Annotated in this window: 38 protein-coding genes, 4 tRNA genes and 2 pseudogenes (1 of these 44 cut by a window edge); 29 read left to right on the forward strand and 15 right to left on the reverse strand. The window is 63.9% G+C overall.

Annotated elements, in window-relative coordinates:
- The 5 genes from EWV37_RS12300 to EWV37_RS12320 all read left to right on the forward strand — a co-directional run.
- Positions 1-241: the 3' portion of a co-chaperone YbbN gene (locus EWV37_RS12300; RefSeq protein ID WP_129701899.1), read on the forward strand. Its footprint begins 722 nt before the window's first position; 241 of the gene's 963 nt are visible here — the last part of the coding sequence; its start codon lies off the left edge, out of view; its stop codon occupies positions 239-241.
- A 204-nt stretch (positions 242-445) separates the two neighbouring features.
- On the forward strand, positions 446-1,294 hold the full coding sequence (locus tag EWV37_RS12305; RefSeq protein WP_129701900.1) for an ABC transporter ATP-binding protein: 849 nt from the start codon (positions 446-448) through the stop codon (positions 1,292-1,294).
- Positions 1,276-3,009, forward strand: a complete 1,734-nt coding sequence (locus EWV37_RS12310) for a hypothetical protein (protein WP_238663253.1) — start codon at positions 1,276-1,278, stop codon at positions 3,007-3,009. Before EWV37_RS12305 ends, EWV37_RS12310 begins: the two co-directional genes overlap by 19 nt.
- A gap of 180 nt (positions 3,010-3,189) precedes the next feature.
- Positions 3,190-3,537: a DUF3039 domain-containing protein gene (locus tag EWV37_RS12315; RefSeq protein ID WP_371514613.1), complete on the forward strand. Its 348-nt coding sequence runs from the start codon at positions 3,190-3,192 to the stop codon at positions 3,535-3,537.
- A 164-nt stretch (positions 3,538-3,701) separates the two neighbouring features.
- Positions 3,702-5,507 (forward strand): DEAD/DEAH box helicase, encoded by a 1,806-nt coding sequence (locus EWV37_RS12320; RefSeq protein ID WP_095797339.1) that lies wholly within the window; start codon positions 3,702-3,704, stop codon positions 5,505-5,507.
- Positions 5,508-5,637: 130 nt separating this feature from the next.
- Here EWV37_RS12320 and EWV37_RS12325 read toward each other — a convergent pair whose 3' ends face one another.
- On the reverse strand, positions 5,638-6,255 hold the full coding sequence (locus EWV37_RS12325; RefSeq protein WP_129701902.1) for an isochorismatase family protein: 618 nt from the start codon (positions 6,253-6,255) through the stop codon (positions 5,638-5,640).
- 14 nt (positions 6,256-6,269) lie between these two features.
- Positions 6,270-7,610 carry a nicotinate phosphoribosyltransferase gene (locus tag EWV37_RS12330; RefSeq protein WP_129701904.1) on the reverse strand — a complete coding sequence of 447 codons (1,341 nt, stop codon included), beginning with the start codon at positions 7,608-7,610 and terminating at the stop codon, positions 6,270-6,272.
- Between the two features lie 113 nt (positions 7,611-7,723).
- Between EWV37_RS12330 and clpS the strand changes: the two genes are divergently transcribed.
- From clpS to EWV37_RS12370, 8 genes are all read left to right on the forward strand, one after another.
- Positions 7,724-8,026 carry an ATP-dependent Clp protease adapter ClpS gene (clpS, locus tag EWV37_RS12335; RefSeq protein WP_095797336.1) on the forward strand — a complete coding sequence of 101 codons (303 nt, stop codon included), beginning with the start codon at positions 7,724-7,726 and terminating at the stop codon, positions 8,024-8,026.
- The gene (locus tag EWV37_RS12340; protein WP_129701906.1) at positions 8,026-8,577 is read left to right on the forward strand and encodes a DUF2017 domain-containing protein; all 552 of its coding nucleotides are present in this window, start codon (positions 8,026-8,028) and stop codon (positions 8,575-8,577) included. The genes clpS and EWV37_RS12340 overlap by 1 nt, the downstream gene beginning before the upstream one ends.
- Positions 8,578-8,802: 225 nt before the next feature.
- Positions 8,803-9,696 carry a glutamate racemase gene (gene murI, locus EWV37_RS12345; protein ID WP_095797334.1) on the forward strand — a complete coding sequence of 298 codons (894 nt, stop codon included), beginning with the start codon at positions 8,803-8,805 and terminating at the stop codon, positions 9,694-9,696.
- A gap of 28 nt (positions 9,697-9,724) precedes the next feature.
- Positions 9,725-10,564, forward strand: a complete 840-nt coding sequence (locus EWV37_RS12350; RefSeq protein ID WP_129701908.1) for an MBL fold metallo-hydrolase — start codon at positions 9,725-9,727, stop codon at positions 10,562-10,564.
- A 9-nt stretch (positions 10,565-10,573) separates the two neighbouring features.
- Positions 10,574-11,407, forward strand: a complete 834-nt coding sequence (gene rph / locus EWV37_RS12355) for a ribonuclease PH (protein WP_274543007.1) — start codon at positions 10,574-10,576, stop codon at positions 11,405-11,407.
- On the forward strand, positions 11,397-12,080 hold the full coding sequence (rdgB, locus tag EWV37_RS12360) for an RdgB/HAM1 family non-canonical purine NTP pyrophosphatase (protein ID WP_129701910.1): 684 nt from the start codon (positions 11,397-11,399) through the stop codon (positions 12,078-12,080). The genes rph and rdgB overlap by 11 nt, the downstream gene beginning before the upstream one ends.
- Before the next feature lie 3 nt (positions 12,081-12,083).
- Positions 12,084-12,944, forward strand: a complete 861-nt coding sequence (locus EWV37_RS12365; RefSeq protein ID WP_129701912.1) for a phosphotransferase family protein — start codon at positions 12,084-12,086, stop codon at positions 12,942-12,944.
- Between the two features lie 83 nt (positions 12,945-13,027).
- A complete protein-coding gene (locus EWV37_RS12370) occupies positions 13,028-13,609 on the forward strand; it encodes a 3'-5' exonuclease (protein WP_129701914.1) in 582 nt (193 codons plus the stop codon).
- 51 nt (positions 13,610-13,660) lie between these two features.
- Here the strand turns inward: EWV37_RS12370 and EWV37_RS12375 are convergent, their stop codons facing one another.
- Positions 13,661-14,701, reverse strand: coding sequence for an ADP-ribosylglycohydrolase family protein (locus EWV37_RS12375; protein WP_129701916.1), 1,041 nt, complete (start codon positions 14,699-14,701; stop codon positions 13,661-13,663).
- Between the two features lie 66 nt (positions 14,702-14,767).
- Here EWV37_RS12375 and EWV37_RS12380 point away from each other — a divergent pair, with 66 nt between their 5' ends.
- Genes EWV37_RS12380 through EWV37_RS12390 form a run of 3 tightly spaced genes read left to right on the forward strand, consistent with a single transcriptional unit; the run spans position 14,768 to position 20,503 of the window.
- Positions 14,768-16,006, forward strand: coding sequence for an exonuclease SbcCD subunit D (locus EWV37_RS12380; RefSeq protein ID WP_129701918.1), 1,239 nt, complete (start codon positions 14,768-14,770; stop codon positions 16,004-16,006).
- A 12-nt stretch (positions 16,007-16,018) separates the two neighbouring features.
- Positions 16,019-19,192 carry an AAA family ATPase gene (locus EWV37_RS12385; protein ID WP_129701920.1) on the forward strand — a complete coding sequence of 1,058 codons (3,174 nt, stop codon included), beginning with the start codon at positions 16,019-16,021 and terminating at the stop codon, positions 19,190-19,192.
- A gap of 9 nt (positions 19,193-19,201) precedes the next feature.
- Positions 19,202-20,503: an MFS transporter gene (locus EWV37_RS12390; protein ID WP_129701922.1), complete on the forward strand. Its 1,302-nt coding sequence runs from the start codon at positions 19,202-19,204 to the stop codon at positions 20,501-20,503.
- A gap of 88 nt (positions 20,504-20,591) precedes the next feature.
- Here the strand turns inward: EWV37_RS12390 and EWV37_RS12395 are convergent, their stop codons facing one another.
- The 9 genes from EWV37_RS12395 to bcp form a co-directional block, all read right to left on the reverse strand.
- Complete coding sequence (locus EWV37_RS12395) at positions 20,592-21,275, reverse strand: MBL fold metallo-hydrolase (protein ID WP_193554319.1); 684 nt, start codon at positions 21,273-21,275, stop codon at positions 20,592-20,594.
- Positions 21,272-22,369: an S-(hydroxymethyl)mycothiol dehydrogenase gene (locus EWV37_RS12400; RefSeq protein WP_095797324.1), complete on the reverse strand. Its 1,098-nt coding sequence runs from the start codon at positions 22,367-22,369 to the stop codon at positions 21,272-21,274. Before EWV37_RS12400 ends, EWV37_RS12395 begins: the two co-directional genes overlap by 4 nt.
- 48 nt (positions 22,370-22,417) lie before the next feature.
- Entirely contained in the window at positions 22,418-23,209 is a 792-nt protein-coding gene (locus tag EWV37_RS12405; protein WP_129701924.1) for an alpha/beta fold hydrolase, read from the reverse strand.
- A gap of 8 nt (positions 23,210-23,217) precedes the next feature.
- A complete protein-coding gene (locus tag EWV37_RS12410) occupies positions 23,218-24,342 on the reverse strand; it encodes a YihY/virulence factor BrkB family protein (protein WP_129701926.1) in 1,125 nt (374 codons plus the stop codon).
- Between the two features lie 136 nt (positions 24,343-24,478).
- Positions 24,479-24,925: a MarR family winged helix-turn-helix transcriptional regulator gene (locus tag EWV37_RS12415; RefSeq protein ID WP_238663254.1), complete on the reverse strand. Its 447-nt coding sequence runs from the start codon at positions 24,923-24,925 to the stop codon at positions 24,479-24,481.
- Positions 24,926-25,166: 241 nt separating this feature from the next.
- On the reverse strand, positions 25,167-26,651 hold the full coding sequence (locus EWV37_RS12420) for a malate:quinone oxidoreductase (RefSeq protein WP_095797320.1): 1,485 nt from the start codon (positions 26,649-26,651) through the stop codon (positions 25,167-25,169).
- A 115-nt stretch (positions 26,652-26,766) separates the two neighbouring features.
- Complete coding sequence (locus tag EWV37_RS12425) at positions 26,767-28,383, reverse strand: ABC transporter substrate-binding protein (protein WP_238663255.1); 1,617 nt, start codon at positions 28,381-28,383, stop codon at positions 26,767-26,769.
- Positions 28,384-28,432: 49 nt separating this feature from the next.
- Positions 28,433-28,517, reverse strand: a tRNA-Leu gene (locus tag EWV37_RS12430).
- 109 nt (positions 28,518-28,626) lie between these two features.
- On the reverse strand, positions 28,627-29,097 hold the full coding sequence (gene bcp, locus EWV37_RS12435; protein ID WP_095797319.1) for a thioredoxin-dependent thiol peroxidase: 471 nt from the start codon (positions 29,095-29,097) through the stop codon (positions 28,627-28,629).
- Positions 29,098-29,303: 206 nt separating this feature from the next.
- Between bcp and EWV37_RS12440 the strand changes: the two genes are divergently transcribed.
- Together EWV37_RS12440 and EWV37_RS12445 are read left to right on the forward strand one after the other, a co-directional pair.
- Positions 29,304-29,792, forward strand: a complete 489-nt coding sequence (locus tag EWV37_RS12440; RefSeq protein WP_129701928.1) for a MarR family winged helix-turn-helix transcriptional regulator — start codon at positions 29,304-29,306, stop codon at positions 29,790-29,792.
- A gap of 140 nt (positions 29,793-29,932) precedes the next feature.
- A pseudogene (locus tag EWV37_RS12445) lies at positions 29,933-31,103 on the forward strand (IS1249 family transposase).
- A 115-nt stretch (positions 31,104-31,218) separates the two neighbouring features.
- Here EWV37_RS12445 and EWV37_RS12450 read toward each other — a convergent pair.
- A tRNA-Lys gene (locus EWV37_RS12450) sits at positions 31,219-31,291 on the reverse strand.
- 172 nt (positions 31,292-31,463) lie between these two features.
- Here EWV37_RS12450 and EWV37_RS12455 point away from each other — a divergent pair.
- From EWV37_RS12455 to EWV37_RS12505, 11 genes are all read left to right on the forward strand, one after another.
- The gene (locus EWV37_RS12455; protein WP_095797317.1) at positions 31,464-32,450 is read left to right on the forward strand and encodes an NAD(P)-dependent oxidoreductase; all 987 of its coding nucleotides are present in this window, start codon (positions 31,464-31,466) and stop codon (positions 32,448-32,450) included.
- A 293-nt stretch (positions 32,451-32,743) separates the two neighbouring features.
- Positions 32,744-34,624, forward strand: a complete 1,881-nt coding sequence (locus EWV37_RS12460; RefSeq protein WP_129701930.1) for an acetolactate synthase large subunit — start codon at positions 32,744-32,746, stop codon at positions 34,622-34,624.
- A gap of 3 nt (positions 34,625-34,627) precedes the next feature.
- Positions 34,628-35,137 (forward strand): acetolactate synthase small subunit, encoded by a 510-nt coding sequence (ilvN, locus tag EWV37_RS12465; protein ID WP_095797315.1) that lies wholly within the window; start codon positions 34,628-34,630, stop codon positions 35,135-35,137.
- Positions 35,138-35,227: 90 nt separating this feature from the next.
- Positions 35,228-36,253 (forward strand): ketol-acid reductoisomerase, encoded by a 1,026-nt coding sequence (gene ilvC / locus EWV37_RS12470; protein WP_129701932.1) that lies wholly within the window; start codon positions 35,228-35,230, stop codon positions 36,251-36,253.
- 146 nt (positions 36,254-36,399) lie between these two features.
- A complete protein-coding gene (metG, locus tag EWV37_RS12475; protein WP_129701933.1) occupies positions 36,400-37,953 on the forward strand; it encodes a methionine--tRNA ligase in 1,554 nt (517 codons plus the stop codon).
- A gap of 131 nt (positions 37,954-38,084) precedes the next feature.
- Positions 38,085-39,164, forward strand: a complete 1,080-nt coding sequence (locus EWV37_RS12480; protein WP_095797312.1) for a 3-isopropylmalate dehydrogenase — start codon at positions 38,085-38,087, stop codon at positions 39,162-39,164.
- A 26-nt stretch (positions 39,165-39,190) separates the two neighbouring features.
- Positions 39,191-40,288, forward strand: a complete 1,098-nt coding sequence (locus tag EWV37_RS12485) for a branched-chain amino acid aminotransferase (RefSeq protein WP_095797311.1) — start codon at positions 39,191-39,193, stop codon at positions 40,286-40,288.
- A 54-nt stretch (positions 40,289-40,342) separates the two neighbouring features.
- On the forward strand, positions 40,343-41,116 hold the full coding sequence (locus EWV37_RS12490; protein ID WP_095797310.1) for a fumarylacetoacetate hydrolase family protein: 774 nt from the start codon (positions 40,343-40,345) through the stop codon (positions 41,114-41,116).
- Positions 41,117-41,260: 144 nt separating this feature from the next.
- Positions 41,261-42,775 carry a glutamate--tRNA ligase gene (gene gltX, locus EWV37_RS12495; protein ID WP_129701935.1) on the forward strand — a complete coding sequence of 505 codons (1,515 nt, stop codon included), beginning with the start codon at positions 41,261-41,263 and terminating at the stop codon, positions 42,773-42,775.
- A gap of 85 nt (positions 42,776-42,860) precedes the next feature.
- Positions 42,861-42,932, forward strand: a tRNA-Gln gene (locus EWV37_RS12500).
- Positions 42,933-43,053: 121 nt separating this feature from the next.
- Positions 43,054-43,126: transfer RNA gene (locus tag EWV37_RS12505), tRNA-Glu, on the forward strand.
- Positions 43,127-43,290: 164 nt separating this feature from the next.
- On the opposite strand, the pseudogene EWV37_RS12510 reads toward EWV37_RS12505, so the two are convergent.
- Positions 43,291-43,521 (reverse strand): annotated as a pseudogene (locus EWV37_RS12510) (integrase core domain-containing protein); the annotation flags it as partial.
- A 16-nt stretch (positions 43,522-43,537) separates the two neighbouring features.
- A complete protein-coding gene (locus EWV37_RS12515; RefSeq protein ID WP_119933844.1) occupies positions 43,538-44,608 on the reverse strand; it encodes an IS110 family RNA-guided transposase in 1,071 nt (356 codons plus the stop codon).
- Between the last annotated feature and the right edge of the window lie 365 nt (positions 44,609-44,973).

Consider the following 44,973-nt stretch of genomic DNA (forward strand, 5'->3'; position numbering starts at 1 on the left):
ACGACAGGCTGCGGCCGACGACCAGCAGAACATCCAAGCGGCGCTGGACGTGGCCGATCTGGACGTGTCCGGTGGCCACGTGGAGGATGCGTTCCGTCGCTTGTTGCAGCTGGTACGGACGACCTTCGGCGATGACAAGGACACCGTGCGTGAACGCCTGGTGGAACTGTTCGACGTGGTCGGTTCCGAGGACCCGCGCGTCACGACCGCTCGTGGGCAGCTGATGCGGGCGTTGTTCTAAGCTCAGCCGCGACGACCTGAGTGCCATCAGGGTGATCGCCAGAACGAGGGCCTGTACTTAGGTACGGGCCCTCGTTCTCTTTCGACAAGATGTACGGGAGCGCGACCCGGGTGGGCTTCTGTCACGCCACGGGATGACACGGCAGGCCTCGAAATCACACCGGCGGGGGATGTGTGTCACACGAGTGGTTCATAGGCTGGAGGCATGAGCATCCACGCGCACAGTTCCAGGCCCGCGGAGCAACCTCCGCAACCACTCGCACCGAACCCAGCACTTCTGATCCAAGACCTGACCAAGGTGTACGGCCACCCCGGCCCCGGGGCGCGGCCGGCTGCGGATCGGGTCAATCTCCACGTTCCTCGTGGTTCGTTCTACGGGCTCGTAGGACGTAACGGCGCGGGTAAGACCACCACACTGTCCATGGCCACCGGCCTCTTGCGGCCCACCGCAGGCAAGGTCTGGGTGGGAGGCGGCAGCCAGGACCAACCCGTAGATGTCTGGGCGGACTCCGTCGCCGCCAAGCGGCGCATGGGTGTGCTGCCGGACGGAACCCACTTGTTTGACCGACTGACCGGTCGCCAGCTCGTGACCTACTCGGGCCTGCTGCGTGGTATGGATCGCGAACTGGTCAAGGATCGCACGGAGGATCTCATCCGCGCGATGGATCTTCAGGACGCCGCGGGCAAGCAGGTCCAGGACTACTCGGCCGGTATGACCAAGAAGATCGCGCTCGCGGCGGCCATGATTCACGCACCGGCATTGCTCGTGCTGGACGAACCCTTCGAATCGGTGGACCCGGTCTCCGCCGCCAATATCCGTGCCATCCTGCATCAGTACACCCAGGCCGGCGGCACCGTGGTGGTATCGAGTCACGTGATGGACCTGGTCCAGCGCATGTGTGATCACGTGGCGGTCATGGACAACGGTCGGGTCCTCGCGCAGGGCACGGTCGATGAAGTACGCGGTGAGATGTCCCTCGAGGATCGCTTCGTCGATCTCGTGGGCGGCCGCACGGACGCGGGGGAGGGCCTGTCATGGCTTCGACCCGAGTGAATTCACCAGAAACCACCGAGAACTCCGGCGCTCCCTGGGCGGACCCGTCCTCGCAGGGCACGGTTGATGTAGCCCCCGAGTCACTGCGACCCACCGGCCCCTCCGGTCCGTCGACGCACGCGCGTTCCATTGGTCCGCTCACCGAGGGCCTGCGCCTGGCAGCGCTGAAATGGCACCTGCTGATCAACACCCTCACGCGCAGCACATGGATCCTGGTCGGCACCATTCTGGGCGCCCTGTACATGCTGTTCATCGTGGGATCATTCGGCTCTGGACTGTTCATGGTGGCCAACGAGTCGCCGGAAGTGATCCGCACCGTGGCCGTCTTCTTCGGCACGGTGTTGCTCCTGGGATGGTGGATCATCCCTGTTGTGAGTTCCAAGGCGGATTCCAGCCTGGATCCGTCGCGACTGGCGCTGTTCCCGCTGCGTATTTCCGGAATTCAGATCGGTCAGATCCTGGGGGCCGTGATCGGCATCCCGGGTATCGCAACGCTCCTGATCACGGCGGCGTGGATTACCTCGTGGCGTGCATCGGGTCTTGCTCTGGCCGTCGCTCTTCCGTGCGCACTACTGGGGTTGTTGTTGGCGTTCACCGGGTCCCGGGCCGTCACCGCCCTGTCCGCAAACTTCAACAAGCAGCGCCGCGCCGGTGAAATCATCTCGATCGTCCTGCTGGGCCTCGTGGTGTTGCTGGGTCCGCTGTTCGCGCTGATCGGTCGCGGTATCGACCAGGTGTGGGAACAGCTCCCGACCTGGGCAGGGTACCTCGCCTGGACGCCCTTGGGTGCCGCGTGGGCCATTCCCGCCGACGTCGCTGACGGCCAGTGGGTCACGGCGCTCGCACGATTGGCCATCTCCTTGGCCACGCTCGTGCTGCTCGCTGTCGTCTGGCGGGTTGCTCTGCGCCGCGCGCTGTCGGATGCCACCGGCGACGCCGCCCGGTCCGGTTCCAAGTCGGTGTCCGGGGTGGGCCTGTTCGGCCGACTGCCCGCCACTGGATGGGGCGCCGTGATGGCTCGTTGCCTGACCTACTGGTTCAAGGACCCCCGATACTCGGCCACGTTGTTGATCCTTCCGGCCATGGCCGCGGCCTTCTGGTTCATCAGCGGGGATGGAACCGGACCCATCTGGGCACTGGCGTGTTTCGTCGCGCTGCTCATGGCGTACTCGATTTCCGCGGATGTGGGCTATGACAACACCGCCTTCACATTGCATCTCCTGGCACCGGTCAAGGGAAGCGACGATCGCCTGGGCAGGGCGCTGGCCATGTTCTGCATCGCCGTGCCGTTCCTAATCGCGATGCTGGCGCTGACCATGATCCGCACGGGCGGCTGGGCCTACCTACCCGGCATGATCGGCATTTGTGCCGCCCTGCTGTTGGCCGGCGCCGGGGTGGTGTCGGTCATGTCCGCCCGGTACACGTACCCCGTGCCACCCCCGGGTGCTTCCCCGATGAAGACCCCGCAGGGTTACACGTTGCTCAACGTGATCATTCAGTTTGTCATCCTGGCAGCCGTGGCGCTCATGGCGCTTCCCCCGGTGATCCTGGTGATCGTCCAGGTGGTGTCCGGCGAGGCCATGTGGGGCTGGCTCGCGTTGGCCGTGGGCGTCGTGGAAGGCCTGGGGATCTTCTGGCTGGGCATCGTGCTCGGCGGCAAGTGGCTGGACCGCCGCGGTCCGGAGCTGCTGCAGGAGGTGGCGCAGTACCGGTAGCGAGGCTGATGGTCGGATTGCTCACACCGGCCCTTTCGCACCGTGCTTCCGTAACCTGCCTCCAAGGCGCCGTTCCCTAACGGTCGCCGGGCAAACAGCACCCGCAACGCCTCAGCGTCCAGAGTTCTTTCAGAGCCTGGGCGCTGAGTCGTGTCCGGACCCGGGGGTAGACTGTCGGCCATGGAGAACACCGCAGCATCGATGAGCACTGGCACCACCGTTGAGCACCGCTCCACGGTGACCAACGGCCTGTTCGGCCGCAAGCCGGACACCGTGGGAGGCACCTCCACCATTGAGCGCGAGGACACGCGTCAGCTGCAGGAACCCGGCGATCACGAACGGTTCTCCCACTACGTGCGCAAAGAAAAGATCATGGAATCTGCGCTGTCCGGTGAACCCGTGATCGCCCTGTGCGGCAAGGTGTGGTTGCCCGGTCGCGATCCCCAGAAGTTCCCCGTCTGCCCCGCGTGCAAGGAGATTTATCAGGGTCTCCGCCCGGGCAAGGACGACTCGGACAACAACAACTAAGCACCAAGAGCACTCAGCATCAAGCACAGAATTCGTTGCGCGGGCCCATCGGTCGCGTGACCGGCGGCGCCCGCGCTCGCGGGCGCCTTGTGCTGTGCGGGACCACGCGGCGTCGTCGCGCCCGGAGAACCGCGCGGTACGTACGCGGAGAGGACGAGCACTACGTGTCTGAAGGCGATCAACTAGACCTGTTCGGAGCGGCGGCGGACCTGCCGCCGGCATACCCGGATCGCGCGGCGTGGGGTACGGCGCCCAAGCTGCGTGCGTGGCAGGCGGAGGCCATCCGACGCTACGAGGAAGCCCAGCCGCGAGATTTCATGGCGGTCGCAACGCCGGGAGCCGGTAAGACGACCTTCGCGTTGACGGTGGCCAAGAAACTCCACGATTCGGGCAAGATCCAGCGCATCACCGTGGTCACCCCCACCGAGCACCTCAAGCGCCAGTGGGCCGACGCCGCCGCGCGCGTGGGACTCGCACTGGACCCCAATTTCAAGAACGCGGACGGCAGCCACGGCTCCGCCTACATGGGGGCCGCCGTGACCTACGCGCAGGTGGCCAACAAACCCCTGTTGCATCGGGCGCGCACCGAGGCCGGGCGCACCCTGGTGATCATGGACGAGATTCACCACGCCGGCGACGCCCTGTCCTGGGGCGACGGTCTGCGCGAAGCGTTCGAACCCGCCGCGCGTCGTCTGGCGCTGACCGGTACCCCGTTCCGTTCCGACACCTCGCCCATCCCGTTCGTGACCTATGCGGAGGACCGGGAAGGAATCCGCCGTTCCACCGCTGATTACACCTACGGCTACGGGGACGCGCTCAAGGACCACGTGGTGCGCCCGGTGATTTTCATGGCGTACTCGGGGCAAATGCGCTGGCGCACCTCCGCCGGTGAGGAAATGGCCGCCCAGCTGGGGGAGGGGTTCACCAAGGACATCACCTCGCAGGCGTGGCGCACAGCGCTGGATCCCAACGGACACTGGATCCCGTCCGTCCTGCAGGCCGCGGATCAACGGTTGACCCAGGTCCGCCGCACGGTACCGGATGCCGGTGGGCTGGTGATCGCGACCGACCATGAGGACGCCAAGGCGTACGCCGAGCAGCTCACCCTCATCACCGGCCGGCGGCCCACCGTGGTGCTCTCCGACGACAAGACCGCGTCGAACAAGATCGACGAGTTCTCGGAATCGGAAGAGCGGTGGATGGTGGCCGTGCGCATGGTGTCCGAGGGCGTGGACGTCCCTCGGTTGGCGGTGGGCGTGTACGCGACGTCGACCTCCACCCCGCTGTTCTTCGCGCAGGCCGTTGGCCGTTTCGTGCGCGCGCGAAAACGCGGCGAGACGGCGTCCGTGTTCCTGCCCTCCGTCCCAGCTCTCATGGGGCTCGCCAACTCCATGGAGGAGGAGCGCGACCACGCGCTCGACAAACCCAAGAACATGCCCGGCGTGGTTGATTTCGATCAACCCATGGAGAGCGGCTGGGACGACGACCTGCTGGAGGAAGCCAACCGCGAGGAGAAAGCGTCGAGCTCCTTGGCCCAAGGCAACTTCGAGGCCCTGGATTCCGATGCTTCGTTCCACGGCGTACTCTTCGACGGCGGCGCGTTCGGTGGCGGCGTGGCCGTGGGCTCCGAGGAGGAGGCCGATTTCCTGGGCATCCCGGGACTGCTCGACGCCGAGCAGGTCTCCACTTTGCTGCGCGAACGGCAGACCCGCCATGCCCAGCGGCGCTCCGGCGACGCACCGGCGGAACCGCCCGCGCCCGCGGTGCCGGATCACCGTCGACTGAAAGAACTGCGATCCCAACTGTCCAAGAACGTGTCCGCGTGGTCCGCGCGCACCGGAACTCCGCACGGCATCATCCACAATCAATTGCGTGAGAAGTGCGGTGGCCCGGCGGTCGCTCAGGCGAGCGAGGATCAAATCACAGCACGGTTAGCCCTGCTGCAACGGTGGTTCATCGGACGGAAGTAATTGTCCCGGTGTCCCTCTCGGGCACCGAACGGACCGACCACGACAATGGCTCCGAACCTGATGGTTCGGAGCCATTGTCCTGTGGTCACCGGGGGCCTAATGCTTCAGGCTCAGTGCGGGTCAGGGCACCTCAGTCGAGGTCCTCGACCACCGCGACACCGGCGTCCGCGAGTTCCGCGGTGGCGCCCTCGCCGGACTCCTTGGCCACGGGAGCGGTCAGCGGGAGCAACACCCGGGTCTCGTAGCCGGCGTCCACGGCGTCCTTCGCTGTGGCCTGCACGCAGTAGTCGAGGGCGAGCCCCACGACGTCCACGGCTTCGATGTCGTGCTCCTGAAGCCAGTCGTCCAGGTTGATCCGTTCCTCATCGGCGTCCTCGGGGTCCTCACCCATGGGGACGTCCACGTCCGGTGCGGACAGGCCTTCGAAACCGGAGTAGGCGGCGTCGTAGGCACCCTTGCGGAAGAATTCCGTGACGTAGTCGGTGTCGAAGTTCGAGTGGGTCTCGGCTCCTTCGGTCTCGGCCACGCAGTGCACCGGCCAGCTGGACACGAAGTCCGGGTCGTCACTGAAATGAGATCCCGGATCGATGTGCCAGTCCTGCGTCGCGGCGACCACCTGGTAATCGGTGTGGTGGTCCTCCAGGAATTCCGAGATCTGTGCGGCGACCGCGGCGCCGCCGGTCACGGCCAGGCTGCCGCCCTCACAGAAGTCGTTCTGAACGTCAACGATGATGAGTGCTGTGCGCACGGGTGCCTCCTTGATCAGTGTGCGGTTCCGGGTTCGATGACCGTGGGGATCACAGGTTCACCCTCGGACAATCGGCGGGCGGCGCGGGGAAGTTCGGCCATGGATTGTGCGTGGCGCTCGCGGGCACGTTCCACGGCCTGGGCACCCACGTAGCCGTCGCGTAGTTCACCGCCGGTCACGTAGTCGACCAGCAGCTCGCGGTCGTCGCCGTCATCGGTGGGTTCGTGGGAAATCCCCACGATTTCCTGGGTGGCCACGCCCGCATCATTACGACGGCGCAGCGCAAACTTCTCGCCGCCCACCGAGGCCTTACCCGACGACGCCTTGGCCACGGGTTCCATGGTTCCCGAGGTTCCCTCACGAGCCACGAGCTTGTAGACCATGGACGACGTGGGGGCACCGGAGCCTGTGACCAGGCGCGTTCCCACGCCGTAGGAATCCACGGGGGCCGCACGCAACGCGGCGATCGCGTATTCATCCAGGTCACTCGTCACGGTGATCTTGGTGTTCGTGTTACCGAGCATGTCCAACAGGGAACGCACTGCGGAGGCCTGGGTGACCAGATCTCCGGAATCCAGGCGCACGCCACCCAGATCCGGGCCGGCAATGTCCACCGCCAGCCTCACGGCGTTCTCCACGTCATAGGTGTCCACGAGCAGGGTGGTGCCGATACCCAGCGCATCGATCTGTGCGCGGAAGGCTTGTTCTTCCGTGTCGTGCAACAGCGTGAACGAGTGGGCCGCAGTGCCCACGGTCTTCACTCCGTAGCGATAACCGGCTTCCAGATTGGAGGTCGAGGCGAACCCTGCAATGACGGCCGCGCGAGCTGCTGCCACGGCGGCTTCTTCGTGCGCACGGCGGGATCCCATTTCGATGCACGGACGATCACCGGCCGCACCGATCATGCGGGATGCTGCGGACGCCACGGCGGAATCGAAATTGAGCACGGAGAGAATGTAGGTCTCGAGAACACAGGCCTCTGCAAAGGAGGATTCGACCGTCAGCAGCGGTGAATGAGGGAAGTACACCTCACCCTCCGCGTAACCGCGGATCTGACCGGTGAAGCGGAAATTCTCGAGGTACTCGATGGTCTTCTGATCCACCACGTTGGTGTCCCGCAAGAACCGCAACTGATCCTCGGAGAAACGGAACTTCTCGAGCCCTTCCAACACTCGACCCACCCCGGCGAACACACCGTAACGGCGGCCATTGGGAAGGCGGCGGGCAAACACCTCGAACACGCTGCGTCGCGAGGCCGTACCCGCTCGCAATGCGGCCTGGAGCATGGTGAGCTCGTAGTGGTCCGTCATGAGGGAGGTCGGACTGGGTTCCCATGGGTAGCTGCGCTCATTCACGCTCCCAGCCTAATGGGATCGGCTCACTGCGCACATCCGCGGCTGACGGATACGATGGGCACACCATGATTTTCACTCCCTTATATGAGCGTGCCCGGTGCGCGCCCGTCCTCATGAGTGCGGCTCCCGCCGAGACTCCGGTACTGACGGAAAACCCCGAGACTCACACGATGCTCAACGTTCCGTGGAATGTGGTGGTGTGGGACGACCCCGTCAATCTCATGAGCTACGTGGTGTACGTGTTCCGCTCCTACTTCGGTTATTCGGATGGGAAGGCACGCAAGCTCATGCTCGAGGTCCATCACAACGGGCGCTCGATCGTGGCGTCCGGAACACTCGAGGAAGCAGAGACCCACGTGAGTGCCCTGCACGGATACGGCCTGTGGGCCACGTACGAACGGGCGGATCACAACTGATGGCACACGGATTCAAGAAGACCCGCAAGGGCATCGTCGGGCGTTTCGAGGCACCGGAAGTGCAATTGCTCCAGAAGCTCTTCTCGGACGTGGCTGAAACCCTTCAACCTGAGGCCCGACCCGACGAGGATCCACTGGCCGCCATGGTCGGCATTGATCAAGACGTCAGCGAACCCACCGACCCGGCCCTGAAAAGGTTGCTGCCGGCGGCGTCGTCGGACCCCGAACAAGCCGAAGAGTTCCGCCGACTCACCGACCGGTCACTACGCGAAGCGAAGATCGGGGCCCTGAAGGCGTCGTCGTTGGCGCTGGAATCGGACCCCGTGACCCTGACCGTGGAACAGGCTCAGGATTTCGCGCGCTCGCTCAACGACATCCGGCTGGTGTTGGCTTCCCGCTTGGACATCACGACCTCGGAGGACGCTGAGCGGATCGGCGAGCAGGTCGATTTCGGGGAAGTGGAGGACATCCAGGACTACATGGCGGTCGTCTACAACTTTGTGTCCTGGCTGCAGGAGTCGCTCATGAATGCGTTGCTCAAGACGCTCTGACGGCACCCGGATGAACTCCGCGACACTGTGAGATGTCTCGCATGTGTTGCACTGTGCGACGTCACGAACCGTAGTTTCCGTTACCTTGGACGGGCACATTGTGCCGATTTTCTCAGTTTCTCGCGGTACTGGTGCTGGATCCGGTGACGACTGTGTCGCGGAGTGTGTCCACCTGTCGGCGGCTCGGATAGGGAAAATCGGCGCGGACCATTACTGTCTTTCGATATGCAGGATGAGCACGTGAACACTTCAGGCCCCAATCCGAACTCGCCCATTGGCGTGTTCGATTCCGGCGTGGGTGGACTGACCGTTGCTCGTTCGATCATCGATCAGTTGCCGCACGAGGAAATCCTGTATGTGGGGGACACCGCGCACGGGCCGTACGGTCCACTGCCCATTGCTCGGGTTCGTTCCTTGGCCATGGACATCATGGACGACCTGGTCGATTCCGGCGTCAAGCTCCTGGTGATTGCGTGTAACACCGCCTCCGCCGCGGTGCTGCGCGATGCCCGCGAGCGATACACCCGGGCCTACAACATTCCCGTGGTCGAGGTGATCCAGCCGGCCGTTCGGCGCGCAGTAGCGACCACCCGCAACGGGAAAATCGGTGTCATCGGCACGGAAGCCACCGTGGGATCTCGTGCTTACGACGACACGTTCGCCGCAGCGCCTCACCTGAAGGTCACCTCCGTGGCATGCCCCGAATTCGTCGACTACGTCGAGCGCGGGGTGACCACGGGGCCCGAGCTGCTACGCGCTGCGCAGGGCTACCTGGAACCCCTCAAGGAAGCCGGCGTGGACACGCTGGTTCTTGGGTGCACCCACTATCCGCTCCTGACCGCGGTGATCTCCTACGTCATGGGTGACAGCGTGAATTTGGTGTCCTCCGCTGAGGAAACGGCGCGCGATGTTTACCGTGCGCTGATGGACAACGACCTGGAACGCGACGTCAACCTCACCCCGCACCACGAGTTCCTGGCCACGGGTGATCCCGAAAGCTTTGAAGTCCTTGCCCGCCGGTTCCTCGGACCCGAGGTGCTGCGCGTCCGTCATACGTCCTCGGTGGCCGAACAGTACCCAACGGGTTCTTTGGCCATGATCCATCCGGCTCAGCGTTGAGTCGGTACCACGAAAGGCATCCCCAGTCATGATGTTGACCGTCATTGGGAACACCGGCAGCTTCCCGGGTCCCAACTCTCCTGCGTCGTGCTATTTGTTGACGGGCGAGGATCACGAGGGCCGTACCTGGCGCGTGATTCTGGATATGGGTAATGGCTCCTTGGGCGTATTGCAGCGCCAGATCGCGCTGGAAGACATCGACGCCGTGATGATCACTCACCTTCACCCCGATCACTGCGTGGATCTGGCGGGCCTGCACGTGGCGGTCAAGTGGGACCCTCGTGGCTGGAACTCCGGACGCGTTCCGCTCTACGGGCCGTCAGGATTGCACGACTATCTCAATCGGTCGCATGCAATGCCCGACGGCCACAGCATGGACACGGAGTTCGTGTTCAACGTGTGGCAGGAACGTCAGGCGGTCACCGTGGGCCCGTTCACGGTCACCCCGTTCCAAGTTGAGCACCCGTGCCCCGAGCCCTACGCGCTGCGCGTGGAATTCGACGGGCCCATGGGGTCTTCGGTTTTGACCTATTCCGGTGACACCGATGCGTGCGACGGGTTGGTGGATGCCGCACGTGACGCGGACCTGTTCCTGTGTGAAGCCGCCTACGAGGAGGGCCGTGAGGACCACCTCCGAGGGATCCACCTCACGGGTTACCGCGCGGGTCAGGCGGCAGCCCAGGCCCAAGTGCATCAGCTGCTGCTGACTCATTTGCCGGTGTGGAATTCACCCACCAGGACTCGCCAGGAAGGGATTGCCGCGTTCAGCGGACCGGTCGGTATTGCGGAACCGGGGTACACCTACAAGGTGGTTCCGGCGAATGTCACCATTTCGGGCGCGTTGGCAAGGCCTGCAACAGCGGACTAGGCTGGCGATATGACTTCGCCTACCGATCCGTCACAAGAAAATTTCACACTGGTCGGAGAGCGATCCACCCCTGATACGGCCGTGGCCGATTCGGCTGCCGCGAACGTCGTGCGTTCCGACGGTCGCGCCGTGGACGAGCTGCGGCCCATCACCATCACTCGTGGCTGGTCCGATCAGGCCGAAGGCTCGGCCCTCATCGAATTCGGCGGCACCCGCGTGCTGTGCACCGCGTCCCTGACCGAAGGCGTTCCGCGCTGGCTCAAGGGCGAAGGTCGCGGCTGGGTCACGGCCGAGTACGCCATGTTGCCGCGCGCCACCTCTACTCGTTCGGCCCGCGAGTCCGTCAAGGGCAAGATCGGTGGCCGCACCCACGAGATCTCTCGACTGATCGGCCGCGCGCTGCGTTCCATCATCGACCTCAAGGCCCTCGGCGAGAACACCGTGGTTCTGGACTGCGACGTGCTCCAAGCAGACGGCGGAACCCGTACTGCCGCGATCACCGGAGCATACGTAGCTCTGGCCGAAGCGATTTCTTGGGCCCACGCCAACGGCGTGATCAAGCCCAACGTCAAGCCCCTGGTGGACACCGTCTCCGCGGTCTCCGTGGGCATTATCGACGGCGTTCCCATGTTGGACCTGCCCTACGTTGAGGACGTCCGAGCGGAGACCGACATGAACGTGGTGGTCACCGGCTCCGGAGACTTCGTCGAGGTGCAGGGAACTGCGGAGGGCGCGCCCTTCAATCGACAAGAATTGGACGTCCTGCTGGACCTGGCGGTCGCGGGATGTGCGCAGCTGGCCACCATTCAGCAGGAAACGCTGGAGGCGGGCCGTGGACACTGACCCGGAACCGGCCAGGATAGTCCTGGCCTCCAAGAACCAGGGCAAGGTTCGCGAGCTCCAAGCCATGGTCGCCGCGGCCGTGCCTGATCTCGACGCCGCCACGGCAGTGGTCGACGCGCGCGCTGCTGGGCTGAGCGACGTCGTCGAGGACGGCGTGAGTTTCGCCGAAAACGCGCTGCTCAAGGCACGCGCCGCCGCCCGCGAATCGGGACTTGTTGCGCTCGCGGACGATTCCGGGCTGGCCGTGGACGTCATGGGAGGTGCCCCGGGAATCTTCTCGGCGCGTTGGTCCGGCCGCCACGGTGATGACACGGCCAACCTGAATTTGCTCCTGGCACAACTGGGAGATGTTCCCGATGACCACCGAAGCGCACAGTTCGTGTGCGCCGCCGCCGTGGTGACCCCCGGCGGAGCGGAACACGTGGTGTTGGGAGAATTCCCCGGGATGATCCTTCGGGAACCGGTGGGTGAGCACGGGTTCGGTTACGACCCGATCTTCGCCCCGGACGGTTATGACGGGTTGAGCTGCGCCCAACTGAGCCCGGAGGAGAAGAACCGGGTCAGTCATCGTGCGCGGGCCATGAACGCTGTGCTGCCGCACCTCGTGGCGGCACTGGAAGAACAGGACGATCCGGCCGGGGATGATCGACCGCGGCCGGGCTCGGGGGACTGAGTCATGAGATTCGCATGCGGACATCTTCCGTTCGCCGACGCCGTTGACGCGGTGCTGGCCGAAGCGGGAGTCAGCGTGGACCGTGCCGATTGGGAGGTGCACGCGGGAGGTTCCGCGCACATCGTGGTGAATGCGGGGCACGTGATGAGCGTGCGCATTGCCAAGAACCCTACGTCGGGAGAGAACGTGCGACGTCGCGTGCGAGCGTTGTCGTTGTTGCCCGACTTCGATTTCGCGGTGCCGCAGCCGTTGACGCGGGTGCTCAATGTCGGGCGGTACACGGCCGTGGGCATGACCTGGTTGCCGGGGACCACTCGCGATCCCGGCCCGGTGTCGCCGAGTATTCTGGGCAGCGTGCTGGACCAATTACGTTCGGCAGAGGTCTCGGAGGCGGCGCCGTGGTTGGACCGTCCTGGGCAGCACTGGGGTGGTCATCGCCGTCGCCATGTGTTGCTCGACCAGGTGATCCCGCGTTTGATTCCGAGCAATCGTCCGCGCGCGTTGGAAGCCATCCAGGACTTGGTGGATCTGGAAACGGTGGAACCGAAACTCGTTCACGGCGACCTCATGGGTAACAACATGCTCTGGGAGGACGACCGGCTGGTGGGAGTCATCGACTGGGATCACGCGTGCGTGTCCGATCCCGCGTACGACACCGCGTCGCTGGGGTTGTGGTTCGGGTGGGACAGTGTTCGTCACGCTACGACACCGGAGGACTTCGAGCGTGCGCAGCTGCATTCGAGGATCTTCCCGCTGCAGGCGGTCGCCTACGCGATCCACCATGAACTGGACATCGCGCAGATCAACCAGGCGGTGGAAAAGGCTGACGACTGGTACGAAGCACACGCATCGGTCCACGCCTGAGCCAACACCACCCAGCAAGGTCACAGTGGCGGCAATGACCAGTCCGTGGCCAGCGTGTCTGAGGCGAGCAGTAGCCTGTCACCGTGCCCGTCAGTTTCACAGCCATAGATTTCGAAACAGCCAACCGTAGCTTCGCATCCGCCTGCGCCGTGGGCGTAGTTCGCGTGGCGGACGGCCAGGTCGCTGATACCCAGTACTCGCTTTTGCGTCCGCCGCCGGGCCACGATCATTTTGAGCTGGGGAATATCAGGGTCCACGGTATTCGGCCAACGGACGTGGTGGGCGCACCGTCGTACGGCCAGTACTGGCGATGGCTCGTGGACCGGCTCGAGACGGACGATCCGGACGGGATTCTGGTGGCCCACAATGCGGTTTTCGACACCGGCGTGATCCGGGCCGCCAATCAAGCGGTGGGCGAACCAGCACGTCCGTGGCGCTATGCGTGCAGTTTGCGCCTGTCCCGTGCGGCCTACCAGTTGAGATCGTACTCACTCCCGGCCGTGTCGCACGCCGTGGGAGTCCCGCTGGAGAATCACCACAACGCGCTGGCCGACGCCCAGGCGTGCGCGGGCATCGTGATGGACCTGGCTCGTCGTAGCGCCGCCGAGTCCATGGAGGAACTCGCGGCTCACTACGGCACCAAAATCCTCAGCGCCCAGCTCTAGACCACCGGTTCGCAGCGACCGATTAATGGCTCGGGGCCGCGACGCGGTGCGTCACGGGCACCAGCGATCGCACCACTGGCATGCCAGTACGTCGAGTTCTGTGACCACGGCCCCGTCGTCGGTCGGAACGCTCGTGGTTCCCCAGCGGGCCGCGATCACCGCGGCTGCCACGGAACGCGCAGCTTCTGACGTGGCCGGATGCCCGTTGATCAGGTCGAGCGCGCGCGCCACGGTGCCTTGCGGGTCCTGGTTGCCGGCGTCATCGACCTGGGCAACTTTTGCAGCGGCCAACCCGAGTGCCAACGCCGACGACGCCGCGGTGCCGTCCGTCACCGCACGCGACAACGCGCCGTCGGCGGATCCGAGTTCCGCGCGATCCGTGACCTTCGAGACCATCCGCAGCAGTGCGTTGGTCTTCGGTGCGGGGCGAGTCATGCCGGCGCAGACCTCGATCACGGCCGCGAGGATGTGGGAGACATCCGCGTTCGTCTCGCGGGCCCTGACACTCGCGTGGATCGAGAGCGCGGTGGCGACCGCGGCCGTCTGTGCCTCGGGGTCGCCGTGAGTGATGGCCGCGGCATCGACCACGAGTGGAACGAGTGCCTTCCAACCGAGATTGGGGACCAAACCGTAGGGGATGCTGCGCGTTAGGACTTCGGGGCTGTTCGTCGTCGGGTCGATAGGGCGGACCACTTCACCGAACTCTCCGGTGGCCAGGACGGTGAAGCTGTCACCGTGGGGAGTTCCGGGGCTGGCGAGCAAAGGAAAATCACTCTCGAAGTCACGGGCCGGAGGTACCGGGGAGCTTGCCGGAGGCCGGGCACCGGCGGCCCGTGCCCACCGAAGATAGGAAAGCCACGCGCAGGCCGTGGGATCGGCGGAGAGACCGTCATTGGCCCATTCGGCCACTTCATTGAGGGCGTCGGCGGTTCGCGCGGCCAACTGGGCAAGCTCACCGGGTTCATCAGCGGCCGAGAGGGACGCGACGGCCAGACTCCGGAACACCGCAGTCACCGAGTCGCGGTAGGTGTCATGGGCCGGGGCAATGCCGCGGTCGGGGGAGAGCAGCTGCGAGGAAGTGGAGTCGGGCATGCCACCGAGTCTATGTGAGTCATGCGCGCCCTATGCGTGTCGGGGCGGGCGGATAGATTGACGATCATGAGGTTTTTACACACGTCCGACTGGCACTTGGGTCGCACCTTTCACGGCGTTGACGTCCTGGACGTCCAGTCCCGGGCCATGGACGAGATCGTCCACTGGGTGACGGAGCATCGAGTCGATGCCGTGCTGATTTCCGGTGACGTGTACGACCGCGCTCAACCGCGCACAGAAGTCGTAGAGCTGCTCAACACCACGCTGGCCAAGATTCGGCGCGCCGGAGCGTACGTGGTGGTGACGAGCGGAAATCACGATTCAGCCGCCAGGCTCGGTTTCGGCGCGGAAATCATGGCCCACGGTGGCGTGTTCCTCCGGACCCGCCTGGATCACGCCTCCCGCCCGGTGCTCTTCACCGAAGATGAGTCGGGAGTGGGAGTCACGGACACGGCGCTCTCGGGTGGTACCGGGAGCTCCGAGAAGCAGGGAACGGCGGAGTCTAGCCAGGCAGGAGAGAACGCGGTTGCGGTATACGGCATCCCGTACCTGGAACCTCGGTCCGTGGCTCCTGGGTTGGAGTGCCAGGCCACGCATCAGGCGGTTCTCCAGACCGTTGCACGTACTACCACGGAGGACCTCGCGCAGCGCCGCGACACCAGAGGTGTCGTGATGGCGCACGCCTTCGTCACGGGGGCGGCGGCCACGGAGTCCGAACGCATCATTGATTCCGGCGGTCTGGGCACGGTGAGCGCCGATGTCTTCGATTCCCATGATTACGCTGCACTGGGACACATCCACAGACGGCAGACCATTCGCGAGTCCGTGCGCTACAGCGGGTCACCCGTGGCGTATTCGTTTTCGGAAACCGGGCAGTCCAAGGGAGCCTGGCTCGTGGAGTTCACGGCCGGGAATGAACCGGAAGTGCTACCTCTCGATCACCGGGCGGGCCTGCACCTGGCCCAGCTGCGCGGTCACTTGGAGGACTTGCTGCGCGATCCCGAGCACTCAGATGCCGAGTCGGCATGGTGCCAGGTGGTCCTCACCGATTCCGAACGACCAGCAGCGGCCATGGATCGAATTCGCACCAGATTCTCCCAGACCGTGGAACTTCGGTGGGAGCCGGAAGGCGGCCGGGCGCAACCCCAGCCCAGTTACAGTGCCCGCGTGAGAACGGCCGAAAATCCGGAATCACTGTGCGCCTCGTTCTTCGACCACGTGAGACAGCGGTCCGTGACGGATCCGGAGCGCGCGGACATTGCCGCTGCAGTGGGTACCGCACAATCGGATGCACGGTCGGAGTAGGCGGAAACTAATATGAAATTGCATCGTTTGGAGATCACCGCGTTCGGCCCGTTTGCCGGTCACGAAGTGGTGGAGTTCGATCAGCTCAACGAGGCCGGGGTGTTCCTGCTCAATGGCGAGACGGGTGCCGGAAAGACCAGTGTGCTGGACGCGATTTGTTTCGCGCTGTACTCATCTGCTCCCACCACCGTGGCCATGGGTGGGCGGAAACCGGTCCACAGCGATCACGCGGAACCGGACACGGCCCCATTGGTCGAACTGGAGTTCTCATCGGGTGGTCGGCGCTGGTGCATCAGCCGTTCGCCCGCCTGGAGCAAACCGTCAAGCCGGGCGGCGTCGGGCTGGACGGAACTGCACGCCAAGGTGCTGTTGCGTGAATGGGTGGACGGCCAGTGGCTGGAACGTGGTCATCGCCCGGACGAGGTGGGGCAGACCATCGAACACGTGATCGGGTTGAACCGGGAACAATTCACCCAGGTGATGATGCTGCCGCAGGGCCGGTTTGCGCAGTTCTTGCGGGCCGGGTCCAAGGAACGGGAGAAGTTACTCGAGACCCTGTTCGGAACCGATATTTATCCGCGCATTCAGCAGGAACTCAAGGACCGGGCCGCGAACAGTCAGGCGGAGCTCGATGCTCTCCGGGTCGAGCAGCAACGGGACCTCGAACGCGTCACGCAAATGGATGCGCAGTTCGGAGAAGTTATCGGGGGCTTGCCATCGGGAACGGTGACAATTCCCAGGTCCCCTTCCCACGGTGCTGGTGCTGAATCGGCCGAGGACTCCACGACCGTCTCAGAACGGGAGCTGGACGATGCACCGGCGGAACACCAGCCGGTCACGGTCACGGACCTGTGTGAGCGCCTTTCCACGGCCGCGGGGGAATTGGACTCCGCCCGCGAAGCGATTTCGGTCCGGCAGGTCCGAGCCTCGGACAGGGCTCGGGAACTGGCTCAGCGGCTTCAGAACATCGAGCGCCACGATCGACTGACGGCAGCCCTCGAGCAGCTCCGCTCAGAAAAGGACACGGTCACCACTCGAGAGGCTGCGCTGACGCGGCACCGGGCGGCGCAGAAACTCAGGGGTTTCGTGACGTCCGTCGAGACTGCCCGAGCGGCGTCGGAGGAGGCCAAGAACTCGTTCGAGACCTCGCGAGAAGTGTTCTCGGAGACCTCATCCGATCTCGAACGGTTCCGGAGAGTCCTCGGGACCGCGACCACGGCGCTGGATGAATGGATCGACCACGGTCAGGATCTGGCTGCCGTGCGTGACGCGGCTGTCAGCGCTCGCCAAACGGCTGAGCAGGCGTTGGACGTCGACGCATCTGTCGGCTCGGCGCAACGCGCTCTCCGCGAGGTCGAGCACCAGGTGACGCAGCGAAGCGCGCGGCGACGAAGCGTCGAAGACCGCTTGGACGGCGCCGTCGAACAACGTGTTGCGGTCGAGCAGACCGCGACGGAACTGCGGTTGGCCACGCAGGACGCGGGAATGATCAGGGACCGTCACTCTCGAGCTCAGCAGACGCTGAAAGCGTCGGAAGAATTCCAGGGCCTGGCTCGGCAACGTGATGCCCAGGGGGAGCGCTACCGGACGGCCGAGGACAACCGCCGCGCGGCGGCCCGCCGCGTGGAGGACCTCGAAACCCAGCGCTTCGCCTCCGCGGCGGCAACCCTCGCTGCCGCCCTGCATAACGATGCACCGTGTCCCGTGTGTGGCTCCAGGGTGCACCCCGAACCGGCGGATCAGGAACAGGGCCAAGATGTCACGGAACACATGCTCACCGCGGCGCGATCCACTCGAGACCAGGCGCAGTCCGCAGCAGATCAGGCACATGCCAGCTGGCAAGAAGCTCAGCACCGCGCGGCGCAGGCACTCGGAGCGGGTGCGCAGGAGGACATTGATTCCGCGCGAGAGACGGCCGAGAAGTACGCCGCGGCGGTTCGCCAGCTCGACACGCACCTCGAAACTCTCAGCAAGACCGAGCAGGAACTGGCCGAACTGGATCGGAAGATCCAGGAATCCCGGGAAACCTTGCGGGAAATCGAGCTGCAGGCCGAACGCGATGAAACACGCCGGGAATCGTTGAGCATCCAACTCGACCGGGCTAGCGAGCACTTGGAGCGCGAACTGTTCGGCTTCGAATCGGTGAAGCAGCGTATGGGTGCGGCTCGGGATCTAGTGGCCGCAGTGTCGGAGGTGGACAAGGCCCAACGGCGCGTCGACCGCGCAGACCAGGAGCTCGACTACGCGCGGCACACACTGGCATCGGAACTCGAGGACTCACCCTTCGCCAATTCCCAGGAGGTCAACTCGGCACTTGTGGATCACACGCGGGCCGAGCAGATCGAGACCTGGCTCAACGAGTATCGCGAGCAATGGGGAAAGATCACCGCAGAGCTCGCCACGGAGGTCATGACCGCAACGTCCCTGTTGACCCCGGAGGAACGAGCGGAAACCACGTCCGAAACGGTGATGCACGCGAAACGGACCGGCGAGGAACTGGCCGCACAGCGAGATCACATCACGGCGGTGTCGGGAACGGTTGCCGCGTTGAAGCGTTCCGCGGTGGACCTGTCGCGTACTGGCGGGCAACGCAGCGAAGCCCTGGCCCGTGTGCAGGAACAGGCCGAACGGCTCGCAGGCCTCTCCGCGGTGGCCAACGGGCTCTCCACCGACAACAGTCTTCGCATGACACTCACCTCGTTCGTGCTGGCCGCGAAATTGGAACACGTGGCCGCCGTTGCCTCCGAACACCTGCAGCACATGTCCTCGGGTCGTTTCAGCTTGATCCACACGGACCAGGCAAAGGGCGGCGGGAAGGCAGGGCTCGGCCTGGAAGTGGATGATTCCTGGACCGGCATCAAACGCGGAACGGAAACGCTGTCCGGCGGAGAATCGTTCTTCACCTCTTTGGCCCTGGCCCTCGCGCTCGCAGACGTGGTGCGAGCTGCGGCCGGCGGTCAGGACATGGACACCTTGTTCGTGGACGAAGGCTTCGGTTCCTTGGACGAGGACACCCTGGAACAAGTTCTGGAGACCATTGACGGCCTCAGACAGAATGGGCGCGTCATCGGTCTGGTGTCCCATGTGGCGGAGATGAAACAACGCATCGGTACTCAACTGGTCGTGACCAAGACTCCCAAGGGGTCACACCTGCGCGTCATGACCGGTCTGGAAACGAACGCGTAGGCTGATGCCGTGAGTTCCTCAGTGCCTGCGCCCTCGCCCATCACCTCCAAATCGGCACCTGAGCTGATCAGAGATGTCCAGGTGCTCAACGGGCTGGGTGGGCGCGGCCTGACCTGGATCACGTTGGCGCTGCGCCTGCCGCAAGTGCTGGCCCCGCTCGGCGTGATTACGTGGGTGGCAACCCAGACGGCTTCGCCCTGGGCGGCTGCCCTGAGTTCCGCAGCAGTGTGCCTGGGGAGTGCACTGTGCGGCGTTCTCATGACCTTCTTTGTCAACGTTCCCTGGCGGCAATGGGGCATGGTGGTGCTGGCACTGCTGCAGGGCATGGTCATGTGGCTGCTGCCGTTGGCGCCCATTGAATCCGTGCCCACGGGGATCGACAGTCTGGGAATGTTCCTGCCGTTCTTCTTCGCGGGTTTGTCGTTGGCCCCGCAGGGCCTGGTGTGTCGAATCCGCTGGAACTCCCTCCTGGAACATCGCCAACGCGCGGATTTGTTGCCCACTGCCATGCGAGCGGAGTCCGTGAGCGAGGCCATGTCGGTGGTCACCGGTGCCGCTATCACCGGATTGATCGCGACCACGGCCGGTCCCCAAACGGTATTGCGTGTTTCCGCTGTGCTCTCGGTGGTCATGATCACCATCTTCATGCTGCACCCCTCCGCGAGGCTCAAACAGCCGGTTCTCACGGTCTCGCTCCGGGATAGTTCGGAGCGGCTGCAACAGGCCCGACGCTGGTCCGCTCAACGATTGCGCTCCATGTTGGTGGTCGGTTGCGGTGGGCTCGGCGCGTTACTCGGGGCAATCCAAGGGTGTCTGGTGGTGTTTGCCGTGTCGGTGGACATCGTGCCGTCAATGGGTGCCCTCTACGCCTTCTTGGGTCTGACATCCGCTATCGCAGCTGTGGTGACCGTGTCCTGGCGTACCAGGGTCCGTCCGTGGAATCTCTGGATCCTCTATTCCACGGCCGCCCTCTTGGCTTCCATGATGTTGTCCACGCCGTCCGGGGCCTTCGGATTCGCAGTGGTGCTGGCCTTGATCGGATTGTGCATCGGTCCCAGTCTGCTGTGTCTCTATGGACTCGCGGCGTATGCCGCACCCGAGGACATGTACAGCGGGCTCGTCTCGAGGATGACTGCGGCGACCTCAGCCGGTATGGCCCTGGGCCTGGTGCTCAGCGCGTACTTCGGCGTCCGCTACGACTACATTTCGGCCGCGCTCGTGCCCGTCTCGGTGGCATTGATTCCCTTGGCCGGATCCCTTGTGTTCATCTACATCTGGCGTAGGTCACCGCTGTCCAGCCCGCACACCTGAGACCGACGGCCGCGATGGCAGAGAAAACAGCGCTGCAGCCGACGATCGGCTGCAGCGCTGTTCGCTACCTGGCACCGAATGAGCGGGCTCAGTGCCCGCGGGCAATCCATTCGCTCACGTGCGGCTTCTCGTCGCCCACCGTGGTGGAATCCCCGTGACCGGTGAGAACCCGGGTTTCCTCCGGCAGGGGCAGGATGCGTTCCTGGATGGACTCGATGATGGTGGGGAAGTCCGAGTAGGAACGACCCGTGGCGCCGGGGCCACCCTGGAACAGCGTGTCCCCGCTGAACAGAACTCCATGGCCGCCCACCTCGGGGCCGTAGAACACCACGGAACCGGGGGAGTGGCCGGGAGTGTGGAGCACGGTCAACGCGGCGGTTCCGGCCACGATCTTCTGGTTGTCCTCCAGTGGCTCGGGTTCGGGGCCGTCGGAGAACACCTCGCGCCACAGCACCAGGTCCTCCGGGTGCATGTAGATGTCGGCGTCCGTGTCGGCCAAGTCCACGAATTCACGGACCGCGGCAATGTGGTCATCGTGTCCGTGGGTCAGCAGCACGTGGGTGATCGTGCGGCCGGCCACGGCGTCGACCACGGCTTGTGGATTGTGCGCGGGATCGATGACGGCGCATTCCACACCGTTGCCGATGATCCACACGTTGTTGTCGACCTCCCACGTGCCACCGTCCAGGCTGAACGTTCCGGAGGTGACGCAGTTGTCGATCCGCAGACCGGTTTCGTCGTCACTGAGGATAGTGGTCGGCTGTTCGCTCATCGGGGCATCTCCACTACAGATCGCAGGACCTTACCGGCCTTCATGGTCTCGAATGCTTCGTCCACCTGGTCCAGCTCGATTCGTTCGGTCACGAACGCGTCAAGGTCCAGGCGGCCCAGCTTGTACTGGTCCACGAGCATGGGGAAGTCACGCGATGGCAGGGTATCCCCATACCACGCCGATTTGATGGAGCCGCCGCGGGAGAAGATCTCGTCCAGGGGCAGTTCAATGGTCGTTCCGGGATCGGGCACGCCCACCAGAACCACGCGTCCGGCCAGGTCACGTGCCTGGAACGCCTGCTTGAACGTGGGCTCGATGCCCACGGCGTCGATGACCAGGTCAGCACCGTTACCGTCGGTGAGTTCCTGGATGGCCTTCACCGGGTCGTTGTTCTTGGAGTTCACGGTGTGGGTCGCACCCAGTCGCTTGGCGGTGGCGAGCTTCTCGTCGTCGAGATCGACAGCGATGATGGTCGTCGCCCCGGCCAAGGCGGCACCGGCGATCGCGGCGGTTCCCACGCCGCCGCAACCGATCACGGCCACGGACTCACCGCGTTTGACGGCACCTGTATTGATGGCGGCACCGATACCCGCGGTCACGCCGCAACCCAGCAGGCCCACAGCCGCGAACTGGTCGTCCTCGAGGGGTGTTTCCACGCGGGTGCACTGCCCGGCGGCCACCAGGGTTTTCTCAGCGAACGCGCCGATACCCAGGGCCGGCTCCAGCTCCGTGCCGTCTTCCAAGGTCATCTTCTGGGTCGCGTTGTGGGTGTTGAAGCAGTACCACGGTTCACCCTTCCGGCACGCCCGGCATTCGCCGCATACCGCGCGCCAGTTGAGGATCACATGATCGCCTACCTCGACCTCGGTCACACCCTCGCCCACGGCGCTGACCACGCCCGCGGCCTCGTGGCCGAGCAGGAAGGGGAAGTCGTCGCTCACGCCGCCCACCTTGTAGTGCAGATCCGTTTGGCACACGCCGCACGTCAGCACGTCCACGAGCGCCTCTCCGGGCCCCGGATCCGGTACCAGAATCGTTTCCACGGTGGCCGGTTCGTTCTTGGCCTTGACCACTACACCTTTGACCTTGTGCATCTGTGTGCCTTCCTGTTGGCGTGTTCCGGGCATCACATCCAGCTTATGTCAGGCACCGTGGGAGGCACCGGGAGTTCGCCCCGGGAGGAACCGCACTGCGGTGTCGCGCACCCGTTTGGAGGTCACCACGTTCACGTGGTCGCGTTTCGGTTCCACATGCACCTCGGTGGGTGGTTCGCTTTCCCCGGTCCGACGACGCCGCCGCGCCGCCAGGAACACGGCGTGGTCACCGGGAGTGGACCAGGCGTCGTCGGCGCCCGAGAAGAGGAGCGCAGGCTGGTGGGGTACAGCGGCGTCGGCGTGGAAGGGATCGGAAACGAGGCACCTGGCGAGGTGACGCTGAGCGGGGTCGACCAGGAAGTCTGGTGTCTCGAGTACGGCGGTCAACCGATCTACCATGCTGAATCCGCCCAGGACCAAACGCGAAAACCGGGACGGAGCCGAGGCTGCGCACTGGTACAGCAGCTGGGCACCCAAGGAATAGCCCACCGCAACCACCGGGTCGCTGGAGATCCGCCGCGCATGTCCGATGATCTCGGCGCACAATGTCTCCCTCGTGATTGAGGGAACGGGTCTGACCATGCCGTGCGCGGGCAGATCCACGGCCCACACGTGGAACCCGGCCGTGCCCAATGACCTGACCCACCGTGTGGCCACCCAATTGGCGGCGGAGGACGAGGCCAAACCATGGATGAGCAGCACGCTCGGTCCGGGTGTGGTAGTCAGCTCCCGCAGGACGGTGGCCGTTGGCGTGTCAGCCGTAGTCGGGTTAACGGCCGAAGCCGGTTCATCGCCCAATTGAGGGACGTGCGAACCGGCTTCGATCCGATCTTCGGACATGCTCACTGTTATTTGTCCGAGCTCTTGGAATCCTTCGAGTCGTTGGAAGAACCTTCAGAGTCCGACGAATAGTCGATGTGGTCGTGCTGCAGACGCAACTTGCGACCCTCGGCTTCCAGCTTCTCTTCCTTGGCCTCGAGCTTCTCGGTCTGGCGGACGTCACGCGGGGGCAACTGGATGGTGCCCTCGGCCCGCAGTCCACCCTGGAGCTGGCGGCCGCGTTCGACCTCCGCATCGACCTCCGCACCTAACAGGAGCACATTGTTCATGATCCACAGGCCCAGCAGCAGGATGATCACGGAACCGATGATGCCGTACGTCGCGTTGTAGCTCGCGAAGTTGGACACGTAGAAGGCGAAACCAACGCCGGCCAGGATCATGACTACCAGCGCGATCACGGCACCCGGGCTCATCCACCGGAACTTGGGCTGCTTGACGTTGGGGGTCGCGTAGTAAAGCAGCGCGATCATCAGCACGAGCAGGAACAGGATGACCGGGATCTTGGCCCAGTTCCACACCGTCACGGCGGTGGAGCCCAGGCCCACCAGGTCACCCGCGGTCTGAGCTATGTCACCGGAGAGCAACACCATGAACATGACCAGCGCAACAATGAGCACCACGGCCAAGGTCACCAGCAAAAGGACGGGCTTGAGCTTCAAGAAGGGACGGCCTTCGCTCACCTCGTAGATGCGGTTCATGGCGCGACCGAACGCACCGGTGTAACCGGAAGCGGTCCACAGGGCACCAGCAACACCGACGACCAGGGCCAATCCGGCACCGGACTGGGTGGTCAACTGCGAAATGGGCCCGGATAACAGGCTGACCAGTTCCGCGGGCGCGTACTGCTCCAGGAAGTCCAGGATGGCCGTGGTAGTGGCCTCGCCCTGACCGAACACGCCCAGCAGCGAGACCAGGGCCAATAGCGCCGGGAAGATCGACAGCACCGCGAAGTATGTCAGGGACGCGGCCAGGTCCGTACAACCGTCCTTGCTGAATTCCGAGATGGCACGTTTGAACACGTATCCCCAGGACTGCCCCTTCAGATCAGTGGGGGAGTCAGGCTTGGCGTCATGGTCCGGATCCGGGGCCGCGTGATCGCGGCGCTGCGTGGATTCAAGGTTATGGTCGCTCATCGAGCAGTCCTCTCGAAGAAATATGTCGCTGGTGCTGATGACAGTTCTTCGACAGTCTACTGAACCGGACGTGCTGGATCGTGCGCCGCGCGGCTCGCGACTGCCCTAGGACCGCGTGATACCGAACTCACCGTTCCTATTGGGACAGGGACATCGAGTACTGGTGGACACGTTCGTTCAATCGGGTCAGCACACGGATCTCTTCAGGATCGAGCGCGGTGCTGATGAGTTCGGCAACCATTTGGTCATGGCCTACAGAAATGGCTTCGTACAAATCGGAACCCTCGTTAGTGAGTGTGACGCGCACACCCCTCAGATCTTGAGCGTCCTGTCGTCGGCTGACCAGGCCTTTGGATTCGAGCCGCTCCAGCATCCTGGACAGGCTCGACTGGGTGAGCAGCACATGGCTGTTGAGATCGCGCAGCCGTAGGCCGCTCCGATCTGCGGTGTACAAAGTTGCCAGAACTTCGAACTCTCGGCGCGACAAGCCGTGCAAATTCACGTTGCGTTGCAGCACCCGGGTCACGGATACGTGGCAACGGCTCAAGGCCTCCCACGCTTCGATGCTCCCTCTAGATGGCATAATTCCCCCTTTAAACGTCCACCCCCTATGGACGTTCTACCAATGCTACGAAACCGTAGACGATGCTCCTGTGTCGCAGATGTCCACATTTGTGACACCCGGTGGTAACCCTGTCCACGTAAGAGTGCACATCCTGGATCTCGAACGGCACGTGGAAATGACACGGGAGCATTTGTACGAAGTGTACAAATGCTCCCGTGAATTCACAGCCCCCACCCGGGCTGCTGGGTGAATCAACTAGTCAGCGGATACCCAACACTTTGGACGTGTGGCCCACGATCTCGTCAGCGAGCTGCGGATTGTCATTGAGCTTCACACCGTACGCGGGAATGAGTTCCTTCAGGCGGGGTTCCCACTCGGACACCTTGGAGGGGAAGCAGCGCGACAGCAGGTTCAACATGATGGGCACGGCGGTGGACGCGCCCGGGGACGCGCCCAGGAGGGCACCGATGGAACCGTCCGCGCTGGTCACCAGCTCGGTACCGAACTGCAGCACGCCGCCCTTCTGCGGATCCTTCTTCATGACCTGAACACGCTGACCGGCCTCGATCAGGTCCCACTGGCCGGCCTCGGCGGTGGGGTAGTACTCGTGCAGGGCGTCCATGCGCTGGGAGCGGGTCTTGGTCAACTCGCTCACGAGGTATTTGACCAGGTCGAGGTTGGCCAGGCCCGCACGGGTCATGGGGTACAGGTTGTGGGCGCGCACGGACATGGGCAAGTCCAGGAAGGAACCGTGCTTCAAGAAATTCGGCTTGAACCCGCCGTAGGGACCGAACATCACGGCTTTCTGGCCGTTGACGTAGCGGGTGTCCAAGTGCGGCACGGACATGGGCGGTGCGCCCACGGAAGCCTGTCCGTAGACTTTGGCGTTGTGCTGGGACGTCACGGCGGGATCGGTGTTGCGCAGGAACAGACCCGAGACGGGGAAACCGCCGAAACCCTTGGCTTCCTTGATGCCGGACTTCTGCAACAGGTGCAGGGCGCCACCACCGGCACCCAGGAACACGAACTTGGCGTGGATGATGCGATTGTTGTCGCTGTTGAGTCGGTCCTCGACCTTGACCAACCACGAGCCGTCCGACTGACGGTTCAGGGTGGTGACCTGTTGGCCGTAGCGCACCGTGGCGCCCTTACTGGCCACGTGGTCGATCAGCTGATTGGTCAGCGCACCGAAGTCCACGTCGGTGCCTTCCGGGGCGAAGGTGGCGGCCACACGCCCGGCACCGCGACCGTGCATGGTCAGCGGAGCCCAATCGGCGATCTGGTCACGGTCCTCGGAGAACTCCATTCGTTCGAACAGCTTGTTCTGCTTGAAGGAGTCGTAGCGAGCCCGCAGGTAGTCGGCGTGGTCCTCGCCGAACACCATGGAAATGTGCGGGACCGGGTTGATGAAGCTGGAAGCGCCCTTGAGTACACCGTTCTCCACGAGCGTGGACCACAGCTGGCGGGTCACGTGGTACTGCTCGTTGATATTGAGTGCCTTCTGGGCGCTCACCGAGCCGTCTGCGGCCTGGGGTGCGTAATTGAGCTCACACAGTGCCGCGTGGCCGGTACCGGCGTTGTTCCATGCGTTGGAGCTTTCCAGCCCGGCGCGGTCCAGACGCTCCAGGATGGTCATGTCCCAATCGGGCTGCAGATCCTTGAGGATGGTCGCCAATGTGGCACTCATGATGCCGGCGCCAACCAGAAGAACGTCGGTGGATTCGGTGGGCTGAGCTGAAGTCAATGTGTCTCCCGGAATGCGTTGCGGGCGCCTCGGTGCGCCGCGTGAGGTTCGCATCCAAGACTATCCCCAGCCCGGGAGGATCACCGAATAAGGTTCCTTACGAACTGCCGGTCCGTCAGCTGTTACGCAGGGTCAGGTCGTTGAACAATTCGTGACCGGTGGACGTCAAGGGGAACGTTTCGACCCGGTTGTTGACCGCCACGGCGGAGACCGGGTGGGCCAGTGGGACAGCCGGCAACAACTCGGAAACGCGGTTGTTCAGGGCGCGGTATGTATTGGCTCGAGCGGCATCTCCGGACATGGCGGCAGCTCGATTGACCGCGGTGAACAAGCCCGGGTCCCGGACGCCGAGTTCTGCATTGGGGGATCCGAGCAGGGGCCCCAAGAAATTGTCCGGGTCGCGGAAACCACCGCTCCAGCCCAGCAGACTGAGGGCGTGAGGTGACTGTGGATCCGTGACCTTCTGCACGTAGTCGTCGTCCCAGTTCACGGCCACCGGGTCCAGATTGAATCCCGCCCGTGTCAGTTGGGAGGAGATCATCGCGAAGACCTGCTCCGGTTGCTGGAGGTACAGCCGCGACGTGTTGCGCGGATAGTAAAAGGTGAGCGGGGCGCCGTCGTAAGTGGAATCGGCCAGCAACTCCCGGGCACGCTGGGGGTTGAAGCCGGGGACCTTGAGATCCTCGCCGTCCACATTGAAGCGCGCGGGGATGAACTGATCGGCCACATTGGTGCCGTTGGGAAAGAGCTCGCGGGCAATGGCACCGCGGTCGATCGAGGCCGCGATCGCACGGCGCACCTTGATGTCCCGGAGAATTGGCACACGCTGATTGATGCCCACGTAGGACACCGAGTAGGGGTCCCGGAAGAGCACCTGCGTGCCACTGCGCGCCAGGGGAGCGAAAGCGTCGAGGCCAACCTGGTCGTAGGCGTCCACCTGGCCCGAGACGAGGGCCGCGTAACGCACCTTTGGGTCAGGGATGCTGCGGAACTCCACGGTGCCCAGATGACCAAGTTCTCCCCAGTAGTCCGGATTGACGCTGAGTTGGACGGACCGCGCCTCGGCGGCGATGAAGCGGAACGGTCCGGTCCCCACGGGATGGACGTGTGAGGTACCGGAGGTGATGGCCTCCGGCGAGGCAATGCCGAACGACGGCTGGGTCAGCGCGTGCAACAAGGGATAGTAGGCGTGCCGCAGAACAACTTTAACGGTGCGATCGTCGATGACCTCGCAGCCCTCGTAGCTGGACGATATGGAAGGCTCCGAGTTCCCGTGGCGGAAGACGGTGGCAAAGGATGTGCGGGGTGCCCAGGGTTCGTCCGACTCGGCCTGTGCGCGCCACTTGTCGAAATTGGCGCGCACCGCGTGCGCGTCGAGTGCGGCGCCGTCGTGGAACGTGATGCCTCGTCGGAGCGTGAAGGTGACGGAACGATCGTCGTCGTTGGTCTCCCAGGATTCGGCGAGACCGGGCTGTGGTTCTCCGGTTGAGGGATCGGCCTTGACCAGCCCCTCGAGGATCTGTGCGGCAATGCGCGACGTCTCCACGGAATTGCTGATGGACGGATCCAGAGTCGCCGGTGCTGCAGCCTGGGCGAACACGAATGACGCATCGGGCGCGGCAGGGGAGGAACCCGATCGCGGATCGGACGAGCCGCAGCCTGTGAGCACCACTCCCAGCCCGGCCACGGCCAAGAAGCCGCGACGACCGATCTGGAAATCCGAGGTGCTCAACGGAGCTGATCCTTTCACCGAACGACAGCTGAACCGGAGCTATCCGGGATGGTGCGCAAGACGGGAATCGAACCCGCACGCCGTGAGGCACAGGAACCTAAATCCTGCGTGTCTACCAGTTCCACCACTCGCGCAGCTCGCGCGGGGGTCGCCCGGCGAACGTCAACCATGGTAACCGGACAACCACCGCGCATTGTGCCGCCCCGCGGGCAGGGGCCCGCAGGGCAGCAGCAACGACGCCGCTCAGTCCAGCTTGAGGTCGCGGCGCAGCTTGGCCACGTGGCCCTTGGCGCGCACGTTGTGTTGGGCGAGCTCCACGTTTCCAGCGGCGTCCACCACAACGGTGGAGCGGATAAGACCTTCATAGGTCTTCCCATAGTTCTTCTTCTCGCCCCAGGCTCCGTAGGCCTCGGCCACTCTGTGATCCTCGTCGGAAAGCAACGGGAAGGTGAGTTCTTGCTTGTTCGTGAATCGCTCGAGGGCTGCCGGCGCGTCAGGGGAAATGCCCAGCACCGCGAAACCCTCGGACGTGAACGCGGCCAGGTTGTCGCGGAAATCACAGGCCTGCGTGGTGCAGCCGGGCGTTGAGGCCTTCGGGTAGAAGTAGACGATCACCCGCTGGCCGCGGAAGTCGGCCAGCGACACGTCCCGACCGTTAGCGTCGGGCAGGGTGAATTCGGGTGCGGGTTCTCCGACGATCAACGTGCTTGTCATAGAGGGGATTCCTTTCCAATGAGTGACAGTCGTCTCGCATCTCGACTGGCTGCGCGATAGCATGACAGTGTTACAACTGAAGAGTTCGAAGACAGGTTCATGCGTAGGTTATCCGCTTGAGCGTAGAAATCTATGTCATAAACTTGCCTTATCAGTACCCTGACCATAGTCTGATGGGTTGATCCGAAGCGGGTATAGTAGAGCGTATGTCTTATAGAAACCAGTGGCCCACGAATCGCCTGCTTTCCACGGCAGCGCGTCTAGTGGAGCATGCGTGGAACGAGAGCCTGGCATCTCTCGGTATTACCCACGCGGGCGTGATGGCCCTGGACGTCCTGCAAGCTGAGGGCAGCATGACCCAAGCGCAACTCGCACACAAGGTCCGCGTTCAAGCGCAGACCATGGGCAAGACCCTGCACCGACTGGAAGTCCACGGGCACATCACCCGATCCAAGAACGTTCGTGATCGCCGTTCACACGTCGTGTCCATTTCTCCCGAGGGGGAGCAGGTGCTGGCCACGGCCTCCAAACTGGAAAACGATCTGCTGGGTGAAGGCACCCTGGTGGATGAGAACCTCCGTCGTTCCTTGGCGGAGATCATTTCAACTCTGGGCGGCGCCCGGTGGAAGCTGGAAGTTTCCGACGACGGTGTGGTGCGGCAGGACAGTGACGATCCCGTGACGGCCAAACAGTAAATTTCTGAGCAACTGCGCCACCCTTCCCAGGGTGGCGCAGTTTTTCTGGGGTTATAGGCCAAAATGTGTGTATGGCGGGGGCTTGCTTGCCTGCGATAGCACCGTTCTAGGGGCTTTGACATGCTCTGGGAGCATGTCTGGTGCCCCTTCCACGAAACAGACCCTCTTGTGGTGTATGCGCTCAACCGTTGGTGAAGAACGGGAAGACCAGCGCTGGTCGGACCCGATGGCGATGTCCGCGGTGCGGGGCCTCAACCACCATCCACCGCGAACAGCTCACCCGACGAGCCCAACTGGACTGGTTTCACGCCTGGCTTGTGCACGGAGCGAAGAGCAGCGATTTCAGCGGTAGCCCCCGCACCTTCAGGAGAGCCACCGCCTGGTGCTGGCGAGTACCTGTCCCACGCCCGGAGCCGACAGGGGTGATCCACCACCAGATCATCCTCGATGGCACCTACTTCAACAGCTGGTGCGTGCTCATCGCCTACACCGGCACCCACGTGGTGGACTGGCAATGGTGTGACCACGAGAAAAAAGCCGCCTGGGTGGCGCTGTTGAACCGGATCCCGGCCCCGGTCGTGGCCATCATCGACGGTGGCACCGGCCTGCACGCGGCCCTGCGCCAGGGGTGGCCCCACACCGCGGTTCAGCGCTGCTACTTCCACATCTACACCGCTATCCGCCGGCACCTGAGCCTCTCACCACGCCTGGAAGCCGGCCAAGAACTGATGCGTCTGACCCGGGCGCTGATGGCAGTCACCGACCTGGACCAAGCCGCGGTCTGGATGGGCGCCTACGCCACCTGGGAAGCGAAATGGGAGACGTTCTTGAAACAACGCTCCCGCCCGGGCAAAGGAGTACTACGCCCCACCGGGGTGAACGAGAACCGGGCCTGGTGGTACACCCATCAACGCCTACGCCGAGCCCGCAGGTTCTACCGGACCCTGATCCGCCACCACAACCTCTTCACCTGGCTCAACCCCGCCCTGGCACCGGGAACCGGGGTGAAGATCGACCGCACGACCTCACCGTTGGAGGGCGGGGGCGAACAAAGCCATCAAAGAACTCCTACGAGCCCACCGCGGAATGCCCGACAAGCACGCTCGACGGGCCGTGGACTGGTTACTGAACTCCCTCACCGAACACCCCAGAAACCCCTGGGACCTCGCCCGGGAAGAACACTGGAACCCACCACCAACACGCCCCCAACACCAGGACGAACCGATCGGGCCGTCCCTCTATGACAACGCCTTCAGTTGGGAAGACGGCAACGGCATCCAACACGGCTGGGCAGGCCGAAACCACCCATGACACACCCGAGCCATACACACATTTTGGCCTTTAACCCTTTTTCTGTGCACCGGAGGCTCGGAAAGTAAAAAAATCCGGCCACATTGCTGGTGCAATGCGGCCGGATCATTCGGGGTGCGCCCCCTGGGACTCGAACCCAGAACCCATTGATTAAGAGTCAATTGCTCTGCCAATTGAGCTAGAGGCGCTGGCGTTACCGAAGAAGAAAGTTAGCACATGATCGGATCCGTGAGGAACCGCTCCGTGCCGGGTTTCCCCTGCGCAACGAGAGATAACTTTAGCACCGCATGGCGATCTGTCCAATTAAGCGTGCGTGGCGCCGGACACGTTCCCAGCGGGGCTCGCACGTACCATGGAGCCATGACTTCTCAGCACCCCGACGTTGCCTTGTCAGACCTGCGCGTGATCTCACTGCCCGAGCAAAAACTCTTCGATCAGATCAGCGACGAACTCAGGGACTTCACCTGTGTGCTGTGGGATTTGGAAGGTGAGCCTGAGGGTTGCGCCCGCGAGGACATCGATATCGCCGTGGCTCCGTACTTCAGCGGTCGCTGGATGAAGGACCCGTCCGTGGTGGAGAACGTCAAGCTTCTGCAATTGCAGTCCACCGGCTACAACGGGGTGCCAGAACGAATCGGCCCGGACGTCGCACTCGCCTCGGCGGGCTGGGTACACGCAGCCGGCACCGCTGAGATCGCGGTGGGTCTGATCATCGCCGCCCAGCGAAACATGGATCGGGCGATCCTGCAGCAGAAGGAAGGTGTCTACAAGCGGTACTTTTCCCGCGCCGTGGCCGACTCCCGGGTCGCCGTGGTGGGCATCGGGGAAATCGGATCGGCCGTGATTGACCGCCTGCGCCCGTTCGAGGTTGAGATCACCCGCGTGGCGTCGTCGGCCCGGGAGGATGAACAGGGCCAGGTGCGCGGCGTTGATGAACTGGACCAGATCCTGCCCGAAACCGACATTCTGGTGGTGGCCCTGCCCCTGACCGAGAAGACGGAGAACTTGTTCAACGCCGCGATGCTCGCCAAACTGCCCGACGACGCCCTGGTGGTCAACGTGGGTCGCGGCTCGTTGGTCAACACGGACGCGTTGACCGAAGAAGTGGTCGCGGGCCGGCTCCGTTGCGCTCTCGACGTGGTTGATCCTGAACCCCTGCCCGGTGACCATCCGCTCATGAGCGCGGCGGGCTCCATCGTGCTGCCGCACGTGGGTGGCTCCAACGTGTCTTATCGGCCGCGCGTGCGGGATCTGATCCTGCAGCAGATCGAACTCATCAAAGCCGGTAAGGCGCCGCAATTTTTGGTGCAATCCGGGCGACTCGATCTCGATTCCGCGGGGGAGTAGTTCATAATGTGAGACATGGTGTCCGAAGATTGACACAAGAGACGCGCGCCTCACTACAGTGGGTGTCATGCAGTTCGCACCCAGTGACGTCGTAGACCTTGGAGTCGTTGTTCTTATCGGACATCGGGCCTGAGGAAAATACGTCGCGCGTGGACACAGGCCCGAACGCTCACGAAACCCGTGGCGTGAGGGCCTTTCCTTATGTATAACGACCCGCATCGGCTCACCGTTATCGGTCAGGGGACGGCCCGCCCGGCGTTCAGCACCAACAGCAGGTAAAGGAAATATCCACTATGAGTAAGGATCAGCCGATCTCACCGGCCGTGATGGCCCATCGGCGAGCCGAGAACACCTCCGCGTCACTGGTGGGCGCGGAGACGGATCAGCACCCCGTGGCCACCGCGGTGGTCGGTGCTGAGGGCCCGGAGGAAATGACGGGTTCGCGAGCCATCATCCGTTCACTCGAGCAGCTCGGGGTCACGGATGTCTTCGGTCTCCCGGGTGGTGCAATCCTTCCCACCTATGACCCCCTGATGGACGCGGAGAAGATCAACCACATCCTGGTGCGTCACGAGCAGGGCGCGGGACACGCCGCCGAAGGTTATGCCTTGGCATCCGGTCGCACGGGTGTCTGCATTGTGACCTCGGGCCCCGGTGCCACCAACCTGGTCACCGCTCTTGCGGACGCCAATATGGACTCGATCCCCATGGTGGCCATCACCGGTCAGGTCTCGAGCGCATTCATTGGAACCGACGCGTTCCAGGAAGCGGACATCGTGGGCATGACCATGCCCATCACCAAGCACTCCTACTTGGTGACCGATCCCAACGACATTCCCCGGGTGTTGGCCGAGGCCTTCCACCTGGCTTCGACCGGTCGTCCGGGTCCCGTCCTGGTGGACGTCTCCAAGGACGCCCAGGTCTCGACCATGACGTTCAACTGGCCGCCCCAGCTGGATCTGCCCGGTTATCGCCCGGTCACGCGCGGTCACTCCAAGCAGATCAAGGAAGCGGCCCGCCTCATTGCGGCCGCCGATCGCCCGGTGCTCTACACGGGCGGCGGAACCATGCGCGCCGACGCCGCTGCGGAGCTCCTCGAACTCGCGGAGCTCACCGGAGCGCCCGTGGTCACCACGCTGACGGCGCGAGGCGTGTTCCCGGATTCGCACGAGCTGAACCTGGGTATGCCGGGCATGCACGGCACGGTGCCGGCCGTGTACGCGATGCAGCAATCGGACCTGCTGATCACCCTGGGCGCGCGCTTCGACGACCGCGTCACCGGTCAGCTGGACACTTTCGCACCGAACGCCAAGGTGATCCACGCGGACATCGACCCCGCCGAGATCTCTAAGAACCGTACGGCGGACGTCCCGATCGTGGGCGACCTCAAGACCGTGATTTCGGACCTGACGGATGCGGTCCGGCAGGAATTCGAGACCGCCGAGAAGCCGGACCTCGGCACGTGGTGGACCACGCTGTCCACCTTGCGCGACACCTACCCGCTGGGCTACACCCGCACCGATGACGGACTGGGCAGCCCCCAGCACGTGATCGAGCGCATCTCGGCCCTGACCGGCCCGGAGGCCGTGTACGTGTCCGGCGTGGGTCAGCACCAGATGTGGTCCGCCCAGTTCGTTGACTACGAGCGTCCCCGCCAGTGGCTGAACTCGGCAGGCCTGGGCACCATGGGCTTCGCCGTTCCCGCCGCCATGGGCGCACAGGTGTCCCAGCCGGACCGCGTGGTGTGGGCGATCGACGGCGACGGCTGCTTCCAGATGACCAATCAGGAACTGGCCACGTGCGTGATCAACAACATCCCCATCAAGGTCGCGGTGATCAATAACTCGTCGCTGGGCATGGTGCGTCAATGGCAGACCCTGTTCTACGACGGTCGTTACTCCAACACCGAGTTGAACACCGGTCACAATTCACGCCGCGTACCGGATTTCGTGAAGCTGGCCGAGGCCTACGGTTGCGCTGCCCTGCGTTGCGAAAGCGACGACGAGGTGGATGACGTGATCAAGCAGGCCTTGGAGATCAACGACCGGCCCGTGGTGATCGACTTCGTGGTGTCCGCCGACGCCATGGTCTGGCCCATGGTGCCCTCGGGCGTGTCCAACGACCAGATCCAAATTGCTAAAAACCTGACTCCTGACTGGAACTCGGAGGACTAATCAATGAGCCGTCATACTCTCTCCGTTCTGGTTGAAGACAAGCCCGGCGTGCTGACGCGCGTTGCCGGTTTGTTCGCTCGCCGTGCGTTCAACATCCACTCCCTGGCCGTGGGCCCCACAGAGCTGCCCGGGATTTCCCGGATCACCGTGGTGGTGGATGCTGACGGCGAATTGCTGGAGCAGGTCACCAAGCAACTGAACAAGCTCATCAACGTCATCAAGATTGTTGAGCTCGCCCCGGAGAACTCCGTGCAGCGTGACCACATCATGGTCAAGGTGCGCGCGGACGCGTCCACGCGTTTGCAGGTCACCCAGGCTGCAAACCTGTTCCGGGCCACCATCGTGGATGTCTCCACCGAGTCCGTGGTCATCGAATCCACGGGCGCGCGGGACAAGATCCACGCCCTGCTGGACGTGTTGGAACCGTTCGGCGTGCGAGAAATTGTTCGCGCTGGCACGCTGGCCTTGGGACGCGGTCCCAAGTCCATGTCGGACCGCGCGCTGCGGCACTAGCACCACCTCACCCTTGATCGGGTTCCGCTCGGGACGCGGTGCTCGATCTGAACAGCAGTCCCACCATCGAATGAGGAGATAGACAACCCCATGGCAAAGATCTACTACAACGACGATGCAGATCTGTCGATCATCCAGAACCGCTCCGTGGCCATCATCGGTTACGGCTCCCAGGGTCACGCCCACGCGCTGAACCTGCGTGATTCCGGCGTGGACGTCCGCATCGGTCTGGCCGAGGGTTCCAAGTCTCGTGCGAAGGCCGAAGCACACGGTCTGCGCGTGCTCACCGTGGCCGAGGCCGCCAAGGAAGCCGACGTCATCATGATCCTGACCCCGGACCAGGTCCAGGCCAAGGTCTTCGAGGAGTCCATCAAGGACAACCTGAACGAGGGCGACGCCATCTTCTTCGCCCACGGTTTCAACATCCGTTTCGGTTACATCAAGGCCCCTGAGGGCGTTGACGTGGCCATGGTCGCACCCAAGGGTCCCGGCCACACCGTGCGCCGCGAGTTCGAAGCCGGCCGCGCCGTGCCCGACCTCGTGGCCGTCGAGGTCGACGCTTCCGGCAAGGCACTCGAGCTGGCACTGTCCTACGCCAAGGGCATCGGTGGCACCCGCGCGGGCGTCATTGAGACCACCTTCACCGAGGAGACCGAGTCGGACCTGTTCGGCGAGCAGGCCGTACTGTGCGGCGGCATGTCGCACCTGGTGCAGCAGGGCTTCGAGGTCCTCACCGAGGCCGGCTACCAGCCGGAGATCGCCTACTTCGAGGTGCTCCACGAGCTCAAGCTGATCGTGGACCTGATGGTCGAAGGCGGCATCGCCAAGCAGCGCTGGTCCATCTCCGACACCGCTGAGTACGGCGACTACGTCTCCGGCCCGCGCGTGGCTGACGCTCACGTCAAGGAGAACATGCAGGCAGTTCTCAAGGACATCCAGGACGGCACCTTCGCCGAGCGCTTCATGGAGGACCAGTCCAGCGGCGCCAAGGAGTTCAAGGAGCTGCGCTCCAAGGAAGAGTCCCACCCCATCGAGGAGACCGGCCGCGAACTGCGCTCCCTCTTCGCGTGGGAGCAGACCGATGAGGACTACACCGAGGGCACTGCCGCTCGCTGATCGGTCCTGATCCGGCACTCCAGTTGGGTGCCGTAGTTCGATCGCCGACGCCGCCGCGAGAGTTCACGCGAACTCTCGCGGCGGCGTCGTGCTGTCCGGTGTTCCCGAAGCAAGAAAAGTGGCGGACGGTCGCTAGAGTGGAGGGCGTGAGCGAGCAGATTCCCTACTACCTGACCACCGCGATTTCCTACCCGAACGGGTCCCCGCACATCGGGCACGCGTACGAGGCGATTGCCGCGGACACCATGGCGCGATTCAAGCGACTGGACGGCTACGACGTGCGCTTCCAGACCGGAACGGACGAGCACGGCCAGAAGATGCAGCAGACCGCCGAAAAACAGGGCGTGTCGCCCCGTGAACTCGCGGACCAGAACGCCGCCCAGTTCAAGGACATGGACGACGAGCTGCAGGTCAGCTACGACCGTTTCATCCGCACCACGGACGAGGACCACTACGCCGCGAGCCAGGACATCTGGAAGCGGATGGAGGCCAACGGGGACATCTACCTGGACAAGTACGCCGGCTGGTACTCCGTGCGCGACGAGGCCTACTACGCCGAGGACGAGACCGAGGTCCGCGAGGACGGCCAGCGCTATTCGATCGGCACCGGCACCGAACTGACGTGGACCGAGGAGGAGAGCTACTTCTTCCGCCTCTCGGCCTACCAGGACAAACTGCTGGAACTGTACAAGACCGGCTTCGTGCAGCCCGAGACTCGCTCCCACGAGATCGCGTCCTTTGTGAACGGCGGTTTGCAGGACCTGTCGATCTCACGCACGACGTTCGACTGGGGTGTGCCCGTTCCGGGCAACCCGGACCACGTGATGTATGTGTGGGTGGACGCCCTGACCAACTACCTGACCGGTCTGGGCTACCCGGACACCGAGGACACCAACTTCCAGAAGTACTGGCCCGCGGATTTGCATTTGATCGGTAAGGACATCGCGCGATTCCACGCAGTGTTCTGGCCGGCATTCCTGATGTCCGCCGGACTGGAACTGCCCAAGCGCGTGTATGCCCACGGCTTCCTGTTCAACCAGGGCGAGAAGATGTCCAAGTCCGTTGGCAATGTGATCGACCCGCACTCACTCATCGAGGAGTACGGACTGGACCAGCTGCGCTTCTTCCTGTTGCGCGAGGTTCCTTTCGGCCAGGACGGCAATTACTCTCACGACGCGATTGCTTCACGCATCAACTCGGATCTGGCCAACGATCTGGGCAACCTGGCCCAGCGCAGTCTGTCCATGGTCGCCAAGAACCTTGGGGGAGTGGTCCCCGAACCGGGTGAGTTCACGGCCGAGGATCAGGCCATGCTCGACGAGGCCAACGCCGTGGTCGAGACGTTCCGCACCGCCTTTGACGCACAAGCGTTCCACCGCGGGTTGGAGGGTGTGTGGCGCGTGATCGCCAACGCCAACCGCTACTTCACGGCGCAGGAGCCGTGGGTGCTGCGTAAGACGGATCCCGAGCGCATGGCCACCGTGCTGTACGTGACCGCGGAAGTGCTGCGCATCGTGTCGATCCTGGTGCAGCCGGTCATGCCGGATTCCATGGCCAAGCTGCTGACCCAACTCGGTCAGCCCGAGGGTGAAGCCCGGCAGTACGCGGCGATTTCCCAGCGCCTCGCGCCCGGCACCGAGCTGCCCAAGCCGACCGGTGTGTTCCCGCGCTACGAAGAACCCGAGGTCCTCAAGGACTGAACGCACGAGCTGTAGGTGATGCGGCGGCGTCGTCATGGGAACATTGCGGCGCCGCCGTCTTGCTGTCTCAATATCCGAGACATGAATTCACGTTGTGGAATACCCGCGCCCGCCGGATTTAGGCTGGGAGCATGAGCGAAGCATCGTCGAACGCAGCCACCAAGTACTCGATCGCCGTGATTCCCGGAGACGGAATCGGCCCCGAGGTCGTTGCCGAGGCGGTGAAAGTACTCGATGCCGTGACCGAACCCGCGGGCATCACCCTGGACAAGACCACCTACCCGCTGGGCGCGGAGCACTGGTTGGCCACGGGCGAAGTCCTCAGCGACGAGACCATGGACAAACTTCGCGGCCACGACGCTATCCTGTTCGGCGCGGTCGGTGCGGCCCCCAATGACACCCGCATTCCCTCCGGAATCCTCGAGCGTGATCTGCTGCTGAAACTGCGCTTCACGTTCGATCACTACATCAACCTGCGCCCGGCCACCCTGTACCCGGGAACCACCAGCCCGCTGGCCGAGCCCGGAGACATCGATTTCGTGGTGGTCCGCGAAGGCACCGAGGGCCTCTACGCCGGCAACGGCGGCCGCGTGCGCCAAGGCACCGAGCACGAGATCGCGACCGAGGTCTCGATCAATACCGCCCACGGTGTGCGCCGCCTGGTCAAGTACGCGTTCGAGCTGGCCCAGAAGCGTCCCCGCAAGAAGCTCACCCTGGTGCACAAGCACAACGTGCTGGTCAACGCTGGTCGCCTGTACCAGGAGACCGTCAACGAGTTCGCGCCGCAGTACCCGGACGTCACCGTGGACTATCTGCACATCGATGCCGCCACGATCTTCCTGACCACCGATCCCTCCCGGTTCGACGTGATCGTGACCGACAACCTGTTCGGCGACATCCTCACGGACCAGGCGGGCGCCGTGACCGGCGGTATCGGCCTGGCACCGTGCGGTAATATCAACGCAGATCGCACCGCGCCGTCCATGTTCGAGCCCGTTCACGGTTCCGCTCCGGACATCGCGGGAACCGCAACAGCTCAGCCGGTGGCTTCCATCCTCGCCGCCGCCATGATGCTGGAACACCTGGGCCACGAGGATCTCGCAGACCAGATCAACCAGGCAGTGCGCCGGGATCTCGAGACGCACGGCAATGAGCAGCGCAGCACCGATCAGGTGGGTGACCACATTGTGGCCGCCCTGAAAGCCGCCTGAATCCGAGCAGTCGAAGGAGAACACTCTTGAGCACCCAGTTCGTCCGTCAGCCCAACCCGCATCCGGCCACCGGTGAGGTTCGGAACGCCATTTTGGCCAACCCCGGCTTCGGCGTGCATTTCACGGACAACATGATCTCCATCGACTGGACCGGTGACGTGGAGAAGGGCAACGGACAGTGGGAGAACCCGCGCCTGGAGGCGTACGGTCCCATCGCGTTGGATCCTTCCGCTGCCGTGTTCCACTACGGCCAGGAGATCTTCGAGGGGCTCAAGGCCTACCGGCACGAGGACGGCTCGGTGTGGACCTTCCGCCCGGAGGCGAACGCGGCTCGGTTGAACCAGTCCGCTGAGCGGCTGGCGCTGCCGGCCCTGCCCGAAGAAACGTTCGTGGATGCCGTGCGGGAATTGGTGAGCACGGACGAGAAGTGGGTGCCCTCCGGTGACGGCGAGTCCCTCTACCTGCGTCCTTTCATGATCGCGACGGAACCGTTCTTGGGCGTGCGTCCTTCGCGGCAGGCGCGGTTCTCGGTGATCGCGTCCCCGGCCGGTAATTACTTCGGCACCGTGGAGCCCGTGGACATCTGGTTGTCGCGCACCTACGCTCGCGCTGGCAAGGGCGGCACCGGTTCGGCCAAGTGCGGTGGCAACTATGCGGCGTCGTTGATTGCCCAAATGGAAGGTGACGCCCACGGCTGCAGCCAGGTGCTGTTCCTCGACCACGAGCGCGACGATGCCATTGAAGAACTCGGTGGCATGAACGTGTTCTTCGTGTTCAAGGACGGCCGCGTGGTGACCCCCGAACTCACCGGAACCATCCTCGAAGGCGTGACCCGCCGCTCGATCATCGAACTCGCCAAGGAACGCGGTCTGCAGGTCGAGGAACGTCGGTTCACGCTGGATGAATGGCGCGAAGGTAAGGCCTCGGGCGAGTTGACCGAGGTGTTCGCGTGCGGCACCGCGGCGGTCATCGCACCGGTTCGTCGTCTCGTCAGCAACGATGAAGTCATCGGTAACGAGGACGACCAGCCGGGCGAAGTCACCATGTCCCTGCGTCAGCAGCTGCTGGACATCCAGACCGGTCGCGTGGAGGACACGCACGGCTGGCTCACGCGACTGGCTTGATCGCTCACCGCTCAACGCGGGGTCGAGGTGGACCGTGCTGTGTAGCCTAAAGGCATGCGCATTGCACGGTTCACCTTTGACAATGAAATTCACTTCGGCGTGGTCTCCTGCCCCGAGGGTCAGGAGAAAATCACCTATCTTTCGGGCGACCCCCTCTACGTGGGCGTGCAGCCCCTCGATCGCACGGTGGACATCTCCGAGGTGCGGTTGCTGGCACCGGTGATTCCGCGCTCCAAGATCGTGTGTGTTGGTCGCAATTACGCGGACCACGCCGCCGAGATGGGTAACGAGCTGCCCACCAGCCCCATGCTGTTCTTCAAGCCCAACACGGCCGTCTCCGGTCCCGGCGACCCCGTGTCGTTGCCGTCCTGGACCGAGCAGGTCTCCTACGAGGCGGAGCTCGCCGTGGTCATCGGGCGCATGTGTAAGGACGTTCCGGTCGAGCGCGTTCCCGAGGTCGTCTTCGGCTACACCGGGGCCAACGACCTCACCGCCCGCGACGCGCAGAAGACGGACGGTCAGTGGGCACGCGCCAAGGGTTTCGACGGCGCCTGCCCCCTGGGTCCGTGGGTCGAGACCGAGCTGGATACCACCTCACTCGCCGTACAGTCCCGCGTCAACGGGGAACTCAAGCAGGACGGCAACACCGGAGACATGGTCTTCGATGTGCCCACTCTGGTCTCCTACGTGTCCCAAGCATTCACGCTGCTGCCCGGTGACGTGATTCTCACGGGCACCCCGGCCGGTGTGGGCATCGTGGACGAGGGCGACACCTTGGACGTGGACATCGAAGGTATCGGTCGCCTCACCACGGTGCTGCGCCGATAGTCCCAGTCCCCGCAGCCGGTCTCCGGTGGTCGCAGTCCGCAGGGCTCTTATCCTGTAAAGCTGTGATCACCGGGTCCTGCAGAATGCCCCGAAGAACGGCGTGAATGCGGGCGCGGTGACACGTGAGCCTAGAATGGTCACATCATGACTGACCTCCAGACTTCACTTCACCCCACCGTTTCCGCCGACACTCCCGTGCGCGTCCGCTTCTGCCCGTCACCCACGGGCACTCCGCACGTGGGACTGATCCGCACCGCACTGTTCAACTGGGCCTGGGCCCGCCACACCGGCGGCACCATGGTCTTCCGCATCGAGGACACGGATGCCGCCCGCGACTCCGAGGAGAGCTTCGGCCAGATCCTCGACGCACTCGCCTGGTTGGGTATCGACTGGGACGAGGGCGTCAACGTGGGCGGCCCGCACGAGCCCTACCGCCAGTCCCAGCGCGGTGACATCTACCAGGACGTCCTGGCCAAGCTGGTCGAGTCCGGTCATGTGTACGAGGACTTCTCCACTCCGGACGAGGTGGAGGCGCGCCACAGGGCCAAGGGTGAGGACCCCAAGCTCGGTTACGACAACTATGACCGTGACCTGACCGATGAGCAGAAGCAGGCATTCCGCGACGAGGGCCGCAAGCCGGTGCTCCGTCTGCGCATGCCGGACGAGGACATCTCCTTCAACGACTTGGTCCGCGGTGAGATCTCCTTCAAGGCGGGGTCGGTGCCTGACTTCGTGGTGGCACGCGCCAACGGCAAGCCGCTCTACACCCTGGTGAACCCGGTGGATGACGCCTTGATGGGTATCACCCAGGTGCTGCGCGGCGAGGACTTGCTCTCCTCGACCCCGCGCCAGATTGCGCTGTACCGCGCGCTCATGGACATCGGAGTGGCCGAGTTCATCCCGGAGTTCGGTCACCTGCCCTACGTGATGGGTGAAGGCAACAAAAAGCTGTCCAAGCGCGATCCCGAATCCAACCTGTTCCACCACCGGGACAACGGCTTCATTCCCGAGGGTCTACTGAACTATCTTGCTCTGCTGGGCTGGTCACTGTCCGCGGACGAGGACATCTTCAGCGTGGAACAGCTCGTGGAGAACTTCGACATCCACAACGTTCTGGCCAACCCCGCGCGCTTCGACGTCAAGAAGGCCACGGCCATCAACGGCACCCACATCCGTTTGTTGGATCCGCAGGACTTCCGCAATCGTTTAATTCCGTACCTGCAGTCCGCCGGACTGGTGGGGGAGACCCTGACCGATGAGCAGAACACGATCCTGGATCAGGCAGCACCCCTGGTGCAGGAACGCATGAACCTGCTGGGCGAGACCCCGGGCCTGCTGGGATTCCTGTTCCGCTCCGATGATCAGATCCAAATCGCCCCGGATGCTCAGAAGCAGCTCAAGGAGAGCGCTCCGCAGGTTCTGCAAGCCGCCATTGATGCACTCGAGCCGCTGGAGGACTTCACTGCGGAGAACATCGAGACCGCTCTGCGCGAGGCAATTGTCGAGGGCTTGGAAATCAAACCGCGTCTGGCCTTCGGCCCCGTGCGCACAGCCGTGTCCGGTGAGCGAATCTCCCCGCCCCTGTTCGAGTCACTCGAAATCCTGGGTAAGGGATCCTCCCTGAACCGGATCAAGGCCCTCGCCGCGCAGCTCAGCTAGGCGCCCTTTCGTCGGTTTGGCTCCCGCGCAGCGAGCGGGTATAGTTATTGCTCGTTGCGCGGGAGCGAAAGCCCTAGCAAAACATTGGGATATGGTGTAATTGGCAACACAGCGGTTTCTGGTACCGTCGTTCTAGGTTCGAGTCCTGGTATCCCAGCGCTGACCATCCACTGATCTAGCAGCGGATGGAATGCACCGAGCGAGCAAGTTGGTGCTGGCACAATCTGATGTTACTGTTTAGTCCGTCGATTGAGCCGAAAAGCTTCTCGGTCAACTAGGGCCCCATCGTATAGCGGCCTAGTACGCCGCCCTCTCACGGCGGTAACGCGGGTTCGAATCCCGCTGGGGTCACGCATGTGACGAAACCCCGTCTCCTTTTGGAGGCGGGGTTTTTTCGTGCCCTGACGGCGGTGCCTATAAGGGTTAAAGGCCAAAAAGTGGGGTTAAAGGCCAAAATGGGGTTAAAGGCCAAAATGTGTGTATGGCCCGGGTGAACCGGCCCGGGTTCTCGGCCGCTACTTTGTGGGTTCGGGCTCTCGGGTGAGGGCCTGATAGTGGAGCGTTTCGAACTCTACCGGGGTGAGCATCCCGAGGGTGCCGTGGAGGCGGCGGTTGTTGTACCACTCGACCCATCCAGCGGTCGCGTACTCGACGTCTGCGAGAGTCCGGTAGGGACCGGGGTGGAAGACCGTGGTTCGGATGCACTCGGTCTTGAACAACCCGTTGATGGTCTCCATGAGGGCGTTGACGCTCCTATAGTTGTCAACTCGCGATTTCGCCGGTGCGGGGGTTGACCTTGATGAGGTGGTAGACCTCGCGGATGACGTAGCGCTTCAGGCAGCGGATGATGTCGCGCTTGCTCTTGCCTTCAGCGGTCCGACGGGCGACGTAGGCGATGGTCGGCTCGTGGAACCTCATCCGGACGATCACGGTGCGGTAGATCGCGGCGTTCAGCTGCCGGTGCCCGCCGTGGTTGATGCGGTGTCGGCCGCTGGTCATCCCGGACCCGGTCGGGACGGGGCTGATGCCGGCGAGCTTCGCGAATGCGGCTTCGGAGTGGATCCGTTCGGGGTTGTCGCCGGCGACGATCAGGATCTCTGCTGCGGTATCGACGCCGATCCCGAACTGCTCCAGCAGTTGCGGTGCGGTGCGATTGACGAGCGCCTCGATCGATGCCCGGAGTTCCTGGGCTTCGCTGTCCAGGTGCTGCCATCGGCGGGCCAGCGAGCGCAGGGCATGGCGGAGAGAGTCTGAGGGCGTCTCGAGGTTCCGAGGGCGCAGTGCTGCGAGGTGGCGGGCGAGCTTGATCGGTGTCATCCGGTTCGTCTCCCGGCGCAGCGTGTCGTCGGCGTGGACGAGCATCGCCTTCATCGAGATCATCGCGGCGGAGCGGTCGGTGACGGCTGAATCGTGCGCGATCTTGAGCTGCCTGATCATCTCGACGCTGCTGTCCGCGGTTTTCGGGATGACTGTCGCGAAGCCGGCGAGTACGGAGCGGGCGGCGTTCTCCGCGTCGAGGGTGTCGGACTTCCCGTTCATGCGCCGCTGGCGGCGGTCAGGGCGTCCTGCTTCGACGACCTTGTGTCCATGGCGACGCAGGAAGGAAGTCAGCGTCGCTCCGTAGGAGCCGGTGCCCTCGATGCCGAACGCGAGGACCTTCCCGAACGAGTCCGCCCAGGCGAGAAGCTGTTTGAAACCGCCGGTATCGGTGGGGACGGTGAGGGTAGCGAGGATGCCGCCGATGGTGTCGAGCACGGCGGCGACGTGGATGTGCTTATGGGTATCGACGCCGATGACGACGTGCCCGGAGTGGACGGTTTCGAGAGTGCTCATGGCGCCTGTCTCCCTTGACGGTTAGCGTGGTCTCACGCTGTCGCCGGCGGGTGGACAGGACTGTCACGGGGACGCTCTCGACATGCTGCTCCAGGCTCCTATTAGGTCACGCCCGATCCGGCGGCAGTGCTTGCTGCGTGCCCGGCCGGACGGTCGACAGATCAACGCAAAGGCACCCTGCGGGCCAATCGTAAGCAAGGGTCAGACCGCGTCGGCCGGGACTCCCCAATCCTTGCGGAACCGGGTAGAAAGAGGCTGACAATCGTAGGCATCGCCAACCGATCCGACCGAAGGATTGATGCCCTCGAGTGCGAGGTGCTCGCTCAGCCGCACGGATGTGTATTGCGACCCGGCATCGCTGTGGT

The organism is Kocuria carniphila (assembly GCF_004136555.1).
Taxonomy (GTDB): domain Bacteria; phylum Actinomycetota; class Actinomycetes; order Actinomycetales; family Micrococcaceae; genus Kocuria; species Kocuria carniphila.

Excerpts from the sequence above, each read along its gene's own strand:
- EWV37_RS12305 (WP_129701900.1), top strand. The coding sequence starts at position 446 with ATGAGCATCCACGCGCACAGTTCCAGGCCCGCGGAGCAACCTCCGCAA.
- EWV37_RS12310 (WP_238663253.1), top strand. The coding sequence starts at position 1,276 with ATGGCTTCGACCCGAGTGAATTCACCAGAAACCACCGAGAACTCCGGC.
- EWV37_RS12315 (WP_371514613.1), top strand. The coding sequence starts at position 3,190 with ATGGAGAACACCGCAGCATCGATGAGCACTGGCACCACCGTTGAGCAC.
- clpS (WP_095797336.1), top strand. The coding sequence starts at position 7,724 with ATGAGTGCGGCTCCCGCCGAGACTCCGGTACTGACGGAAAACCCCGAG.
- EWV37_RS12340 (WP_129701906.1), top strand. The coding sequence starts at position 8,026 with ATGGCACACGGATTCAAGAAGACCCGCAAGGGCATCGTCGGGCGTTTC.
- murI (WP_095797334.1), top strand. The coding sequence starts at position 8,803 with ATGCAGGATGAGCACGTGAACACTTCAGGCCCCAATCCGAACTCGCCC.
- EWV37_RS12350 (WP_129701908.1), top strand. The coding sequence starts at position 9,725 with ATGATGTTGACCGTCATTGGGAACACCGGCAGCTTCCCGGGTCCCAAC.
- rph (WP_274543007.1), top strand. The coding sequence starts at position 10,574 with ATGACTTCGCCTACCGATCCGTCACAAGAAAATTTCACACTGGTCGGA.
- EWV37_RS12365 (WP_129701912.1), top strand. The coding sequence starts at position 12,084 with ATGAGATTCGCATGCGGACATCTTCCGTTCGCCGACGCCGTTGACGCG.
- EWV37_RS12375 (WP_129701916.1), bottom strand. The coding sequence starts at position 14,701 with ATGCCCGACTCCACTTCCTCGCAGCTGCTCTCCCCCGACCGCGGCATT.
- EWV37_RS12380 (WP_129701918.1), top strand. The coding sequence starts at position 14,768 with ATGAGGTTTTTACACACGTCCGACTGGCACTTGGGTCGCACCTTTCAC.
- EWV37_RS12385 (WP_129701920.1), top strand. The coding sequence starts at position 16,019 with ATGAAATTGCATCGTTTGGAGATCACCGCGTTCGGCCCGTTTGCCGGT.
- EWV37_RS12395 (WP_193554319.1), bottom strand. The coding sequence starts at position 21,275 with ATGAGCGAACAGCCGACCACTATCCTCAGTGACGACGAAACCGGTCTG.
- EWV37_RS12400 (WP_095797324.1), bottom strand. The coding sequence starts at position 22,369 with ATGCACAAGGTCAAAGGTGTAGTGGTCAAGGCCAAGAACGAACCGGCC.
- EWV37_RS12405 (WP_129701924.1), bottom strand. The coding sequence starts at position 23,209 with ATGTCCGAAGATCGGATCGAAGCCGGTTCGCACGTCCCTCAATTGGGC.
- EWV37_RS12410 (WP_129701926.1), bottom strand. The coding sequence starts at position 24,342 with ATGAGCGACCATAACCTTGAATCCACGCAGCGCCGCGATCACGCGGCC.
- EWV37_RS12415 (WP_238663254.1), bottom strand. The coding sequence starts at position 24,925 with ATGCCATCTAGAGGGAGCATCGAAGCGTGGGAGGCCTTGAGCCGTTGC.
- bcp (WP_095797319.1), bottom strand. The coding sequence starts at position 29,097 with ATGACAAGCACGTTGATCGTCGGAGAACCCGCACCCGAATTCACCCTG.
- EWV37_RS12440 (WP_129701928.1), top strand. The coding sequence starts at position 29,304 with ATGTCTTATAGAAACCAGTGGCCCACGAATCGCCTGCTTTCCACGGCA.
- EWV37_RS12455 (WP_095797317.1), top strand. The coding sequence starts at position 31,464 with ATGACTTCTCAGCACCCCGACGTTGCCTTGTCAGACCTGCGCGTGATC.
- EWV37_RS12460 (WP_129701930.1), top strand. The coding sequence starts at position 32,744 with ATGAGTAAGGATCAGCCGATCTCACCGGCCGTGATGGCCCATCGGCGA.
- ilvN (WP_095797315.1), top strand. The coding sequence starts at position 34,628 with ATGAGCCGTCATACTCTCTCCGTTCTGGTTGAAGACAAGCCCGGCGTG.
- ilvC (WP_129701932.1), top strand. The coding sequence starts at position 35,228 with ATGGCAAAGATCTACTACAACGACGATGCAGATCTGTCGATCATCCAG.
- EWV37_RS12480 (WP_095797312.1), top strand. The coding sequence starts at position 38,085 with ATGAGCGAAGCATCGTCGAACGCAGCCACCAAGTACTCGATCGCCGTG.
- EWV37_RS12490 (WP_095797310.1), top strand. The coding sequence starts at position 40,343 with ATGCGCATTGCACGGTTCACCTTTGACAATGAAATTCACTTCGGCGTG.
- gltX (WP_129701935.1), top strand. The coding sequence starts at position 41,261 with ATGACTGACCTCCAGACTTCACTTCACCCCACCGTTTCCGCCGACACT.
- EWV37_RS12515 (WP_119933844.1), bottom strand. The coding sequence starts at position 44,608 with ATGAGCACTCTCGAAACCGTCCACTCCGGGCACGTCGTCATCGGCGTC.